This window comes from Pseudomonas sp. BIOMIG1BAC, assembly GCF_001705995.2.
GTDB classification, from domain to species: Bacteria; Pseudomonadota; Gammaproteobacteria; order Pseudomonadales; family Pseudomonadaceae; genus Aquipseudomonas; species Aquipseudomonas sessilinigenes.
Map to the genome: position 1 here is coordinate 6,077,358 of NZ_CP049045.1, position 56,804 is coordinate 6,134,161.

At 60.7% G+C, this 56,804-nt stretch carries 54 protein-coding genes and 1 pseudogene (2 of these 55 cut by a window edge); 39 read left to right on the top strand and 16 right to left on the bottom strand.

Annotated elements, in window-relative coordinates; genetic code table 11:
- The 7 genes from arcD to ATY02_RS28110 all read left to right on the top strand — a co-directional run.
- Positions 1-849 carry the 3' portion of an arginine-ornithine antiporter gene (gene arcD / locus ATY02_RS28080; RefSeq protein WP_068579181.1) on the top strand. 579 nt of this gene lie to the left of the window's left edge, so the window shows 849 of its 1,428 coding nt (coding positions 580-1,428); the start codon falls outside the window, past its left edge; its stop codon occupies positions 847-849.
- A gap of 49 nt (positions 850-898) precedes the next feature.
- Positions 899-2,155 (top strand): arginine deiminase, encoded by a 1,257-nt coding sequence (arcA, locus tag ATY02_RS28085; protein WP_068579179.1) that lies wholly within the window; start codon positions 899-901, stop codon positions 2,153-2,155.
- 77 nt (positions 2,156-2,232) lie between these two features.
- Positions 2,233-3,243 carry an ornithine carbamoyltransferase gene (locus ATY02_RS28090; protein WP_022640460.1) on the top strand — a complete coding sequence of 337 codons (1,011 nt, stop codon included), beginning with the start codon at positions 2,233-2,235 and terminating at the stop codon, positions 3,241-3,243.
- Between the two features lie 62 nt (positions 3,244-3,305).
- Complete coding sequence (gene arcC / locus ATY02_RS28095) at positions 3,306-4,235, top strand: carbamate kinase (protein WP_068579177.1); 930 nt, start codon at positions 3,306-3,308, stop codon at positions 4,233-4,235.
- A 68-nt stretch (positions 4,236-4,303) separates the two neighbouring features.
- Positions 4,304-4,663: a DUF5064 family protein gene (locus tag ATY02_RS28100; protein WP_068579175.1), complete on the top strand. Its 360-nt coding sequence runs from the start codon at positions 4,304-4,306 to the stop codon at positions 4,661-4,663.
- Positions 4,664-4,828: 165 nt separating this feature from the next.
- Positions 4,829-6,337 (top strand): sigma-54-dependent transcriptional regulator, encoded by a 1,509-nt coding sequence (locus ATY02_RS28105; protein WP_068579172.1) that lies wholly within the window; start codon positions 4,829-4,831, stop codon positions 6,335-6,337.
- Between the two features lie 118 nt (positions 6,338-6,455).
- Positions 6,456-6,869 carry an anti-virulence regulator CigR family protein gene (locus ATY02_RS28110; RefSeq protein ID WP_068579171.1) on the top strand — a complete coding sequence of 138 codons (414 nt, stop codon included), beginning with the start codon at positions 6,456-6,458 and terminating at the stop codon, positions 6,867-6,869.
- Between the two features lie 120 nt (positions 6,870-6,989).
- On the opposite strand, the gene ATY02_RS28115 is transcribed toward ATY02_RS28110, so the two are convergent.
- On the bottom strand, positions 6,990-7,226 hold the full coding sequence (locus tag ATY02_RS28115; RefSeq protein WP_141698308.1) for a hypothetical protein: 237 nt from the start codon (positions 7,224-7,226) through the stop codon (positions 6,990-6,992).
- A 29-nt stretch (positions 7,227-7,255) separates the two neighbouring features.
- On the opposite strand from ATY02_RS28115, the gene gcvH reads away from it, so the two are divergent.
- The 6 genes from gcvH (at position 7,256) to ATY02_RS28145 (ending at position 14,343) form a co-directional block, all read left to right on the top strand.
- Positions 7,256-7,639 (top strand): glycine cleavage system protein GcvH, encoded by a 384-nt coding sequence (gene gcvH / locus ATY02_RS28120; RefSeq protein ID WP_068579169.1) that lies wholly within the window; start codon positions 7,256-7,258, stop codon positions 7,637-7,639.
- A 10-nt stretch (positions 7,640-7,649) separates the two neighbouring features.
- Entirely contained in the window at positions 7,650-10,499 is a 2,850-nt protein-coding gene (gcvP, locus tag ATY02_RS28125) for an aminomethyl-transferring glycine dehydrogenase (protein ID WP_068579166.1), read from the top strand.
- Positions 10,500-10,614: 115 nt separating this feature from the next.
- Positions 10,615-11,991, top strand: coding sequence for an L-serine ammonia-lyase (locus tag ATY02_RS28130; protein ID WP_068579164.1), 1,377 nt, complete (start codon positions 10,615-10,617; stop codon positions 11,989-11,991).
- Positions 11,992-12,030: 39 nt separating this feature from the next.
- Positions 12,031-13,155, top strand: coding sequence for a glycine cleavage system aminomethyltransferase GcvT (gcvT, locus tag ATY02_RS28135; RefSeq protein WP_068579161.1), 1,125 nt, complete (start codon positions 12,031-12,033; stop codon positions 13,153-13,155).
- Positions 13,156-13,545: 390 nt separating this feature from the next.
- A complete protein-coding gene (locus tag ATY02_RS28140; protein ID WP_007977299.1) occupies positions 13,546-13,758 on the top strand; it encodes a cold-shock protein in 213 nt (70 codons plus the stop codon).
- A 96-nt stretch (positions 13,759-13,854) separates the two neighbouring features.
- Positions 13,855-14,343 carry an RDD family protein gene (locus ATY02_RS28145; RefSeq protein ID WP_068579159.1) on the top strand — a complete coding sequence of 163 codons (489 nt, stop codon included), beginning with the start codon at positions 13,855-13,857 and terminating at the stop codon, positions 14,341-14,343.
- 61 nt (positions 14,344-14,404) lie between these two features.
- Here ATY02_RS28145 and nadA read toward each other — a convergent pair whose 3' ends face one another.
- A complete protein-coding gene (gene nadA / locus ATY02_RS28150) occupies positions 14,405-15,463 on the bottom strand; it encodes a quinolinate synthase NadA (protein ID WP_068579158.1) in 1,059 nt (352 codons plus the stop codon).
- A 249-nt stretch (positions 15,464-15,712) separates the two neighbouring features.
- Positions 15,713-16,591 carry a phytanoyl-CoA dioxygenase family protein gene (locus tag ATY02_RS28155; RefSeq protein ID WP_068579157.1) on the bottom strand — a complete coding sequence of 293 codons (879 nt, stop codon included), beginning with the start codon at positions 16,589-16,591 and terminating at the stop codon, positions 15,713-15,715.
- A gap of 79 nt (positions 16,592-16,670) precedes the next feature.
- On the opposite strand from ATY02_RS28155, the gene ATY02_RS28160 reads away from it, so the two are divergent.
- Positions 16,671-17,693, top strand: coding sequence for a helix-turn-helix transcriptional regulator (locus ATY02_RS28160; RefSeq protein WP_068579155.1), 1,023 nt, complete (start codon positions 16,671-16,673; stop codon positions 17,691-17,693).
- 183 nt (positions 17,694-17,876) lie between these two features.
- Complete coding sequence (locus ATY02_RS28165) at positions 17,877-18,116, top strand: hypothetical protein (protein ID WP_068579153.1); 240 nt, start codon at positions 17,877-17,879, stop codon at positions 18,114-18,116.
- A 104-nt stretch (positions 18,117-18,220) separates the two neighbouring features.
- Here the strand turns inward: ATY02_RS28165 and add are convergent, their stop codons facing one another.
- The 3 genes from add to ATY02_RS28180 are packed head-to-tail and all read right to left on the bottom strand — an operon-like array spanning position 18,221 to position 21,685.
- Positions 18,221-19,237, bottom strand: coding sequence for an adenosine deaminase (gene add, locus ATY02_RS28170; RefSeq protein ID WP_068579151.1), 1,017 nt, complete (start codon positions 19,235-19,237; stop codon positions 18,221-18,223).
- Positions 19,238-19,241: 4 nt separating this feature from the next.
- Positions 19,242-20,567 carry an MFS transporter gene (locus tag ATY02_RS28175; protein WP_068579149.1) on the bottom strand — a complete coding sequence of 442 codons (1,326 nt, stop codon included), beginning with the start codon at positions 20,565-20,567 and terminating at the stop codon, positions 19,242-19,244.
- Positions 20,568-20,599: 32 nt separating this feature from the next.
- Positions 20,600-21,685 carry an adenosine deaminase family protein gene (locus ATY02_RS28180; protein ID WP_068579147.1) on the bottom strand — a complete coding sequence of 362 codons (1,086 nt, stop codon included), beginning with the start codon at positions 21,683-21,685 and terminating at the stop codon, positions 20,600-20,602.
- Between the two features lie 190 nt (positions 21,686-21,875).
- Here ATY02_RS28180 and ATY02_RS28185 point away from each other — a divergent pair, with 190 nt between their 5' ends.
- Together ATY02_RS28185 and ATY02_RS28190 are read left to right on the top strand one after the other, a co-directional pair.
- Positions 21,876-22,832, top strand: a complete 957-nt coding sequence (locus ATY02_RS28185) for a LysR family transcriptional regulator (protein WP_068579145.1) — start codon at positions 21,876-21,878, stop codon at positions 22,830-22,832.
- Positions 22,829-23,614, top strand: a complete 786-nt coding sequence (locus ATY02_RS28190; protein WP_068579143.1) for an aminoglycoside adenylyltransferase domain-containing protein — start codon at positions 22,829-22,831, stop codon at positions 23,612-23,614. The genes ATY02_RS28185 and ATY02_RS28190 overlap by 4 nt, the downstream gene beginning before the upstream one ends.
- A gap of 13 nt (positions 23,615-23,627) precedes the next feature.
- On the opposite strand, the gene ATY02_RS28195 is transcribed toward ATY02_RS28190, so the two are convergent.
- The 5 genes from ATY02_RS28195 to ATY02_RS28215 all read right to left on the bottom strand — a co-directional run bounded on the left by ATY02_RS28195 (position 23,628) and on the right by ATY02_RS28215 (position 28,141).
- Entirely contained in the window at positions 23,628-24,986 is a 1,359-nt protein-coding gene (locus ATY02_RS28195) for a flavin monoamine oxidase family protein (protein ID WP_176720658.1), read from the bottom strand.
- A gap of 570 nt (positions 24,987-25,556) precedes the next feature.
- Positions 25,557-26,072: a hypothetical protein gene (locus tag ATY02_RS28200; protein ID WP_068579141.1), complete on the bottom strand. Its 516-nt coding sequence runs from the start codon at positions 26,070-26,072 to the stop codon at positions 25,557-25,559.
- A gap of 21 nt (positions 26,073-26,093) precedes the next feature.
- Positions 26,094-26,471, bottom strand: coding sequence for a DUF2750 domain-containing protein (locus ATY02_RS28205; protein WP_068579365.1), 378 nt, complete (start codon positions 26,469-26,471; stop codon positions 26,094-26,096).
- Between the two features lie 52 nt (positions 26,472-26,523).
- Positions 26,524-27,030 (bottom strand): hypothetical protein, encoded by a 507-nt coding sequence (locus ATY02_RS28210; RefSeq protein WP_164823723.1) that lies wholly within the window; start codon positions 27,028-27,030, stop codon positions 26,524-26,526.
- 214 nt (positions 27,031-27,244) lie between these two features.
- The gene (locus ATY02_RS28215) at positions 27,245-28,141 is read right to left on the bottom strand and encodes a LysR family transcriptional regulator (protein ID WP_068579137.1); all 897 of its coding nucleotides are present in this window, start codon (positions 28,139-28,141) and stop codon (positions 27,245-27,247) included.
- A gap of 112 nt (positions 28,142-28,253) precedes the next feature.
- Here ATY02_RS28215 and ATY02_RS28220 point away from each other — a divergent pair, with 112 nt between their 5' ends.
- The 4 genes from ATY02_RS28220 to ATY02_RS28235 are packed head-to-tail and all read left to right on the top strand — an operon-like array spanning position 28,254 to position 33,144.
- Positions 28,254-29,720 (top strand): efflux transporter outer membrane subunit, encoded by a 1,467-nt coding sequence (locus ATY02_RS28220; protein WP_068579135.1) that lies wholly within the window; start codon positions 28,254-28,256, stop codon positions 29,718-29,720.
- Positions 29,713-30,891 carry an HlyD family efflux transporter periplasmic adaptor subunit gene (locus ATY02_RS28225; RefSeq protein ID WP_068579133.1) on the top strand — a complete coding sequence of 393 codons (1,179 nt, stop codon included), beginning with the start codon at positions 29,713-29,715 and terminating at the stop codon, positions 30,889-30,891. Before ATY02_RS28220 ends, ATY02_RS28225 begins: the two co-directional genes overlap by 8 nt.
- Positions 30,888-32,414 carry a DHA2 family efflux MFS transporter permease subunit gene (locus ATY02_RS28230; RefSeq protein WP_068579131.1) on the top strand — a complete coding sequence of 509 codons (1,527 nt, stop codon included), beginning with the start codon at positions 30,888-30,890 and terminating at the stop codon, positions 32,412-32,414. Before ATY02_RS28225 ends, ATY02_RS28230 begins: the two co-directional genes overlap by 4 nt.
- Positions 32,415-32,427: 13 nt before the next feature.
- Positions 32,428-33,144: a siderophore-interacting protein gene (locus ATY02_RS28235; RefSeq protein ID WP_068579129.1), complete on the top strand. Its 717-nt coding sequence runs from the start codon at positions 32,428-32,430 to the stop codon at positions 33,142-33,144.
- A 71-nt stretch (positions 33,145-33,215) separates the two neighbouring features.
- Here the strand turns inward: ATY02_RS28235 and proP are convergent, their stop codons facing one another.
- Complete coding sequence (gene proP / locus ATY02_RS28240) at positions 33,216-34,718, bottom strand: glycine betaine/L-proline transporter ProP (protein WP_068578614.1); 1,503 nt, start codon at positions 34,716-34,718, stop codon at positions 33,216-33,218.
- Between the two features lie 381 nt (positions 34,719-35,099).
- Between proP and ATY02_RS28245 the strand changes: the two genes are divergently transcribed.
- A complete protein-coding gene (locus tag ATY02_RS28245; RefSeq protein ID WP_068578613.1) occupies positions 35,100-36,134 on the top strand; it encodes a hypothetical protein in 1,035 nt (344 codons plus the stop codon).
- A 24-nt stretch (positions 36,135-36,158) separates the two neighbouring features.
- Here the strand turns inward: ATY02_RS28245 and ATY02_RS36225 are convergent, their stop codons facing one another.
- From ATY02_RS36225 to ATY02_RS28260, 3 genes are all read right to left on the bottom strand, one after another.
- A complete protein-coding gene (locus tag ATY02_RS36225; protein WP_083235666.1) occupies positions 36,159-36,920 on the bottom strand; it encodes a hypothetical protein in 762 nt (253 codons plus the stop codon).
- A gap of 52 nt (positions 36,921-36,972) precedes the next feature.
- On the bottom strand, positions 36,973-37,686 hold the full coding sequence (locus tag ATY02_RS28255; RefSeq protein WP_068578612.1) for a DKNYY domain-containing protein: 714 nt from the start codon (positions 37,684-37,686) through the stop codon (positions 36,973-36,975).
- 117 nt (positions 37,687-37,803) lie between these two features.
- Complete coding sequence (locus ATY02_RS28260; RefSeq protein ID WP_141698271.1) at positions 37,804-38,382, bottom strand: MarR family winged helix-turn-helix transcriptional regulator; 579 nt, start codon at positions 38,380-38,382, stop codon at positions 37,804-37,806.
- Between the two features lie 147 nt (positions 38,383-38,529).
- Between ATY02_RS28260 and ATY02_RS28265 the strand changes: the two genes are divergently transcribed.
- The 5 genes and pseudogenes from ATY02_RS28265 (at position 38,530) to istB (ending at position 42,299) form a co-directional block, all read left to right on the top strand.
- Positions 38,530-38,988, top strand: a complete 459-nt coding sequence (locus ATY02_RS28265; protein ID WP_068578608.1) for a VOC family protein — start codon at positions 38,530-38,532, stop codon at positions 38,986-38,988.
- A 19-nt stretch (positions 38,989-39,007) separates the two neighbouring features.
- Positions 39,008-39,712, top strand: coding sequence for a flavin reductase family protein (locus ATY02_RS28270; RefSeq protein WP_068578606.1), 705 nt, complete (start codon positions 39,008-39,010; stop codon positions 39,710-39,712).
- Positions 39,706-39,888 (top strand): annotated as a pseudogene (locus tag ATY02_RS28275) (2-oxo-hepta-3-ene-1,7-dioic acid hydratase); the annotation flags it as partial. The gene ATY02_RS28270 and the pseudogene ATY02_RS28275, both read left to right, overlap by 7 nt.
- 115 nt (positions 39,889-40,003) lie before the next feature.
- Complete coding sequence (gene istA / locus ATY02_RS28280) at positions 40,004-41,503, top strand: IS21-like element ISPpu27 family transposase (RefSeq protein WP_115284415.1); 1,500 nt, start codon at positions 40,004-40,006, stop codon at positions 41,501-41,503.
- Positions 41,496-42,299, top strand: a complete 804-nt coding sequence (istB, locus tag ATY02_RS28285; protein ID WP_020300922.1) for an IS21-like element helper ATPase IstB — start codon at positions 41,496-41,498, stop codon at positions 42,297-42,299. The genes istA and istB overlap by 8 nt, the downstream gene beginning before the upstream one ends.
- Before the next feature lie 825 nt (positions 42,300-43,124).
- Here the strand turns inward: istB and ATY02_RS28290 are convergent.
- Positions 43,125-44,276: a site-specific integrase gene (locus ATY02_RS28290; RefSeq protein ID WP_068584668.1), complete on the bottom strand. Its 1,152-nt coding sequence runs from the start codon at positions 44,274-44,276 to the stop codon at positions 43,125-43,127.
- A 174-nt stretch (positions 44,277-44,450) separates the two neighbouring features.
- Here ATY02_RS28290 and pilM point away from each other — a divergent pair, with 174 nt between their 5' ends.
- The 12 genes from pilM to ATY02_RS28355 form a co-directional block, all read left to right on the top strand.
- A complete protein-coding gene (pilM, locus tag ATY02_RS28295) occupies positions 44,451-44,918 on the top strand; it encodes a type IV pilus biogenesis protein PilM (RefSeq protein WP_228022226.1) in 468 nt (155 codons plus the stop codon).
- Positions 44,919-45,974: 1,056 nt separating this feature from the next.
- Positions 45,975-46,958: an Rpn family recombination-promoting nuclease/putative transposase gene (locus ATY02_RS28300; RefSeq protein ID WP_068585380.1), complete on the top strand. Its 984-nt coding sequence runs from the start codon at positions 45,975-45,977 to the stop codon at positions 46,956-46,958.
- 933 nt (positions 46,959-47,891) lie between these two features.
- Positions 47,892-48,158 (top strand): hypothetical protein, encoded by a 267-nt coding sequence (locus ATY02_RS28305; protein WP_068585377.1) that lies wholly within the window; start codon positions 47,892-47,894, stop codon positions 48,156-48,158.
- A 96-nt stretch (positions 48,159-48,254) separates the two neighbouring features.
- Entirely contained in the window at positions 48,255-48,758 is a 504-nt protein-coding gene (locus tag ATY02_RS28310) for an STY4534 family ICE replication protein (protein ID WP_083236056.1), read from the top strand.
- Positions 48,755-49,384, top strand: a complete 630-nt coding sequence (locus tag ATY02_RS36230) for a hypothetical protein (protein WP_228022227.1) — start codon at positions 48,755-48,757, stop codon at positions 49,382-49,384. Before ATY02_RS28310 ends, ATY02_RS36230 begins: the two co-directional genes overlap by 4 nt.
- Before the next feature lie 74 nt (positions 49,385-49,458).
- Positions 49,459-49,794 (top strand): hypothetical protein, encoded by a 336-nt coding sequence (locus tag ATY02_RS28320; RefSeq protein ID WP_068585371.1) that lies wholly within the window; start codon positions 49,459-49,461, stop codon positions 49,792-49,794.
- A 107-nt stretch (positions 49,795-49,901) separates the two neighbouring features.
- Positions 49,902-50,519, top strand: coding sequence for a DUF3275 family protein (locus ATY02_RS28325; protein WP_068585368.1), 618 nt, complete (start codon positions 49,902-49,904; stop codon positions 50,517-50,519).
- 63 nt (positions 50,520-50,582) lie between these two features.
- Complete coding sequence (locus ATY02_RS36235) at positions 50,583-51,029, top strand: hypothetical protein (protein WP_228022228.1); 447 nt, start codon at positions 50,583-50,585, stop codon at positions 51,027-51,029.
- 85 nt (positions 51,030-51,114) lie between these two features.
- Positions 51,115-51,714: a hypothetical protein gene (locus ATY02_RS28340; protein WP_068585365.1), complete on the top strand. Its 600-nt coding sequence runs from the start codon at positions 51,115-51,117 to the stop codon at positions 51,712-51,714.
- Positions 51,715-51,737: 23 nt separating this feature from the next.
- Positions 51,738-53,195, top strand: coding sequence for a DUF6094 domain-containing protein (locus ATY02_RS28345; protein WP_068585361.1), 1,458 nt, complete (start codon positions 51,738-51,740; stop codon positions 53,193-53,195).
- A 105-nt stretch (positions 53,196-53,300) separates the two neighbouring features.
- Entirely contained in the window at positions 53,301-55,541 is a 2,241-nt protein-coding gene (locus ATY02_RS28350) for a DEAD/DEAH box helicase (RefSeq protein ID WP_068585359.1), read from the top strand.
- A gap of 193 nt (positions 55,542-55,734) precedes the next feature.
- Positions 55,735-56,804 carry the 5' portion of an acyltransferase family protein gene (locus tag ATY02_RS28355; RefSeq protein ID WP_262383122.1) on the top strand. It continues 370 nt past the right edge of the window, so only the first 1,070 of its 1,440 coding nucleotides appear in the window; it begins with the start codon at positions 55,735-55,737; the stop codon falls past the right edge of the window.

A 56,804-nucleotide genomic window follows, 5' to 3' on the forward strand; every position in this document is an offset into this window, starting at 1 on the left:
GGCAGCGTGATGAACCAGGTACGCAACATGATGCTGGTCACCGTCTGGGTGTTCATCGGCATCGAGGGCGCGAGCATCTTCTCTTCCCGGGCGGAAAAACGCTCCGACGTGGGCAAGGCCACCGTCATCGGCTTCATCACCGTGCTGCTGTTCCTGGTGCTGGTGAACGTGCTGTCCCTGGGGATCATGACCCAGCCGGAACTGGCCAAGCTGCAGAACCCATCCATGGCCGCGGTCCTGGAACACGTGGTGGGCCACTGGGGCGCGCTGCTGATCAGCATCGGCCTGATCATCTCGCTGCTCGGAGCCCTGCTGTCGTGGGTCCTGTTGTGCGCCGAGATCATGTTCGCCGCCGCCAAGGACCACACCATGCCGGAGTTCCTGCGCCGCGAGAACGCCAACCACGTACCGGCCAACGCCCTGTGGCTGACCAACGTCATGGTGCAGGTCTTCCTGGTCATCACCCTGTTTTCCAAGGGCACCTACCTGTCGCTGATCTACCTGGCCACCTCGATGATCCTGGTGCCGTACCTGTGGTCGGCGGCTTACGCGGTACTCCTGGCGGTACGTGGCGAAAGCTACGAACAGGCCCTGGCCGAGCGCAAGAAAGACCTGGTGATCGGCTGCATCGCCCTGCTCTACGCCATCTGGCTGTTGTACGCCGGTGGGGTCAAGTACCTGCTGCTCTCGGCCCTGCTGTACGCCCCCGGCGCGGTGCTCTTCGCCAAGGCCAAGATGGAATTGCACAAACCGATTTTCACCCGTGTAGAGAAGCTGATTTTCGCAGCCGTGCTCCTGGGCGCCGCCCTGGCGGCCTACGGACTCTACGACGGCTTCCTGACCCTATAGCTGCACCGGCAATACCCCCTGATTGTTTTACCTCTGGAGGATCACAGTAATGACCACGGAAAAAGTTAAGTACGGCGTCCATTCCGAAGCCGGCAAACTGCGCAAAGTCATGGTTTGCTCCCCAGGCCTGGCCCATCAGCGGCTGACCCCGAACAACTGCGATGAACTGCTGTTCGACGACGTGCTGTGGGTGGCCCAGGCCAAGCGCGATCACTTCGACTTCGTCACCAAGATGCGCGAGCGGGATATCGATGTGCTGGAGATGCACAACCTGCTGACCGACATCGTCGCCATCCCCGAAGCCCTGGACTGGATCCTGGAGCGCAAGATCACCGCCAACACCGTGGGCCTGGGGCTGGTGGAGGAAGTCGGCTCGTGGTTGCGCAGCCTGGAGCCGCGCAAGATCGCCGAATACCTCATCGGCGGGGTCTCGGCCGATGACCTGCCCAGCAGCTTCGGCGGCAAGACCATCGAGATGTTCCGCGACTTCCTCGGCCACGCCAGCTTCATCCTGCCGCCTTTGCCCAACACCCAGTTCACCCGCGACACCACCTGCTGGATCTATGGCGGCGTGACGCTCAACCCCATGTACTGGCCGGCGCGACGCCAGGAAACCCTGCTGACCACCGCCATCTACAAGTTCCACCCCGAGTTCACCAACGCCGACTTCCAGATCTGGTACGGCGACCCCGACCAGGAGCATGGCGCCTCCACCCTGGAAGGCGGTGACGTCATGCCCATTGGCAACGGCGTGGTCCTGATCGGCATGGGCGAGCGTTCGTCCCACCAGGCCATCGGCCAACTGGCGCGCAACCTGTTCAAGAACAAAGCCGTGGAGCGAGTGATCGTTGCCGGCCTGCCGAAATCCCGCGCAGCGATGCACCTGGATACCGTGTTCAGTTTCTGCGACCGCGACCTGGTCACCATCTTCCCCGAAGTGGTCAATCAGATCGTTCCTTTCACCCTGCGCCCTGACGAGAGCAAGCCCCACGGCATCGATATCCAGCGCGAGAAGACCAACTTCCTCGACACCGTGGCCGCCGCCCTCAACCTCAAGGCTCTGCGAGTCGTGGAGACCGGCGGCAACAGCTTCGCCGCCGAACGCGAACAATGGGACGACGGCAACAACGTGGTGGCCGTGGAGCCCGGCGTGGTCATCGGCTACGACCGCAATACCTACACCAACACCCTGCTGCGCAAGGCCGGCGTGGAAGTCATCACCATCAGCGCCGGCGAACTGGGTCGCGGCCGTGGCGGCGGCCACTGCATGACCTGCCCGATCGTGCGCGACCCGATCGACTACTGAGCCTTTAGACGACCCGCTGTCCGACCGCGCCCGCCCGGCGCCGGTCGGGCCGATCACTGAATTCGAGGAGAATCACCATGGCTTTCAACATCCACAACCGCAACCTGCTGAGCCTGGAACACCACACCCCACGCGAGCTGCGCTATCTGCTGGACCTGTCCCGCGACCTCAAGCGCGCCAAGTACACCGGCACCGAGCAGCAGCACCTGAAGGGCAACAACATCGCCCTGATCTTCGAAAAGACCTCCACCCGTACCCGCTGTGCCTTCGAGGTAGCGGCCTATGACCAAGGGGCCAACGTCACCTACATCGACCCCAATTCCTCGCAGATCGGCCACAAGGAAAGCATGAAGGACACCGCCCGGGTGCTGGGGCGCATGTACGACGCCATCGAGTACCGCGGCTTCAAGCAGGAGATCGTCGAGGAACTGGCGAAGTTCGCCGGGGTACCGGTGTTCAACGGCCTGACCGACGAATACCACCCGACCCAGATGATCGCCGACGTGCTGACCATGCGTGAGCACGCCGACAAGCCGATCCACGAAATCAGCTACGCCTACCTGGGCGATGCCCGCAACAACATGGGCAACTCGCTGCTGCTGGTGGGCGCCAAGCTCGGCATGGACGTGCGCATCTGCGCGCCCAAGGCCCTGTGGCCCCATGACGACCTGGTCGAGCGCTGCAAGAAATACGCTGAGGAAAGCGGCGCGCGCATCACCCTCACCGAGGACCCGAAAGCCGCGGTCAAGGGCGTGGACTTCATCCACACCGACGTCTGGGTCTCCATGGGCGAGCCGGTGGAAGCCTGGGCCGAGCGCATCGAGCAACTGCTGCCCTACCAGGTCAACACCCAGTTGATGAAGGCCACCGGCAACCCACGGACCAAGTTCATGCACTGCCTGCCGGCCTTCCACAACAGCGATACCAAGGTCGGCAAGCAGATCGCCGAGCAGTATCCGCACCTGGCCAACGGCATCGAAGTCACCGATGACGTGTTCGAGTCCCCGGCCTGCATCGCCTTCGAGCAGGCGGAGAACCGCATGCACACCATCAAGGCGATCCTGGTCTCGACCCTGGCCGACCTGTAATTCCCCTTCGGCACCGGCGCTGCCCAGGTAGCGCCGGCACCGGACTCTAGAAGGACTGCATTATGCGTATCGTCGTTGCATTGGGCGGTAACGCCCTGCTCCGCCGTGGTGAACCCATGACCGCGGACAACCAGCGCGCCAACATCCGCATCGCCACCGAACAGATCGCCAAGATCCATCCCGGCAACCAGCTGGTGATCGCCCACGGCAATGGTCCGCAAGTGGGACTGCTGTCGCTGCAGGCGGCGGCCTACACCCAGGTCTCGCCCTACCCGCTGGACGTACTCGGCGCCGAGACCGAGGGCATGATCGGCTACATCATCGAACAGGAACTGGGCAACCTGCTGGACTTCGAGGTGCCGTTCGCCACGCTGCTGACCCAAGTGGAAGTGGATGCCAAGGACCCGGCCTTCAAGAACCCGACCAAGCCCATCGGCCCGGTCTACGACAAGGAAGAAGCCGAGAAGCTGGCCAAGGAAAAAGGCTGGGCCATTGCCCCGGACGGTGACAAGTACCGCCGTGTAGTGGCGAGCCCGAAACCCAAGCGCATCTTCGAGATCCGTCCGATCAAGTGGCTGCTGGAAAAAAGCAGCATCGTGATCTGCGCCGGTGGCGGCGGTATCCCGACCCTGTATGGCGAGGACGGCAAGCTCAAGGGCATCGAGGCGGTGATCGACAAGGACCTGTGCTCGGCACTGCTGGCCCGGCAACTGGAAGCCGACCTGCTGGTGATCGCCACCGACGTCAACGCGGCGTTCGTCGACTTCGGCAAGCCGACCCAGAAGGCCATTGCCCAGGCCCATCCGGACGAAATCGAGAAGCTCGGCTTTGCCGCCGGTTCCATGGGACCCAAGGTCCAGGCGGCCTGCGAATTCGCCCGGCAGACTGGAAAAGTCGCGGTGATCGGTTCACTCTCGGACATTGAAGCCATCGTCCAGGGCCAGGCCGGTACGCGCATCAGCACAGGCAAACCCGGCATCAGCTACCTGTAGACGCCCGCTGCTGGAACACGGGCAGGCCCATCGCCTGCCCCTCTTCAACGCCCAGGAGGACAACGCCTATGGCCATGTTTGAGCCCGGTCACCTGCATATCGAGCGCCATGCGCTGAACAAGGACGACTACAGCTACAACCTGTGCATCGACTATGAACTGGCCCAGGACCCCAAGGAGGGTCGCGGCATGCAGTTCACCCTGCACGGCACCATCGAGGACAAGCCCCTCAAGGAGCAGTTCTTCCTGGCCAAGGACCAGGCCTTCGACTTCGCCCGCCATGCCGCGCGTATCGCCCAGCAACACGGGATGCCCAAGAGCGCGAATATTTCGTCCTTGCACAAGTACTACGACGAGATGTTCGAAGACGTGCGCAGGCAACTGGACATCAAGCCCGGCGACCCGATGAAACCCGAGCATCTGGAATAGCACCTCGCCTTGCGCAGGAGTCGGCCGGCCCCCCCTGCCTGGCATCGGCTCCGTGCCTGATGCAAGCGCCCCGCAGGGCTGCACGATAGCCGCGACGATTTCGACTAAGCCCTTCGTCCAAGGCATACTGGCGCCCCTCAGTGTCCCAGAACCTTCCGTCACCCCATGCGTATCCATGTCAGCTTCATCGACCGCGTCGGCATCACCCAGGAAGTCCTGGCCCTGCTGGGTGGACGTAATCTCAACCTGGATGCGGTGGAAATGGTGCCACCCAACGTCTACATAGACGCCCCGACACTGAGCCCCGAAGTCCTGGAAGAGCTGCGCGACGCCCTGTTCAACGTACGAGGTGTACAGGCAGTGACCGTGGTCGACATCCTGCCCGGCCAACGTCGCCACCTGCAGCTCGATGCCCTGTTGGCAGCCATGACCGATCCAGTGCTGGCCCTGGACAGCGCCGGCAAGGTCCTGCTGGCCAACCCGGCGCTGATTGCCCTGTGCGGTCGCGAACCTGCGGGAGAAAGCGTCGCCGAATTGTTTGCCGACCCTGGCCTGCTCGCCTCCCTCCTGGAAAACGGCTTTCGCCTGCCCCTTCGGGAAATCATCCTCAATGGCCAGACCCTGCTACTCGATGCCACCCCCATCACCGATGCCGGTGCGCTGCTGACCCTGTACCAGCCCAACCGTATTGGCGAGCAGTTGTCGGCGCTGCACCACGATCACGCCGAAGGCTTCGACGCCCTGCTCGGCGAATCGCCAGCGATCCGTACCCTCAAGGCCCGGGCCCAGCGGGTAGCGGCCCTGGATGCCCCGTTGCTGATCCAGGGTGAAACCGGGACCGGCAAGGAACTGGTGGCCCGGGCCTGTCACGCCATCAGTACCCGCCACAGCGCGCCGTTCCTGGCGCTGAACTGCGCCGCGCTGCCGGAAAACCTCGCCGAGAGCGAGTTGTTCGGCTATGCCCCGGGGGCCTTCACCGGGGCCCAGCGCGGGGGCAAGCCAGGGCTGATGGAGCTGGCCAACCAGGGCACGGTATTCCTCGATGAAATCGGCGAGATGTCGCCCTACCTGCAAGCCAAGCTCCTGCGCTTTCTCAACGACGGCAGCTTTCGTCGCGTCGGCGGCGACCGCGAGATCAAGGTCAATGTGCGCATCCTCAGCGCGACCCATCGCGACCTGGAGAAAATGGTCAGCGAGGGCAGTTTCCGCGAGGACCTGTTCTACCGCCTCAATGTGCTGAACATCGAGGTACCGCCGTTGCGCGAGCGCGGCCAGGACATCCTGCTCCTGGCCCGCTACTTCATGCAGCAGGCCTGTACCCAGATCCAGCGACCGGTATGCCGCCTGACGCCGGGCACCTACCCGGCGCTGCTGGGCAATCGCTGGCCAGGCAACGTGCGCCAGTTGCAGAATGTGATCTTCCGGGCCGCAGCGATCTGCGAGAGTAACCTGGTGGACATCGGTGACCTGGATATCGCCGGTACGTCGGTGGCACGCCAGAACGATGTCGAGGTACAGAGCCTGGAACAGGCCGTGGAAAGCTTCGAGAAGGAGCTGCTGGAAAGCCTCTACGTCAACTACCCCTCCACCCGGCAATTGGCCAGCCGACTGCAAACGTCCCACACCGCCATCGCCCATCGCCTGCGCAAATACGGTATCCCCGGCAAGGCCTGAAAGCCCCTCATGCCTGTTGCTGCACGCCCGATGAGCCCCTGCGGCGCCTTCATCCTTACGCCCTATTGAACAGCAGCTACGCTCAAACACTCGGGCAGGCATACGAGGATGACCGGGCATGAAAACCAAGTCTCTGCTGGTGGTCGCATTGGGCGCGGCCCTGGTCGGCACCTGCCTTTCACCGCAGGCAGACCCGGGAAAAGGCAAAGGCCATGGCGAACAGCATGGCCATCAAGGAAATGCCGGTGACCGCCAGGCGGGTCCATCCATCGACCCAGGCGGGATACGCGGCATCCTCGAGGGCAACCGGGGGTACTGGAGCCCCGGCCCGTCACTGCCTCCCGGTATCCAGAAAAAACTCGCTCGGGGCAAACCGCTCCCACCCGGCATTGCGAAGAAACTCGATGGCCGGCTGCTCGGGCATCTGCCTCGCTACGACGGTTATGAATGGCAGCAAGCCGGAACCGACCTGATCCTGGTGACGATCGCCACTGGGGTGATCTATGAAGTGCTGCACGGCATTCTCGATTGAATCCCAGTGACCGCAGGCCAGGGCCAATGAGCCTGGGGGCCGAAGAGTTTGGTTGTCGGCCCTGCCAGGCTCCATCACCGGCTGCACGCCTGGAAACGACCTTTACCTGTACTGAAAGCGCTACAGTGGAACGATTTCGATACAGCCAGAGCCAAGCACCGTCGCCCAAGGCTTTGATACCCAAAGCGTTTTTTCAGGGCTCTCTACTGTAGCGATTTCGCTACAGCGAACAAATCCCCAGATCCTAAAAACATCAATAACCAATTGATTTATAAGAAATAAATCAATATTGGCCACATTCTTGCTATGGACATCGTCATTCGGCTCGGCCTGGCCCGAGCATTCAATCGCGTCCACCAGACGAAATCTGGCCCTAAGGAGTTTCCATGAGCGAGTTGCGTTTCACTGAAGATCACGAATGGCTGCGTACCGAAGCCGATGGCAGCGTCACCGTCGGCATCACGGCTTTCGCCCAGAACGCCTTGGGCGATGTGGTGTTTGTGCAACTGCCTGAACTGCAGGGTTACGAAAAAGGGGCCGAAGCGGCCACCGTGGAATCGGTAAAGGCGGCAAGCGGCGTGTACATGCCCCTGGATGGCGAAGTGGTAGCCACCAACCCGGCCCTGGAAGACAGCCCGGAGCTGGTCAACGAAGACCCGCTGGGCGAAGGCTGGTTCTTCCGCTTCATTCCTGCCGACGCCGCTGCCGTTGGCCAACTGCTGGACCAGGACGCCTACGACCGCCTGATCCAAGCCAACGCCCAGGCCTGAGGAGTCCGCCATGACCGTCAACCTGACCACCACCAACGAATTCATCAGCCGCCACATCGGCCCGCGCCAGGGCGATGAGCAAGCCATGCTCGCCAGCCTGGGCTTCGACTCCCTGGAAGCCCTGAGCGCCAGTGTGATCCCCGAGAGCATCAAGGGCACTAGCGTACTGGAACTGGGCAACGGCCAGAGCGAAGCCCAGGCCCTGGCATCGATCAAGGCCATCGCCGCCAAGAACCAACTGTTCAAGACCTATATCGGCCAGGGCTACTACAACTGCCACACCCCTTCGCCGATCCTGCGCAACCTGTTGGAAAACCCGGCCTGGTACACCGCCTACACCCCGTATCAGCCGGAGATTTCCCAGGGCCGCCTGGAAGCCCTGCTGAACTTCCAGACCTTGATCAGCGACCTCACCGGCCTGCCGATCGCCAACGCCTCCTTGCTCGACGAAGGCACCGCCGCCGCCGAAGCCATGACCTTCTGCAAGCGCCTGAGCAAGAACAAGGGCAGCCATGCCTTCTTCGCTTCCGTGCACTGCCATCCGCAGACCCTCGACGTCCTGCGTACCCGGGCCGAACCGCTGGGCATCAATGTGGTGGTGGGCGATGAACGTCAACTGACCGATGTCAGCCCGTTCTTCGGCGCCCTGCTGCAATACCCAGCCAGCAACGGCGATCTGTTCGACTATCGCGAGCTGACCGAGCGCTTCCATGCTGCCAACGCCCTGGTGGCCGTCGCCGCCGACTTGCTGGCCCTGACCCTGTTGACCCCGCCGGGCGAATTCGGCGCCGACGTGGCCATCGGCAGCGCCCAACGCTTTGGTGTACCGCTGGGTTTCGGCGGCCCGCACGCCGCCTACTTCTCCACCCGCGATGCGTTCAAGCGCGACATGCCCGGCCGCCTGGTCGGCGTCTCGGTGGACCGTTTCGGCAAGCCGGCGCTGCGCCTGGCCATGCAGACTCGCGAGCAGCACATCCGCCGCGAGAAGGCCACCAGCAACATCTGCACCGCCCAGGTACTGCTGGCCAACATCGCTAGCATGTATGCCGTTTACCACGGCCCCAAGGGTCTGGCGCAAATGGCCCAGCGCATCCACCAACTGACGGCGATCCTGGCCCAGGGCCTGGCCGAAATGGGCCTGCCTGTCGAGCAGCAAGGCTTCTTCGACACCCTGAGCCTGCACACCGGTGCCCGCACTGCCGCGCTGCATGAGCAGGCGCGTGCACAGCGCATCAACCTGCGGGTGATCGACGCCGAGCGCCTGGGCCTGTCCCTGGACGAAACCTGCTCCCAGGCCGACGTCGAGACCCTGTGGACACTGCTGGCCGAGGGCAAGTCGGTGCCAGACTTCGCCACCGTGGCCAAGGCCACTTCCAGTCGCATTCCTGCGGCACTGGTGCGCCAGTCGGCGATCCTCAGCCATCCGGTCTTCAATCGCTATCACTCGGAAACCGAGCTGATGCGCTACCTGCGCAAGCTGGCGGACAAGGACCTGGCCCTGGACCGCACCATGATCCCGCTGGGCTCGTGCACCATGAAGCTCAACGCCGCCAGCGAAATGATCCCGATCACCTGGGCCGAGTTCGGCGCCCTGCACCCCTTCGCTCCAACCGCGCAAAGTGCCGGCTACCAGCAACTGACCAGCGAACTGGAAGCGATGCTCTGCGCCGCCACCGGCTATGACGCCGTCTCCCTGCAGCCCAATGCCGGCTCCCAGGGCGAGTACGCCGGCCTGCTGGCGATCCGCGCCTATCACCAGAGCCGTGGCGAAGGTCGTCGCGATATCTGCCTGATCCCGTCTTCGGCCCACGGCACCAACCCGGCCACCGCCAACATGGCCGGCATGCGCGTGGTGGTCACCGCCTGCGACGCCCGTGGCAACGTGGATATCGAAGACCTGCGAGCCAAGGCCATCGAGCACCGCGAGCACCTCGCTGCGCTGATGATCACCTACCCATCGACCCACGGCGTGTTCGAGGAAGGCATCCGCGAGATCTGCGGCATCATTCATGACAACGGCGGCCAGGTGTACATCGACGGCGCCAACATGAACGCCATGGTCGGCCTCTGCGCCCCGGGCAAGTTCGGTGGCGATGTGTCCCACCTGAACCTGCACAAGACCTTCTGCATTCCCCACGGCGGTGGCGGCCCGGGTGTCGGCCCGATCGGCGTCAAGTCGCACCTGGCACCGTTCCTGCCTGGCCATGCGGCCCTGGCCAACAAGCAAGGCGCGGTTTGCGCCGCGCCGTTCGGCAGCGCCAGCATCCTGCCGATCACCTGGATGTACATCAGCATGATGGGCGGTGCCGGCCTCAAGCGTGCCTCGCAGATGGCGATCCTCAATGCCAACTACATCTCCCGTCGCCTGGAAGAGCATTACCCTGTGCTCTACACCGGCAGCAACGGCCTGGTAGCCCACGAATGCATCCTCGACCTGCGCCCATTGAAGGACAGCAGTGGCATCAGCGTCGACGACGTGGCCAAGCGCCTGATCGACTTCGGCTTCCATGCCCCGACCATGTCGTTCCCGGTGGCTGGCACCTTGATGATCGAACCGACCGAAAGTGAATCCAAAGAAGAACTGGACCGCTTCTGCGACGCCATGATCCGTATCCGCGAGGAAATCCGCGCGGTGGAGAACGGCGCCCTGGACAAGGACGACAACCCGCTGAAGAACGCTCCGCACACGGCTGCCGAACTGGTGGGCGAGTGGAGCCATCCGTACAGCCGCGAACAAGCGGTGTATCCGGTGGCTTCGTTGATCGAAGGCAAGTACTGGCCTCCTGTGGGTCGGGTCGACAACGTGTTCGGCGACCGCAACCTGGTGTGCGCCTGCCCGTCGATCGAAAACTACGCTTAAGGCAGCAATAAGCTAATAGCCTCAAGCTGCAAGCAAGAGTCGCCCGACTTCTGACTTGCAGCTTGCGGCTTGTGACTTACCGCTGCCGCTATAACAAGAAACCGGAGAACCCCACATGTCCCTGAGTGTGTTCGACCTGTTCAAGATTGGCATCGGCCCCTCCAGCTCCCACACCGTTGGCCCGATGCGCGCAGCCGCGCGCTTCGTCGAGGGCTTGCGCCGTGAGCAGCTACTGGCCGCCACCACCAGCGTCAAGGTCGAGCTGTACGGCTCGCTGGGCGCCACCGGCAAGGGCCACGGCAGCGACAAGGCCGTGCTGCTGGGCCTGGAAGGCGAACAGCCGGACACCGTGGATACCGAGAATATTGCCGCGCGCCTGCAAGCCATACGTAGCAGCGCCAGCATCAACCTGCTCGGCGAACAGCGCATCGCGTTCAACGAGAAAGAACACCTGGCACTGATCCGCAAGCCCCTGCCCTATCACCCCAACGGCATGATCTTTCGTGCCTTCGATAGCGCCGGCCTGCAGATCCGCAGCCGCGAGTACTACTCCGTGGGTGGTGGTTTCGTCGTCGATGAGGATGCCGCCGGCGCCGACCGCATCGTCGAGGACACCACGCCCCTGACCTTTCCCTTCAAGACCGCCAAGGAGCTGATGCTGCACTGCAGCACCTATGGCCTGTCCATCAGCCAGGTCATGCTGGGCAACGAAAGTGCCTGGCGCCCGGAAGCCCAGACCCGCGAAGGCTTGCTGAAGATCTGGCAAGTCATGCAGGACTGCGTGGACGCCGGTTGCCGCCATGAAGGCGTGCTGCCGGGCGGGCTCAAGGTCAAGCGCCGGGCCCCGGCCCTGTACCGCCAGCTGTGCAAGCACCCGGAAGCGGCCCTGCGCGATGCGCTGTCGGTACTGGACTGGGTCAACCTCTATGCCTTGGCGGTCAACGAGGAAAACGCCAATGGCGGCCGGGTAGTCACCGCGCCCACCAACGGCGCCGCCGGCATCATCCCGGCGGTCCTGCACTACTACATGCGTTTCATCCCCGGGGCCAACGAGGACGGGGTGGTGCGTTTTCTCCTGACCGCCGCCGCCATCGGCATCCTCTACAAGGAAAACGCCTCGATCTCCGGCGCCGAAGTCGGTTGCCAGGGGGAAGTGGGCGTGGCCTGCTCGATGGCCGCCGGCGCCCTGTGCGAGGTACTGGGTGGCAGCGTGCAGCAGGTGGAGAACGCCGCGGAAATCGGCATGGAACACAACCTCGGACTGACTTGCGACCCCATTGGCGGGCTGGTGCAGGTGCCCTGCATCGAACGCAATGCCATGGGCTCGGTGAAAGCCATCAATGCGGTGCGCATGGCCTTGCGCGGAGACGGACAACATTTCGTCTCCCTGGACAAGGTGATCCGCACCATGCGCCAGACGGGCGCCGACATGAAAAGCAAATACAAGGAAACCGCCCGTGGCGGTTTGGCCGTGAACATTATCGAGTGCTGATACCCAAGCCAGGTATCGGCTCATTTTCAGGAGTTGCCCATGTCCACCGAAACACTGTTGAAAACCCCGCTGCACAACCTGCACCTGGAACTGGGGGCGCGCATGGTGCCGTTCGCCGGCTACGACATGCCGGTGCAGTACCCGCTGGGGGTAATGAAGGAACATCAGCACAGCCGTGAGCAAGCCGGGTTGTTCGATGTGTCCCACATGGGCCAGATCCTGTTGCGTGGCGCCAACGCCGCCCAGGCCCTGGAAACCCTGGTGCCGGTAGACATCATCGACCTGCCTGTGGGCATGCAGCGCTATGCCATGTTCACCAATGAGCAAGGCGGCATCCTCGACGACCTGATGGTGGCCAACCTGGGCGACGAGCAGCTGTTCCTGGTGGTCAATGCCGCCTGCAAGGACCAGGACCTGGCCCACCTGCGCCGGCATATCGGCGAGCAATGCGATATTCAGCCGTTGTTCGAAGAGCGCGCCCTGCTGGCCTTGCAAGGCCCGGCGGCGGTCACGGTGCTGGCGCGCCTGGCACCGCAAGTGGCGCAGATGACCTTCATGCAGTTCAAGCCAGTAACGCTACTAGGGGTGGATTGCTTCGTCAGCCGTTCGGGCTACACCGGTGAAGACGGTTTCGAGATTTCGATTCCCGCCGATCAGGCGGAAAAGATCGCCCGCGCCCTGCTGGCCGAACCAGAAGTGGGGCCCATTGGCCTGGGCGCCCGCGACTCCCTGCGCCTGGAAGCCGGCCTGTGCCTCTATGGCCATGACATGAACGAGCAGACCACACCGATCCAGGCCAGCCTGCTCTGGGCCATCTCCAAGGTCCGCCGCGCCGATGGTGCCCGGGCCGGTGGTTTCCCCGGTGCCGAAGTGATCTTCGCCCAGCAACAAGAAGGCGTGGCGCGCAAGCGTGTCGGCCTGCTGCCCCAGGAACGCACACCGGTACGCGAAGGCGCGGAAATCGTCGATGCCGACGGCAACATCATCGGTAGCGTGTGCAGTGGCGGCTTTGGCCCGACCCTGGGTGGACCATTGGCCATGGGTTACCTGGATATCCAGTACACCGCTCTCGATACGCCGGTCGCCGCAATAGTTCGTGGGAAAAAGGTGCCAATGCTTGTAAGCAAAATGCCATTCGTCCCACAACGCTACTACCGTGGCTAAAGGACTGTTTCTATAAGTAACGCGGTTGCGTTAAAAGTGCACTAATCTGTAACGCAACCGCCATAAAACAGTGCATATTTTCGATACTGAAAGTCACTTATAACCCCCGAAAAGAATTGAACAATCCTATCGAATAAGCATCATGCGCTAGTTCTGCCAAACCTCGGCAAGCTGCGTAAAACCGGGGCTTCGCGGGGCTTGTTTTTTCTCCCATAGTTGGCGTAGAGTTTCCCCACTGTGTTTGCATGGGTCGCTTGGAATCGTGACCTGGGCAGTAGCTAACAAGTTTGCTACACCCGTTCGACGTCTCTTACTTTCCTGCAACCCAGCCCAGTACTCTTCCAAAGGAAGAGACTGTCATTAATTTTTTAGCGTCAAAGGAAATAAGAAATGTCCCAACGTCAGAGCGGTACCGTCAAGTGGTTTAACGACGAGAAAGGTTTTGGTTTTATCACTCCAGAGAGCGGTCCGGATCTGTTCGTACACTTCCGCGCCATTCAAGGCAACGGCTTCAAAAGCCTGAAAGAAGGCCAGAAAGTGACCTTCATCGCTGTGCAAGGCCAGAAAGGCATGCAGGCTGACGAAGTACAAGCAGAAGCTTAATCGTCTGTAACGAAAAAGCCCCTGATGCTGACATCAGGGGCTTTTTTGTGCGTGCAATTCCGTAAAATGGCTTCTTTTTTCAGATGAGAGCCTGTCATGTCGAAACATCTGCTAAGCCCCCAAGGCGAATTCCCCGCCGCCGGCCTGGGTCGTCGCCTGGCAGCGATGTTCTATGATTTCCTGCTGTGCGTCGCCTTGTTGATCGTCACGGGCGGCATCTACAAACTGATCCAGATGCAGATCATCGGTGAAGCTCGTATGCGGACCCTGACCGAGTCCGGAGCGCTGGACGGTGATCCTTTGTACTCCACCGTCCTTTTGTTCGTGTTGTTCGGTTTCTTCGCCAAGTTCTGGACTCACACCGGCCAGACCCTGGGCATGCAAGTCTGGGGCATTCGCGTGCAGAACGCCGATGGCAGCCGCATCAACCTGTGGCAAGCGCTGCTGCGCTTCATGGTGTCCATTGCCTCGTGGCTGTGTGCCGGGCTGGGCTTTTTCTGGGTGCTGATAGACAAGCAGAAACGCAGCTGGCACGACATCTACTCCAACACACAGCTGGTGCGTATCCCCAAGCGGAAAAAATGATCTGCCCCATATGAAAACGCCCCGACAGATCGGGGCGTTTTTTTGTCCGTGACAACAACCTTCAGGCGTTGCCAGCCAGCTTCATCCGCGCAGCCTGGGTGAAATCCAGCATGCGCTTGAGTGGGCGAATGGCATTGGGGATCAGCGCCGGGTCCACATGGATCTCGTTGCTGCCCTGTTGCAGGCAATGCAGGGTGCGCTCCAGGGTGTTCATGGCCATCCACGGGCAATGGGCACAACTGCGGCAAGCCGCGCCATTACCGGCAGTAGGTGCCTCGATGAAGACCTTGTCCGGGCACAGCTGCTGCATCTTGTAGAAGATGCCGCGATCGGTTGCGACGATGAAGGTCTTGTTCGGCAGGCGCTGCGCCGCGGCAATCAACTGGCTGGTGGAACCCACCGCATCGGCCAACTCGATCACCGAGCTTGGCGACTCCGGGTGCACCAGGATCGCCGCATCCGGGTACAAGGCCCGCATGTCTTCGAGCTGCTTGGACTTGAACTCTTCATGCACGATGCAGGCACCGTCCCAGAGCAGCATGTCGGCACCGGTCTGGCGCTGGATGTAGGTGCCCAGGTGCTTGTCCGGGCCCCAGATGATCTTCTCGCCGTTGTCCATCAGGCTCTCGACGATCTCCAGGGCGCAGCTGGATGTCACCACCCAGTCGGCCCGGGCCTTCACCGCAGCGGAAGTGTTGGCGTACACCACTACCGTACGCTCGGGATGCTGGTCGCAGAAGGCAGAGAACTCATCCACCGGGCACCCAAGGTCCAGGGAGCAGGTAGCCTCCAGCGTCGGCATCAGCACGCGCTTTTCGGGATTGAGGATCTTCGCCGTCTCGCCCATGAAGCGTACGCCGGCCACCACCACGGTCTTGGCCGGATGGGCATTGCCAAAGCGGGCCATTTCCAGGGAATCGGAAACACAGCCACCGGTCTCTTCGGCCAGGGCCTGGATCACCGGGTCGCAATAGAAGTGGGCAACCAGCACCGCATCTTGAGCCTTGAGCTCAGCCGCGATGGCGGCACGGAAATGAGCCTCTTGCTCAGCACTCAGGGGCACAGGCTGTTTGGCGTCGAGGTGGGCTTGAACCAGAAGGCGTTCGGAAATTTGCGTCATGTTCGCAAGACCTGCAGGCGCTTGGGCGCGAAAGTCGAGTATACCACCGGCTCCGGACCGCTCAGGGCCCCGCCGGGAGAGTGAATTCATCAAGCACGGACAACGTTGGAGCCGCGCAAGGCTACAGAATATCCCGAGTATTCAAAAGCTTATTCTGTCCGCCGGCTGATCTTCACAGCGCATACCGACTGACGGGCAAAACGCTGTTGGCCCGGCTAGCGGCTCGACCGGGCCAACGGCCATTGGCACTCAGTCGGCGCCCACGCTGGACGGCTCCTCCAGCACTCGCTTGGGATGCATGCCATTGACCATGCCCATGAACGGCGCATGGATCGAGTAGCCCAGCAAGCGCTGGATGTGTTCGCTGCACTGGCGCACGGTATCGCGCGGGATCGACAGGCTGAAGTTCTCCTGCTGGCGTGCCCAGGGCTCGCAATACTGTGCAGTCAGGGCCAAGCGCGGTGCCTGGCTGTGATTGGCGCCACCGCCATGCCAAAGCGTGCCGAGAAAGAACACCACCGATCCCTTGGGCATCACCACCGGTTGCGCGCAGGCCCGCTCCGCCTCGGTGGGTAGGCGACCATCCCAGAGATGGCTACCGGGGATGACCAGGGTGGCGCCGTTGTCCGTGGTGAAGTCATCCACCGCCATGACCGTGGCCGCGCCATAAGGTGGCCGCGGACGCGCCACCGGATAGAACGCATCATCGTAATGCAGGCTCTGCGCGGCCTCTCCCGGCAGGATATTGATGGCCTGCAGCTGGGACAGCAGGTAGTTCGGTGCCAGGATCCGATCCAGCAGGCCGAGCACCAGCGGATGCTCCACCAAAGGGTTGCAAGCCAAGGTCTTGGCGATCACCGCGTACAGGCGTTGGGTGCGCATGCCCTCGAAGGCATTGCGTCCGGTGTGATGCGAAAAGAGCCCACCAAGCGCCCTGCGCATCTCATCCACCTGCTGCTCATCGAACAGGCGTTCGAGCACCACGAAGCCATCGCGCTGCAAGCCCCTGGCAAGGTTTTCCAGCAGCGCCGGTGCCACGGCTTCCTGGCTGCCAGCAGTCGATGGATGGGTCCTGGCATAACCGCTGTGCATGTAGTCGTGCTGCTCGGGCAAGGTCTTGTTATTCATTGCTCTGCTCCCGGGTGGTAGGTCGCCTCAATTTGTAGGACCCTGGCGCAACCGCCAATGACGCTTTGCCTCAACTGACATGACCGACTGGATCGTTGCCCCGACCATTCCCGCCCGCTTTGCCCGCGAACTGCTGGCTCAGTTGCGCCTGGATGCAACCACCCACGACGCCCTGCTGCAACGCTGCGGGCTGTCCAGGGAGATGCTGCATGACGGTCATCGCCTGGCCCCCCTCACCTACCGGGCCTTGAGCCGGCTGGCCGTAGGAGCCAGTCACGACGAAGCCTTCGGATTCTTCGCCCGGCCCGTTCCCCTGGGCAGCTTCGCGCAATTGCTGCGACTGCTGGTGCACCTGCCCACCCTGGCCGACGCTCTTGAAGAAGCAGCGCGTTTTTACCAATTGTTCGATGGTGCACGGCCCTGGCAGCTGGAAAAGGACCTCAACAGTGCCCGCCTGGTACTGGTTCCGCGAACGACAGCCCAGGCCGACTCCACGCTCTGGCCCCATATGTTGCTACTGGCGCTCTGGCACAGCGCAAGCTGGCTCACAGGGCAAACCCTGCCGTTGCGCCAGATCGTCCTTCCCGAGCACCTCGCCACGTTCGCCCCGCAATCGCGCTTCCTGTTCGGCCACCAGCCCCGGTGCGGTACCAGGGCCCTGCTGGAACTACCAGTGGCCAGCCTGCGTGCCCCGATCCTGCGGCGCCCCGAGGAAGTGGCCCGTTTCACCCGCCACTTGTTGCCGACCCTGATCGCGCAAGCTCCCGCGCCCCACCTCGAGACGCAGTTGCGCAGCCTGCTGTGCGCGGCCGAGCCCTTCGCCAGCCTGTCCGAGATCGCTGCCGCCCAGGCCCTGGGGCTTTCCCGACAAACCCTGGCACGCAAGCTGGCAAGCCTGGGCACCAGCTTCCTCGGTATCCGCGAAGACCTGCGGCGCGACCTGGCCTGCGCCCAACTGGCACGTGGCTCGATGAGCGTCGCCGACCTGGCACACCTGCTGGGCTACTCCGAACCCAGTGCGTTCCAACGCGCCTTCAAGCAATGGACCGGGCTTGCGCCAGGGGCCTATCGCGGTGGACGGCGGGTGAATAGAACCGACTGACTCTTCCCCTGCGCGAGGTATCGGCAAGCGGTTCTCCATCGACGAGACTCGTGAACCTGGCTACACCACTCTGGTGAGCGATGGTTCTATGGTTCGATCGTTGGTAACCCGGCCTGGGTCCAGGGCGAAATCGCCGGGACCTTTGCTGCGATCAACACCAACGCGCGCATCCACAGGGCCTCCTTGCGGACCACCCTCAACGATCAGTTGGCGATCACTGCCATGGCCTATCGCTTCAGCAGCCAGAGGAGCCGTGAGCACCTGGGGGATGAGTTGGACCTGTACTTCCAGATCACCCCGACTGCCAATGTGCTGGTCATCCCAATCGTCGGTTTGTGGAAGCCACAACAGGGTGCCAAGGCGCTCTACGGAGAAAGCGGCATGCAGACCTTCCTGGGCATGATCGTCTCTTTCGGCTGGTGATGCCCTGGCACGCAGGGGCCCCGTAGCCCCCTCCATGCAGTACCTGATCGACAGGCTCCGGGACCGATGCCAAGCCGTGCGGTATCGGTCCTGGGGCTCTGCTCTCAATAACCCGCCACGTAGTCGGTAATCTCCTGCTGGTACGCCGCCTTCCTGTCGTCCGACAGCCAGCTGGCGTCGAAGGAGTTTCGTGCCAGTTGCACCATCTCGGCAGGAGTCATCGGGTAGTTTTGCGCCAGGGCGAACATATCGTCGGACACATAGCTCTGGAAGTACGCCGGGTCATCGGAGTTGACCGTGACCTTCACCCCGGCCCGCAGCAATTGCAGGATCTCGTTGCCCTTCATGTCACCGACAAAGCCGTTGGATACCGGGCAGCAAGTCAGGCCGATGCCCCGGTCGCGCACATAGGCCACCAGCTCCGGGTCCTCGACGATGTTGGTACCGTGATCCAGGCGATCGACCTGGATGTCCAGCAAGGCCTGGCGAATGTTGCCGATGGAGTTGTGCTGGTCGATGTCGCAATGCATGGTCAGGTGCAAACCCGCCTGCCTGGCCTTGTGGAACACCTCGCGGAACTTGCCCGGCGGGTTGCCGTTCTCGTCGGAATCCAGGCCGACCCCGAGGATCTTGTCCCGGTGCGCCAGGGCCTGCTCCAAGGTGTCGGCGGCCGACTGTGCGGACATGTCCCGCAAAAAGCACATGACCAGGGCGGTTTCCACGCCAAGGGCACCGCTCTCGCGGACTGCCCAGTGATAGCCGTTGATGACGGTTTCGAAAGCGACGCCGCGGCTGGTGTGGGCCTGGGGATCGAAGAACAACTCGACGTAGCGAATATTGTGCTCCCGGGCCTTGTGCAGATAGGCCATGGCCAGTTGATAGAAGTCCTCCTCCCTCTGCAGGACATTCATCGCCGGGTAATACACCTGCAGGAATGACGACAGCGAATCGAACTGATAGCTGCGCTTGACCTCCTCGATGGTGGCTTGGCCGATATCGACCCGGTTCCTCTCTGCCAGGGCCAGCTTCAGCTCAGGCTCCAGCGTGCCCTCCAGGTGCAGGTGCAATTCGGCCTTCGGCAGGCCCTTGATGAAATCGTGGGTAAGGGTGGTTGGCAACATCGGATCAGGCTCCTGTTTTTATTATGACGTCGGGTTCATTGCGTTGAGTGGTGCCCTGGTCACCCGTGGCGGCTATCGGCCGGTCGACCAACAGGAAATAGGCCAGGGCCGACAGGCAGGCCACGCCCGCCGCCAACACGAAGGCCAGGGCAATGGAGTGGGTACGGTCGATGATCCAGCCGCTCACCACCGGGGCGAACGAGCCGCCGAAAAAGCCGATGAAATTCTGGATGCTGCCCAGCGACGCCACGAGCTGGCGCGGCGCCGCCACGCTCACCAGGCCCCAGGCCGAACCACCCGCCAGGTTGACGAAGAACATCGCCACAGACAGGTAGGCGATGCAGGCAACGATGCTGTCGACGAACACCGAAGGCACGCTGAACAACGCGCCGCCCAACAAGCCGGCGATCAATGGCAGCTTCCTGCTGGCGATGGGACGGATACCGGCTGCGATCAAGCGATCGGCCACCCAGCCGCTGCTGAACATGCCCAGTGTCGCGAACAGGTAGGGAATGGTCAGCACCCAGCCGGTGCCTTCCACGCTCAATTGGCGCTCTCCGGCCAGGTACCCGGGCAACCACGCCAGGGTCAGTAGCACCATGTACATCACGCCGACGAACCCCAGGGCGATGCCCCAGGTGGTGCGATGCAGGAACAAGCCCTTCCAGTCGGCGAAGCTGGCCTTGGGCGCCGCTACCTCGGTGTCGTCCTGGAAGTAGGCCTGGTCCTCGGGTGCGAGCCGCACCTCGTTGCGATCGCGATAAACCACCAGCCAGACCACCGCCAGCAAGCCGCCCACCACGCCCATGATGACGAACATGCCGCGCCAGCCGAAGGTGACCATCAAGCTGGTCAGCAACGGTGGCGCAATCATCGAGCCAATGGTGGTGGAAGCCAGGAACACGCCAGTAGGCAGGCCACGCTCGCTCACCCGGAACCAGTCGCTGATCACCTTGACCCCGCCGGTGTACTGCGGCGACTCGCCGATACCGAGGCAGACTCGCGCCGCCAGCAATTGCAACATCGAGGTGGTCAGGCCACAGACCGCCTGTGCAACCGACCAGGCCGCCAGGGCCCAGCCAAGGACCAGCCGAGCCCCTTTGCGATCCACCAGGGCACCGGTGGGCAGTTGCGCAAAGGCATAGGCCCAGGAGAACGCCGAGAAGATCCAGCCCATCTGCGTGGCGCTCAGGGCCAAGTCGCGGCTGAGCAGATGGTTGGCGATCGCCACGGTGCTTCTGTCGAAGTAGTTGATGATGCCCATCAGCATCAACAGCACCACGGCGGTCCATTGCGAGCGACGCAGGCTCAGGGTGTTCATAGGACTCATCACGGTAGCCTCGGGAATCGGACCAGGTTGGCCTACGCGGCCTGTTCATCGATGTAGGGCGGTTTGATCAGGGGCCAGGCCTGCAGCATGAGTCGGTCGATCTCCCGGGAAAACGTCTCGCGCAGCGCCCGCTTGTCGCCCTCGTCCAACCAACAGGCATCGACCCCGGCCAGCGCCAGCTCACGGGCCTGGTGGATGCCCCAGCCACAGTGATGGAACAACTTGGCCCAGGAGTGCTCCAGGTCGGTGTGATGCAGGTAGGGATCGTCGGTGCCGATGTTCAGGCGCAAGCCGGCATCGTGCATCAGCTTGATCGCGTCCATCCGGTTGCCCAGGTTGCTCTTCTTGGCGGTGCAAACGGTGACGTCGAAGGCGATGCCCTGCTCGCGCGCCGCGATGACCGCCTGCGGATCGGCCAGCAGGTTGTAGCCATGGTCGACGCGGTCGCAAGCCAGGTCCTCGATACAGATCCGCAAGTGAGCGGGCGGAGCCAGGGCCAGTGGCTGGTTATCCTCGCAGACATGGGCGGTGCGTCGCAGCCCGTGGCGCGCGGCCAACCGATAAGCCTCGACGAAGCGCAGGGGCGGGCCCTTGCCTTCGGCGAAGTCCATGCCGATGCCGGCCACGGCATCACGTCGATGCAACAGCACTTCCTCGACCATGGCCCGTGCCACCTCTGCCGGGCGCTCGCGGTCGATACAGGGTATCAACAGGCTGGAGATGGCGAAGTCGCGTCGGGCCGCGGCCATGCCGTCGAGCAGGCCATCCACCACCGTGGGGTAGCGCACCTGGTTGTCGAAGAACACCGTGGGATTGAACGACAGCTCCAGGTGCCGGCAATTACCCTTGCGCCAGGCATCCTCCAGCAGCTCGTAGGCCACCCGGGAGAAATCTTCCCGATCCACCAGGCACAGGCCCGCCAGGCGCAGGACCTCCAGGAAGCCAGGAAAGTCGCGGTACTCATAGACCTCCCGGGCGCCCGCTTCCGGCAGCGCCAGGCCATGCTTGTGGGCAAGGGCCACGAGGGTTGTCGGGCGGATGGCGCCCAGCAGGTGGATATGCAGGTCGGTCTTGGGAAGACGACGCAGGAAGTCACTCAAGACAGGGTCTTGAATCATGGACGAGCGCTCCTCTGATTATTGTTCTACGGTCATCCAGCCCATCCTTGCGGCTTACCAGCTCGGCAACCGGTGAATCGAGTATAGGCCTGCGACTTATTAGAAAAAGTTGTTAATTATTCATATTCATTAGATTTTTCTTGATGATCAGCCACACTGGTCAACACCTTTCCCGTTGGGGGACCGACTCATGAAAACCAAAGAAAGCACAGGCGTCTCCAAGCGTCTGCTCGCAGCCCTGTCGCTGCGTCACTTGCATTACTTCCTCACGCTCGCTCGGGTCCTGCACTTTCGCCTCGCGGCCGAGGAGCTGGCGCTGACGGCCTCCGCTCTCAGTACTTCGATCCGGGAGACCGAACGCCTGATCGGCGCCCAGCTGTTCATCCGCAAGGGCCACCAGGTCACGCTGTCGGAGATCGGCGCAGCGATCCTGCCCATCGCCGAGCACCTGTTGAACACCGCCGGCAATGCCATGGCCGACATGGTCCACATCAGCCAGGAACACCAGCAGACGGTCCGCATCGGGCTGGTGCCATCGGTGGCCCACCGCATCCTCCCCCTGCTCCGGCTCCTGCAACGCCAGCATGCCGACCTCAAGTTCGACTTCGTCGACTTGCCCACCCGGGCCCTGATCAACGATGTGCGCAGCGCCAGGGTCGACTTCGGCATCGGCGCCGGTGACGCGACGGCCGGACTGCCCATGCACCGACTGCTGGTGGACGAACTGGTGGTGGTACTGCGCAAGGACGATCCGTTCTGCAGCGCTCGCAGCGTCAGCTGGGCCCAGCTCGATACCCGGCCTGTGGCGCACTTTCTGCTCGGCAGCGTCGCCGACCTGGCCCTGGGCTCGCCCAAGGCCCAGGAAGTCATCGTCAAGGCGGCGTACCGAGTCTCCTTTACCGAAACGCTGTACAGCCTGATCAGCTCCGACTTCTGCGTCGGTATCGTGCCGCGCCTGACCGCAGAGGGCCTGCTGGGCGACGAGCTGACCTGGCGGCCCATCGTCAAGCCGCGTATCCACCGCGACATCGTGCTGTTCGAAACCTGCCATGGGCCACGTACCCCAGCGGTCGACAGTTGCCTGGCCTTCCTCAAGGAACAGGCCGGCCAGATAACCGACTCCCCCCAACAGGAAGAAGCGAGTTGACCCGAGCCCCCCATCCCCTGGAAAACGACCGGCAGTTGCTCGCCACCGTAGCCCTGCTGCAACAGACCCTAGGCCACGACCTGCAGGCGCTGTACCTGCATGGCTCGGCGGTCGGCGCAGGCCTGCAACCGCAAAGCGATATCGATTTGCTGGCGGTCGTCGGGCACTCGCTCAACCTGGCGCAGCACCGCGTGCTGAGCACCGGCCTGTTGCAGATTTCTGCCCGGCACCCGGCCGTTGCCCCTGGTCCACGCTGCCTGGAACTACTGGTCTTCAGCCAGGCCGACCTGGAGGAACCGGGCGTTGCCCCACGAGCCGAGCTGGTCTACGGCGAGTGGCTGCGCGACGACTTCGAGAACGGCAAGCTACCCATGCCCCATGGTGACCCCGAGTACGCTCTGCTGCTGGCCCAGGCACGGCACCAGGCCCTGCCCCTGCTGCCTGGCAGCGATCCGCTGCGCTTGCCCGAGATCTCGCCACAACAGGTGCGCCAGGCCATGAGCCAGGCACTGCCAGCACTGCTGCAGGGGTTACATGGAGATGAGCGGAACGTCCTGTTGACCCTGGCCAGGATCTGGCGCACGGCTTGCTGCGAAGACTTCCTCGACAAGGAGCGCGCTGCGACCTGGGCCATCGCGCAACTCCCCGCCCCCCAAGCCCGCACCCTGGACTACGCGCGCCGCGCCTACCTGGGCCAGCTGATAGACGATTGGAGCGAGCAGCAGGTCCAGGCACGGCAGTTGATGGAGCACTTGCTCGGGTGTATCGGCGAGCTGCCCTGAGCGCCCCTTTGGTTCAGACCGGCTCACCCAATACCCGGCGCGCCTCGCGCCAACCCGACAACAGTGCGCCATGGACCGTACCGCTGTAGTCCGGGTGCGTGGCTTCGCCGGCAAACAGCAACGTGGCGTTGACCGGACTGGCAAGGTCGCGCCGGTCGGTAGGCCGCGCCCCGACCTGGGGAAATGAATAGCTGCCCCGGGCAAAGGGGTCCGCGTGCCAGCGGGTCACGTGCAGGCCCGTCGGCAACGGGATCGAGGAGCCGAATATCTGGCGCAGGTGGGCCATGGCGTCGTCCTGGATCTCCTGGTTCGACATGCCCTCGAGCAACCGCGCCGGGATGCCGCCATGCAGGGCGCAGAGCACGGGTTTCTTGGCGTAGTGATTCAAGGGGTACCAGTTGGCCCACAGGCCCTTGTCGGTGTTCAACTGGCTGATGACCGCAGCTTCGCCCCAGAACACGTGCGGGAACAGGAACACCGCCTTGTTGTAGACCCCCATGCCCAGGCGCTCGATGGCTCCGCGCTTGGCCACGGGCAGTGCCGGCGAGAACTCGACCCCACCCTCCTTCAGGACTCCCAAGGGCAAGGTAACGATCGCGATATCACCCGCCAGCTCGCCTTCGGTGGTGTGTACCCGTACGCCCGAAACACCGTGCTGGATACGCGTGACCCGGTGCTTGAGGCGGATGTCCAGGCCTGCGGCCAACCTGTCCACCAGTTGCCCATACCCGTTGGGGAAAACCACTTCATGCCCATCGAAGGCACTGCCTTCGTTGAGGCCCCAGGCCGCAATGTCCTGCGGATCGGCGGCCAGCCCATCCTCCATCTGGCGACTGAACAGCTCCAGGACCGTGGCTTTCTGCGCCGCCGTCTCTCCCAACCCGGCGAGCACCTGTTGCATGGCCTCCTGGGCGCTCAATTGCGACGCAGCCCCCTGCACCTTCTGGGCGAGTAGCTTGCTGGCCTGTTCGTAGAGCTGCGCGAGTTGCTCCGACTCCTGGCTGCCCAGCGCTCGCCCATTGGCGTCATAGACCTGATTGGAGGTGGGATTTTCCACGTCATACACCACAGTCTCGATACCGAACTGCCTGGACAGGGCCGCGACCGGGTTGCCATCCACACCGTGGATCCAGGAGGCCCCCAGGTCCACCGGTACCTCCTTCCAGCTACGATTGGTCCAGATCCGACCGCCCACCCGGTCACGCCCTTCGATCACTGTCACTCGATAGCCAGCCGTGTGCAGCATCCTGGCGGCGGCCAGCCCGGAAATCCCGGCACCGATCACCAGGACGGTCTTGCTGCTGAGCGCGGGGCCGCCACTGGCAATGGCAGGCACCACTAGCGGCGACGCCGCCAACAGGCTCAATTTCATCAAGGCTCTACGGGAAAAAGACGGCATGGCACCTACTCCAGGACTAAACATCCGAATGGTGCGGCCTTGTACCATGCAGAAACTTATATTCACTCACTCGGGGTCCCATGCACCACGCAGCAAACTTACCGAGAGTTCAAATACCAGCAGGACAACTTGCGACTCCAGCCCCAGGCTGATTTCAATAACCGACTCAAATTTTCCCAAGTTATTGATACTTGGCCGACATAAGCCAAAAGCCAGCCAACGTCAGCTTCGAACAGGCATCAGGCCACCGGTTTACCTGGGCTTAAGGTCAGGCACACAGATTAACCAGGGATACTCAAAAACCATCGATAACGCATCGATTGCCAAGGCCGAGCAACACTCGTCATACAATCAAAGACTTTATGAGCACACCTGTTTATTGAACTAAGTCGCAAGCCACTGGAAGTTCCACATTAACAATCGAGGAAAAACCCATGTGTAAATATAAGTAAAAAATTGCCCCTATTTACGCAGCGTGCAAACAAGCCAGCACGCTCGCTGTTCGCTCGAAACTGGCCGGGCAGTGCCATGCAGGGCCAGGTTTCAGCGCATCGTGATGACGACCTGCCAGTTGCCAAGCTGTTGCGCGTGTAGCCGGTCGGTTTCCAACAGTTGCCGTTCCCGGGCATAGACAGGGTCCGCTGCGATCTGCTGCTCCTGGGACGGGCTCAGCACCACGCCATCGCTGATGCCCGCCCGCTCCAGGAAGGCTTGGGCGGCCAGGTAGTCATGCAGGTCGATGATCGACGCCTGGACGCACTCCAGGCTCTGCCCCTCCCCTTGCTCGAAGTACAGCAACAGGTCGGAGAAGGCATACAGGTACAGGTTGCTGATGACCTGGGCGCTGGTTGCATCCTGCTCGTCCACCACCACTGCATCTATCGCCGCCTCCAGGCCTTCGCAGTCCGGCGCCGGCCCTCCGGCCAGGCAGGTCCAGGCCTGGTCGATGAAATCCCGGCAGAACCTGGGGACAGCCAGCGCCCGGGGCCCCTGGAGCCCCGCCAAACGGTCAAGGGACTTCAAGGCGACGTACAGCTCAATACGCTCTAGTGCTTGCATGGAACCTGCTCAATCCTCGGATCAAAGATACGGCTGCAGCTCGTCGTGGATCAGGCCGCCCAGGTCGTCGGGGCATATCACCACACCCTGCTGCGTCGGCACGGGAAACACCTGGCAGACCCGGTCATCCGCGCGCAGCCCCGGCAACCATCGGCCGCGAAAGTCATCGAGGGATATCGGCCGCGCCACGAAACCGGCCCAGGCCCCCGTGGCACAGGCCTGGGCAAGCGCCGCTTCGGGCCAGAAGGGCACGGCCTCGCCACCGTCAAAGGCCGAGGTGGCCCAACCGTCCTGATACAGCCCCCAGGCCTGCTCGAAATCCACGATCTTGCGCACGAAATAATCGAGTCGCTCTTGCGGCGCCATGGCCAGGAGGTTATGCCGTTTACGTTCATGCATCCTGGGTACCTGCTGCTCCTTGTCGAACGGTAATGGGGCCCGGGGCGCCAGGTTATCGGCCACGGCTGTCCACCACTTGCACGCAATGCTCCTGGTTGTCCCGGCGCAGCTGTGCGATGAAATCCAGATCCCCCAGGTCGCCCTGTTCCAGAAGCTCCAGCAGGGTGGCACACCAGGCAAACTCCCGGGGCGCTTCCCGCTCCACCGGCTCATCCAGTACATCGATGGCCTCGAGCACCTTGCCGATGGCCCAGCGTGCCTTGTCAGCCTCGCCCCAAAGCAGGTACTCGATGCAATAACACGTGCCGATCACCGCGCATTGGGCCTGGTCGGCCAACTCGTCGCTGTAGTCTTCAGTGTCCGGAATCATCAGGTACAGCTGCTGATGCAGCGCCTGCAACGGCAAGTCGTGCCAGTGGCCGACCTGCTGGAACAGCAGGTCCAGGACCTCGGCGTTGACGTCCGTGCCTGAACGGTATTTCTCGGAAAAAGCCCGGTAGACCGGCACCAGCCGCTCCGCAGCCAGCAGGCAGAACAACCCGGCTTGCGCCCTGGGCATGCCCTGCAGCCTTCCATGGTCGAACATCATTGCAGCCACTCTCCCGCTCAAGTTTCCAACTCCAGGCGCCCCATCATCATTGGCAAGGGCGCGACATGGTAGACAACCCAACGCCCTTCCCGAAACCCTGACGAAATCTTTTGGCGGCCTGCACGGGGGCCATATCGCCCCTCTGCCGAAGCGCCAGGACCAACCAGCGGCAAGCCCGCCCTGTTCAACTGCTGGAACACTCCTGCACTTGCTGGCGCAACCAGCGATGCACCTGGTCGTTGTTCACCCGTGGGTGCCAGGCCTGGGAGAACTCACCGCTGGGAGTCACCACTGGCAAGGTGAAGATGCTCAGCGGCAGCAGCGGCAAGGACCATTCGACGAAACGCCGTGGGATCACGGCGATCAGTTCCGAGGTACTGGCCAACTGCATGGCAGCCTGGAAACCGGGCACCACCAATTGCACCTTGCGTTGCAAGCCGATCTTCTCCAGCTCCAGGTCCAGCGGACCACGGGTTCGCCCCCGGCGCGAGACCGACAGGTGCGGATAGGCCACCAGGTCCTCGGCGCTGACCTTGGCCTGTCGGGCCAGTGGATGCTGGTTGTTGACCACGCCGACGAAGCTGTCGATGTACAAGCGCTGCTTGTACACCTCTGGGCCCAGCGGCCCGGCAATGCCGATATCGAGGTCGCTCAGGCCGTCGCGCAAGGCGGCGACATCCTCGTTGCCCTGGGACATGAAGCGCAGGGTGACATGGGGCGCCTGCTCGGCGATGCGCTGGCTCAAGCGCAGGGCCCAGGCACCGGTGAAACCATCCTCGGTGCGCAGGGTGAACACGCGCTTGATGGTGCCCAGGTTGAGCACCTGCTTGTTGCCCAGGACATTGCGTGCCTCCTCCAGGAGATTGTGGACCTGGGGCGCCAGCTCCAGGGCCAGCGGCGTGGGTACCAGGCGTCGGCCGGCCAGGACGAACAGCGGATCGCCCAGGGTTTCGCGCAAGTTGGCAAGGCGCCGGCTCATGGCCGGGATACTCAGGTTCATGCGTTCGGCGGCGCCGGTGACGCTGCCTTCGCGCAACATCGCGTCGAAGGTCAAGAGCAGGTTGAGGTCGGGGAAGTTCATCGCAGCGTCTCGTTTGCATTTTGTGCAAATCTAAACTCTGATATTTGCAATTTTCAATAGACCCCGGCGTCTCTAGCATCCCATCACAACCTAACCGTTCAAGGACGTTGTGATGGCTCCTTATCGCTTGATCCAGTCAGCCACGCTGCTGGGCCTGCTGCTGACGCTGCCGGCCTGCATCAGCCCAGGGCGCACGCCCGAACCGCCCAAGCTCCTGTTCGCCGACGCTCTCGCTGCCGGCCAGGACATCACCCAGGCCACCCTCTGGACACCGGCCAGCGACCACGACCTGTGGTGGCGAACCTTCCGGGACCCGGACCTGGATCGCCTGCTCGAGGCAGCCCTGGACAATTCGCCCAGCCTGGCGATCGCCAGTGCGCGCATCAGCCGGGCCGAGGCCGAGGCCAACGTCGCCCAGGCCAATACCCGGCCCGGTCTGTCGGCCATGACCCAGATCCTGCGCAGCCAGGATTCCGAGCACTACAAGACCAGCGCCAGCGAGTCCGGCAGCTGGCATACCGACGGCCAGGCGTTGCTGCAAGGTCGCTACAACCTCGACCTCTGGGGCCTGAACCACGCGCTGAACGAAGCGGCGGTGGGTAGCCTGCGGGCCGCCGAGGCCGACCGCGCGGTGGCACGCCTGGCCCTGAGCGGCAGCCTGGTGGAAACCTGGTTCGCCCTGGCCGGCGTGCTGGAACAACAGACCGTGGTCGACCAGGCCCTGGAGCAACGGCGCAGCATCTACCGCATCAGCGAACAACGCTTGCAATCAGGATTGGGCACCCAGGTCGACGTGGTCCGTGCCCGCGGCCCCATCCCTTTGCTCGAGGCCGAGCAGGCCCGGCTGCAGGGCGCTGCCCGCGGTTATCAACTGCGCCTGGCAGCCCTGGCCGGCAAAGGCCCGGGCTGGGGCGAACAATGGCGGCCCCGCGGCACGGACCTGCGACGCGCCGTGGTATTGCCCGGGCAACTGCCAGCCGACCTGGTAGGCAACCGCCCGGACGTCATCGCCCAGCGCTGGCGCGTCGAGGCCCAGGCCCAGCGCATTGGCGCGGCACGCGCGGCGTTCTACCCAAACATCGACCTGCTGGCCTTCGCCGGATTCCAGAGCTTTGGCTTCCAGGACCTGTTCCACCACGACAGCCGTACCTACGGCGTCGGTCCGGCGCTGACCCTGCCGATCTTCGATGCCGGCCGCCTGCGCGGCCAGTACCAGGCCCAACAGGCCGGCTATGCCGAGGCCGTGGCGAACTACAACCAGGTGCTGGTGGATGCCCTGGCCGACGTCGCCCGCTATCTCTCGCAACTGCAGGCCCTGGAGGGCCAGCGAGTGAAGACCGTGCAAGGCCTGGACGAAGCCGAACAGGCCTATGAGCTGGAACACCTGCGCTACCGCCAGAGCCTCACCGACTTCCTGCATGTGCTCGACGCCCAGACCCGGGTGCTCGATACCCGCATGCAACTGGTCCAGCTCAAGACGGCCGCACAACAGAACCACGCCGGCCTGTTGCGTGCACTAGGCGGCCAGACCGAAACCGACACGAACGTCACCCGACTTGCAGAGACCTCCCATGACTGACGCCTCCCCAACCCCGACCCCGGCCAAGTCGCGCCGTGGCCTGAACTTCCTGATCATCACCCTGGTGGCCCTGGCCCTGATTCTCGCGGCCGGCGCCTGGTGGCTGCTCTATGGCCGCCTCTACGAAAGCACCGACAACGCCTACGTGCGAGGCGACGTGATCCTGGTCTCGGCCCAGGCGCGCGGCACCGCTACGGCGGTGCATGTCCAGAACACCGACACCGTGAAGGCCGGTGACGCCCTGGTCGAAATCGACCCGGCCGATGCCCGCCTGGGCCTGGACGCCGCCAGTCATCAACTGGCCCTGACCGTGCGCACGGTCAGCAGCCTGTATGCCGAGGAGAACGACCTGGCGGCCCAGGTCAGGTTGCGCCAGGCCGAGGCCAGCCGCGCCAGCCAGGACCTGCAGCGGCGCCGCGCGGTGATCGCCCAGGGCGGGGTCTCCGGCGAGGACCTGCACCACGCCGAGGAAGCGGCGCAGGTGGCCCAGTCCGGATTGCGTGCCGCCGAGGCCAAGCTGGCGGCCCTGCAGGCACGGATCCAGGGGACCACGGTGGAGAATCATCCGCAGGTTAGCGCGGCGGCCGAACGGGTGCGCGAAGCCTACCTGGCCCTGGCCCGGACCAAGGTTCCCGCGCCGGCCGATGGCCTGGTCACCAAGCGCGCCGTACAAGTGGGCCAGCATATCGAGCCCGGCACCGTACTGATGGGGTTGGTACCGCTGGACAGGGTCTGGGTGGAAGCCAACTTCAAGGAATCGCAGTTGGGGCAGATCAAGGTCGGCCAGGCGGTGGAACTGTTCGCCGACTTGTATGGCGAGAGAGTCACCTACCACGGGCGTATCCAGGGCATCGAGGCTGGCAGCGGCGCCGCCTTCGCCACCATCCCGGCGCAGAACGCCACCGGCAACTGGATCAAGGTGGTGCAACGGGTGCCGGTGCGCATCGCCCTGGACCGCGAGGAAGTACTGCGCCACCCGCTGCGCATCGGCCTGTCGATGAGCGCCAAGGCGATCCTCGGCGATCCCGGGGAGCAACCCGAGCCAGCCAAGCTGCAAGACAGCACCGGGGTCTACGACAACCTCCAGCAAGGTAGCCAGGCGCTGGTCGAGCAGATCATCGCGCAGAACCTGCAAGCGTCGAAACTCAACCTGTCGAGGAACGAACGATGATCGCCAAGCGTCCCATCGAACCACTGAGCGGCGGCACGCTGCTCCTGGGCGCGCTGGCGATCGGCATGGCCAATTTCATGATGGTGCTCGATACCACCATCGCCAACGTCGCGGTGCCGACCATTTCCGGCAACCTCGGCGTGGCCCCCGACCAGGGCACCTGGGTGCTGACCTCGTTCAGCATCTCCCTGGCCATCGGCCTGCCACTGACCGGCTGGCTGGTGCAGCGCTTCGGCCAGGTCAAGCTGTTCATGACCGCGGTCGCCCTGTTCGTGCTGGCCTCGGTGTGCTGCGGCCTGGCGCCGAACCTTGGTTCGCTGCTGTTGTTCCGGATCTTCCAGGGCGCGGTGTGCGGCCCCCTGGCCCCGCTGTCCCAGGCCCTGCTGGTGGCGATCTTCCCGCCCGAGCGACGCACCTCGGCGCTGGTGGTGTGGTCGATGACTACCTTCCTCGGGCCGGTGTGCGGCCCGATCCTGGGCGGCTACCTGACCGATAACATCAGCTGGCCATGGATCTTCTACATCAACGTGCCGGTCGGGGCGTTCATCCTGCTGACCCTCAGTCAGGTCCTGCATGGCCGGGACAACCCGACCCGCAAACTGCCAGTGGATGTGATCGGCTTGTTGTTGCTGATGGTCGCGGTCGGTTCGCTGCAGATTCTCCTCGACAAGGGCCAGGACCTGGACTGGTTCGCCTCCACGCCGATCCGCGTACTCGCGGCGGTGGCGGTGCTGGGTTTTGCGTCATTGATCAGCTGGGAACTGACCGAGCAGCATCCGATTCTCGATCTGCGCCTGTTCAAGGAGCGCAACTACGCCATCGGCACCCTGTGCGTGACCCTGGGTTTCTCCCTGTACTTCGCCTCGCTGGTGCTGGTGCCACTGTGGCTACAGACCGAGATGGGCTACACCGCGACCTGGGCCGGGATCGCCACCGCGCCCCTGGGGATCGCCGGGGTGGTGCTGGCGCCCTTCATCGGGCGGCTGATGCAGCACCTGGATGCGCGGATGCTGGCGAGCATGGCCTTCATCTGCTGGATCGGCGCCTCGTTGTGGCGCATGGGCTTCGAGACCGGCCTGGACATTCAGTTCATCGGTTGGAACTCGGTGCTGATGGGCGCCGGCACGGCCTTCCTGTTCACGCCGCTGGTGGCCATTTCGCTGTCGCGCCTGCCACCGGAAAAGATCCCCGCGGCCCTCGGCTTGCAGAACGCCCTGCGCATGACCGGCGCCAGCTTCGCCGTATCCCTCGGCCCGGCGTTCTGGGATCACCGGGCCCGCGGCCACCAGGTCGACCTGGCCGAACGCATGAGCCCTTTCGATCACTGGAGCGGGCAGGCCCGGGCCAACCTCGACAGCCTCGGCCTGTCACCCGAGGGCGCCCTGGAATGGCTAGGCCGGGCCATCGATCGCCAGGCCCACATGTTGGCGCTCAACGACTTCTCGCTGGCCAGCGCATGGCTGTTCTTCGCCGTGCTCAGCATCGTCTGGCTGGCTCATTCACCCAAGGCGAAAGCCAAGTAGATCCGGAGTATTCATGTTCCTGCGTAAAAAAATGAAATACGACCTCGAAGTCACCGCCCTCCATGACCTCACCCCCCTGGTACGGCGCGTCACCTTCAGGGGCGAGCTGTTCGGCGACGACCTGGAGTGCCAGCCGGCCCAATGGCTGAAGCTGTTCCTGCCCAATGGCGGCACCCCCGCCAGTCGTGCCTACACCATCCGCCGGCATCACCGGCATTCGTCCAGCGTCGATATCGACTTCGTCCGCCATGGCCATGGCCCGGCCGGACGCTGGGCGGAGCAGGCCCGGGTCGGCGACTGGATCGGCTGTTCGGCATTGCGTGGTGGTTTCCAGCCCCAGGAAGAGGCCGAATGGTTGCTGCTGGCTGCCGATGAAACCGGCACCCCGGCGGTGATGAGCATCCTCGAGAGCCTGGCCCCCGGCGACCGCGCGGTGGTGGTGCTGGAAGCGGCGAGCATGACCGAGCTGCAGGCCATGGACACCCTGGCCACGGTCAACTACGAATGGATGTTCCGCGACGAGCATCCGCACGCCACCAACCTGCTGCTCGAAGGCATCGACAAGCTCCAGTTGCCTTCGGGGGTCGGGCAGTTCTGGATCGCCGCCGAAGCCCAGGCGATCAACGAAGTCCGCGACTACCTCACCGACGCCTGTTCGATCCAGCGCCGCCTGGTACGCAGCAAGGGCTACTGGATGCGCGGCGTCGCCGACCACCGCGACCGCGACTGAAGCGCCCTCCTGCCACTCTCCTGGGCCGCGACGTCCAGTCGTGGGCCCGGCGCCGAGCCGGGCCCCAGGTCCTAGTCGATCCGCGGGTGCTGCTGCACCAGGTTCTTGCGCTTGGCCTCGAGCTCGGCGATCTGCGTATCGATGTCTTCGATCTTCTGCTCGATGTTGTCGTGGTGCTCCTGGAGCAACTCCCGGGCCTCCTCGATATCGGCCGCCGCCGGGGCCGCGCCACGCAATGGCTTGTTGGCCGTCTCGCGCATGGAAATACCGGTGATCAAGCCGATCACCGCGATCACCATCAGGTAGTAGGCCGGCATGTACAGGTTCTCGGTGGTTTCCACCAGCCAGGCGGCGATCGTCGGGGTCAGGCCGGCGATCAGCACCGAGATGTTGAAGGCGCTGGCCAGGGCGCTGTAGCGGATGCGCGTGGGGAACATCGCCGGCAACGTGGAGGCCATCACGCCGATGAAGAAGTTGAGCAACACGGCCAGGATCAACAGGCCGGCGAAGATCACCCCCAGTACCCCGCTGTTGATCAGCATGAAAGCCGGGATGGCCAGCACGAACAGGCCGACGCTGCCGAAGATGATGAAGGGCCGGCGCCCGACCTTGTCGCTCATGAAGCCGATCAGCGGTTGCACGAACAGCATGCCGACCATGATCGCGATAATGATCAGCACCCCGTGGTCTTCGCTGTAGTGCAGGTTGTGCGACAGGTAGCTGGGCATGTAGGTCAGCAGCATGTAGTAGGTGACGTTGGTCGCCACCACCACGCCGACACAGGTCACCAGGCTGCGCCAGTGCTGGGTTGCCACTTCCTTGAACGACACCGCCGGGCCCGAAGCCAGGCCTTCGCGGTCACCTTGCTCGAGCTTCTCGACATGCTGCTGGAAGGCCGGGGTCTCCTCCAGGGCATGGCGCAGGTAGAGGCCAATGAGGCCCAGCGGCAAGGCCAGGAAGAACGGCAGGCGCCAGCCCCATTCGAGGAACTTCTCTTCACCCAGGATGGTGGAGATCAGTACCACCAGACCCGCGCCGAGGACGAAGCCGGCGATCGAGCCGAAGTCCAGCCAGCTGCCGAGGAACCCGCGCTTGCGGTCCGGGGCGTATTCGGCGACGAAGATCGAGGCGCCGGTGTACTCCCCGCCCACGGAAAAGCCCTGGGCCATCTTGGCCAGCAACAACAGGATCGGCGCCCAGATGCCGATCGAGGCATAGGACGGGATCAGGCCGATGGCGAAGGTGCTCAGGGACATGATCACGATGGTCGCCGCCAGGACCTTCTGCCGTCCGTAGCGGTCGCCCAGGACCCCGAAGAACAACCCGCCCAGGGGGCGGATCAGGAAGGGCACGGAGAAGGTCGCCAGGGCAGCGATCATCTGCACGCTGGGGCTGGCATTGGGGAAAAACACCTTGCCCAGCGCATAGGCGACGAAACCATAGACACCAAAGTCGAACCACTCCATGGCATTGCCCAGCGCGGCGGCGGTGATCGCCTTGCGCATCTTGGCGTCGTCGACGATGGTGATGTCCTTCAAGCCGATCGGCTTGACCCTTTTCTTGCGCGACTTCATAGCAGTTTCCCTATGGCTGGACTGTGCTCATGCATACCTTTGCCCCGGGCCCGGATGGTGGCAGGTACGAGCGGACAGCGAGATGACCAGTGTTCTACCGGCCGGGGCTCCATGCCATCAGATAGCCAGGAATCCGAAAAAATTCACTGTTCATGGCAATTGGCGATTTGTTCGTCCCCTGGCGCCTGCTGGCACACCGTACGACAAGAGCGCCTTGCGCTTTCCATCCCTAGGGCTTTAGTGCTATTGAAAACGCCGATCAGGCTGTTCGACAGTGACCCAGTCGACGGCAGGCTGGAACTCCCGGTGCTGCCCATCCACTAATTTCGGTCGCCGCAACCCCAGTACCCAGTCATGGCCTCGTGCCGATAAGGACATCCAATGAAAACTCTAAAAAGCCTGCGTTCCTTGGCGATCCTGGCCCCCGCCAGCTTGTTGGCCGCCTGCGCATCGATTGGCGGCCCTGCCAGCCCCGCGCAAAAGAACCCTACCAGCCAACTGCTGGACATGCTCGACCAGGCCACCCGCGAAGGCATGTCCGTGGTGCTGGTGCCGACGCTGATGCCCAACAAGAGCGTGACCGATCTTTCCAGCTATTCGCACCGGGTCATCTTCAAGAACAAGGACATGCCCGGCATCGCCTACATGCAGGCCTTCGCCAACAACGACCTGGAGAAGATCAAGGACGCCGTCTACCTGTGGGACTTCCTCGAGGTCAACATCATCCCGCCGGGGACCTACCTGTTGTCCGGCGGGATCGACTACAAGATCGACAGCACCCTGGCCGACATCAAGGCGCCCAAGGGCCAGCCGGGGGCCACGCCCTTGGGCGCGGTGAACCTGTCCGCCGTGCTGTATCGCCGGTTCGTCAAGGAAGAGTATTGGCGTGATGCCTCCTATGCCGACAGGACCTACTCCCAGAACGTCTGCAGCGCCGTGCACATGGCGTCCGGCCAATGCGTGAGCTGGTCACAACAGAACTACACCCAGCGCGAGCAGGTCTCCCAGGGCGGTTGGACCGAAGGCACGAAGATCCAGGACGTCCAGTCCATCAAACTGCAAGCGCAGATACCCGACGCCTATGCCCCGCTGGCCTTCACCATCAAGCCGGGCCAGATCCTGCTCAGCGACCGCTTCCACCTGAAGACTCCGGGCGTGCACTACGACCCGAAAACCTGCAAGGCCGTGGACACGCAAAACATCAAGTGCGCCCTGCGGGACATCCAGGTCTACATGCGACCCGCGCCCATGGAGTTTACGCAGAAGTTCATCGATCACGAGCAACCGAAACTCTCCGAGACAGGCCGCCAGGTGCTGGCGCGCATCCAGCCGATGAAGACCCAGGTACTGGGTGAGAAAGGCATGGAGGACCTGGTGTGGGGCCTGCCAGTCAGCCTTAAGAAACCAGGCAAGTAGACCCGTCGCCGCACCGCACCCGGCCTAGGGAACCGGCTCGCCATCGGGCCGGAACTCCACCGTTGCCCCTGCGGCCTGCAGTTGCTCCTGCAGCGCCAGCAGGCGTATGCGCAAGCCACTGCCGACCAGGATTTCGTCCAGCTGCGCCAATGCCAGGGCCTGTGCCAGGGGTACATCGAGCGCGGCGCGGAAAATCTTCACCACCTTGATCTTCTGCGGGCCGATGCCGGTGATGAGCAATTGGCCGCATTGGTAGAGGCTCTGGTCCAGCACTGGCTGCTCGACGTCCGGCTCTGCTGGCTGGTCGCACTCGCTGCGTTGCCGATGGACTTCGCGCCACAGCTCAAGGGCCAGGTCGGTTTCATTCTCGATCAAGTGCAGGGCTTGCGGACTTGCCGGGGCCAGATCGTGCAATGCCGACAACAACTGGGCGAAACCCTGGAGGCTGGGGGCGATCATCGTCGCCTCCCAACGACCCGCTCCATGCCGGGCAAAGTACACGGGAAAGCCCGCGGCCTGCTCATGGATATCGATGAAAAACGGATCGTCGAAGTAGTTCCTGGCGATCACGTACCAGCCCGGCTGCCAGGCGCCGCAGCTAGAGGCGACAAGGCTTTCGCCGGTCAGGCCATGGGAGCGATAGCCGATCTGGAAGCGCGCCCACTCGTCTAGCGTCGGATAGCTATCCGGCAACTCGAGGTCGCCGGTGACGATGGCAGCGGCAATGAACTCTGCGACCTCGCCCGGCATGGGGTCAGGGAGGTGGTCCTGGTCGGTGCTGGACATACGGCGGATCATCCTGGCGGGTATGGGCGCAGGGCCTGGAGTGCAGGCACCATCATCTGGACAGGTGCCTGGCCTGGGTTTCATCGAAGCCCTCGGGCGCCAAGTCCTTCATCACAAGATTCATGTGGAAGACCCGGTGCTGGTCTTTCGACCAGGCGCCATGAACATGCCGCCAGGTCGCAAAGTCGGCCCGCGCCAGTTTTCTCTCGGCGAAATAGAGGTTCTTGCCATCACCCGAAAACTCCTCGGTGAGGATTCGCCATTGTGCGGCGAGCACGCCCTTGAGCGGCTTGCCATCGTAGTAGACGGCCTCGCCATCACAGGCATACAGGTCGTTCTCGGCAATGACCCGCAAGTCCATGCACCGTGGGTTGCCGCTCATCTTCCGGCCGTAGTACCAGGCGCTGTGGTCGTCGGCGCCGTAACTGCCGCCCACATGGCGAAAGCTGCCGGGATCGACGTCCCGCAGGGCCTTGAACGAGGTTTCATATTCGAAGTAGACATGCTGCCGGTCCAGCCAATACAGGCCGACTCGGCGAAAGCTGTCGCGGTCTATTTTCGGCAAACGGCTCCAGGCGTGGTAAATGCAGGAAGCATCCCGGCCCAGGAAATACTGCTCCTCGCAGAACTCGAATGTCTGCGGATCAGCGGCCGCCAACTTGCGCCCTTGATGCCAGACCTTGCCCTCGCGGATGGCCCAGTATTCGATCCCGTAGGCACCGACGAATTGATGCTCGGGTAGTGCGGCCAGCTTTTTCCATGTCATCGAAGCGATCCCTGGTGCGAAATGAGGGCGAGGCTACGCCATCTGCCCTCGGGGTTGCCAGCGCTAGGCAGGCGCAGGCGAATGCGGATGGCCCTACAGCCTTGCGGGTGCCTGATCTCAATCCGCTTTCAACTGCACCCAGAGCTTGCCAAGAACCTTTTGCAGCAGCGCGCATTCATCCTCGTCCAGGCTGCTGGTCAGGGATTCGCACATCCCCCAGAACACCGGCAAGGACCGCTCCAGTAACTCACGCCCCTGCTCGGTCAACTCCAGGGCGAAGCTGCGCCGGTCCTCGGTACTCAAGCGACGCCTGAGCAGGTCGCGCTTCTCCAGCCAATCCAGCAGGCCAGTCACCGTCGAACGGGTCACGCCAAAGTAATCGGCGATGTAGGACGGCGTAACCGCCTGGCTTTCTATCAGGCCCCGCTCGGCCAGGCCGAAGAACATCAGCAGGTCGAACTTGCTTTCCGATAGCCCGAACGGCGCCAGGCTGGCATTGGCGCGTTGCTCGATGTCATCGCACAGCCAGAGCATCAGCAGGCCCAATCCGGCCCGGGATCGATCGGTCGCGCCTTCGGCGGTATCGCGCATCAGGGCGAGGTGTGGACGGGTCGCGGCGGATGCGGCGAAAGATTTTCCGGAGCCTTGCTCGGGACTGGTGACAGGCTTGGATGCAGGTGGTTTTGAGCGGGACATGGGCGACATGGGTCAATGAGGAGGTTGCCAATCATACCAAGGGGAAATAGTATTTTATCCGTATAGTACGCAACACGTATTATATTTCGATATTGCTATCACGCCCCTTCCCGGGGCCAGCGCGTGCAAACCAACAAGGAAAACGCAATGTCCGTGAAAGTTGTTGAGCTTCACCACGTAGGCTTCGGCGTGAACAACGCCCAGGCCGATGCCATGCTGGACTTCTACCGTGATGTCCTTTCACTGCCCCAGGACCCGGCCCGCTGGAAGATCCCGGGTATCTACGGCTCGTGGTTCAACCTGCCCAATGGCACCCAGTTGCACATCCTCGGGTGCGATGGCGTTTCGCAATACGCCAAGCGCCCTGACCAGGACCCGGTCTCCAACCACTTCGCGCTTGCGGTGGAGGATGTGCTGGCAGCCGAGAAGGTGCTCGTGGAGCGGGGTATCGAGTACTTCACCCTCGACAATGTGGCCTCGCCCTCCTTGAAACAGCTGTTCCTGCGCGATCCGGCCGGCAACCTGATCGAGTTGCACCAGGCCAGCGAGCGGCGCCCTGGCGTCGACTCGGCCAACCAGGACAAGCCCCCCACCGCCAATCGTTGAAACCGTTCAGGACATAGCCATGTATTTTGATATGAAGGCGCTGAGCCCGGAGCAGCGCAGCAACCTGGTGCATTCCACCGTGATCCCTCGCCCCATCGCCTGGGTCAGTTCCTGCGATGGATCGGGGGCGGTCAATGTCGCGCCGTTTTCCTTTTTCAACGTGATGTCGGGAGACCCACCGCTGCTGTGCCTGTGCATCGGCTCGCGCTCGGGAGAACCCAAGGACACCGCGCGCAACATCATCGAGCGTGGAGAGTTCGTGGTTAACCTGGTCTCGGCCCCGATGGCCGGGCGCATGACCGTCACCTCCATCGATTTCGATGCTCAGGTCAACGAGGCCCTCGAGGCCGGCCTGCAGATGCTGCCCGGCCAGCAAGTGAGCGTTCCACGCATCGCCTCGAGCCCTTGCTCGATGGAGTGCCGTGTTCGCCAACTGATCGACATCGACGGCGTGCGCACCTTCATCCTCGCCGACATCGTCGGTACGCACCTGTGCGAGGAAGCGATCGTCGACGTGACCCGCATGTTCATCGACCCGACCTCCATGGCCCTGATCGGCCGGCTGCACAGTCCCGGCTGGTACTGCGAAGTGTCTGCGGATTTCCAGATGCCGACTCCAACGCCACAAGCCTGGCAGTCCTTGAAGGCCCAGGGCCGCGAGCAGGAACTGCTGGCATGGCGGGAGCCCTCCACCTCGCAAACAGGCGCAAAAGAACGATGCTGAATGCCCATGAAATACAGGAATGCGCCAATCGCCTGGATGCCGCCGAACGCTCGCGCGAACAGATTCGCCAGCTCTCCCTCACCCATCCGGACATGACCATCGCCGATGCCTACGCCATCCAGCGTGCCTGGGTCGAGACGAAACTGGGTCGTGGCCGGAGGATCATCGGGCACAAGTGTTGCCGCTGACCGAAAACTGACCCAGTAAAGGCTGTTCTGCCGACTGAAAACTGACCCAGGTGTTCAACTGCTTCTGCTCACTTTTCGAGCAGGAGAACACAGGGTGATCAGCATGGAAATGTTGGGAAAAATCCGGCGGATGTACTTCCGCGACAAGCTCTCGCTGCATCAGATAGCCAAGCGTACCGGACTGTCGAGAAACACCATTCGAAAATGGGTCAGAGCACCCGAAGCCACCCAGCCGGCGTACCAACGGTGCGCAACCTTCAACAAACTCAGTCCATTTCACGAGACGCTGGAGCAGGCGCTCAAGGCCGATTCGTTTCGGGCAAAGCACAACCGCAGGAGTGCCAAAGCACTCTTCGAACAGATCAAGGCCGAGGGGTACGACGGCGGCTACAGCCAACTCACCGCCTTTATACGCTCGTGGCGCGGCGAGCAAGGCAAGTCTTTACGAGCCTTTGTGCCGCTGACCTTTGCACTCGGGGAGGCCTTTCAATTCGACTGGAGCGAAGAAGGTCTGCTGATCGGCGGCCTGTTCCGACGCATCCAGGTCTCCCATATGAAGCTGTGCGCCAGTCGCGCATTTTGGTTGGTTGCGTATCCCAGCCAAGGCCACGAGATGTTGTTCGATGCCCATACCCGCTCGTTTGGCGCGTTAGGTGGGGTGCCGCGTCGCGGCATCTACGACAACATGAAGACCGCTGTCGACAAGGTCAACAAGGGTAAGGGCCGCACGGTCAATGCTCGGTTTGCCGTGATGTGTGCGCACTACCTGTTCGACCCGGACTTCTGCAACGTCGCTTCCGGCTGGGAAAAAGGCATCGTTGAAAAGAACGTCCAAGACAGCCGACGGCGCATCTGGCTCGATGCTCAAAACTGCATGTTCCACACCTTCGAGGAATTGAATGCCTGGCTCGGCCAACGCTGCCGTGCGCTCTGGGGCGAACTGCTGCACCCGCAGTACAACGGGCTGACCGTGGCGGACGTCCTGGAGCTGGAACGCGCTGAATTGATGCCGATGCCGACTGCCTTTGATGGCTACGTCGAGCGCACCGTACGGGTCTCCAGCACCTGCCTGATCAGCGTGGCGCGAAATCGCTATTCGGTGCCGTGTGAGCGGGTCGGCCAGTGGGTCAGCAGCCGTTTGTATCCTTCCCGGGTGGTGGTCATCGCCGATGAAACGACGATTGCCAGCCACGAGCGTCTGTTTGATCGAGATCAGGTCAGTTTTGACTGGCAGCATTACATCCCGCTTATCGAGCGCAAGCCTGGAGCGCTGCGCAATGGCGCTCCGTTTGCTGATCTGCCGAAGCCGTTGCAGCTGCTAAAACGCGGTCTGAGGCGTCACGCCAATGGTGATCGAGTCATGACGCAGGTACTGGCGGCTGTTCCCATCGCCGGGCTCGACGCCATATTGGTGGCTGTGGAGTTGGTACTTGAATCAGGCAGCTTGAGTGCTGAGCACATCCTGAATGTCCTGGCTCGACTGACATCGACAGCAGCCCCTCCGTCCGCCGAAACCAGCCTTCAACTCAAGATAGCGCCTGTCGCCAATACGGCACGCTACGACCGGCTCCGTACCACCGATGAGGAGACTCGCAATGCGTGATCTTATGGCGGAACTCAAAGAACTGCGTCTGCATGGCATGGCCAGCGCCTGGGAAGAACTAGCCTCGCAAGGAGAAGCTTCGACGGCATCCTCGAAATGGCTACTTGAGCATCTTCTCCAACAAGAACATGCGGATCGAGCGGTGCGCTCAGTGAACCACCAGATGAACATGGCCAAACTCCCCATGCATCGTGATTTGGCCGGCTTCGACTTCAGCGCTTCCAGCGCAGATGCCCGCCTGATCAGGGATCTGTCCAACCTGGAGTTCACCGATACCGCGCAGAATGTCGTGTTCATCGGCGGGCCTGGAACAGGCAAAACACACCTCGCCACCGCCTTGGCTGTGTCCGGGATCACGACGCATCACAAACGCGTGCGCTTCTACTCCACGGTGGATCTGGTCAATCTGCTGGAACGCGAAAAGTACGACGGCAAGACGGGCCGCATCGCTCAAGGGCTGCTACGAACAGACCTGGTGATACTCGATGAACTGGGGTATTTGCCCTTCAGCCAGAGCGGTGGTGCCCTGTTATTTCACCTGCTGTCCAAGCTGTACGAGCACACCAGCGTGGTGATCACCACCAACCTCAGCTTCTCGGAATGGTCGAGCGTGTTTGGTGACGCCAAGATGACAACGGCGTTGCTGGATCGGCTGACACACCACTGCCACATCGTCGAAACGGGCAACGAGTCCTACCGCCTGCAACACAGCAGCTTGGTCGCCCAGACGAAGATCATGTCACGTGAACGAAAGCGCAAAGACAATGATGGTGCCGAGGACGATGAGCTGTTTTGATCCGCACCAAAAATACCCTGCCGCATGCCCACATGCGGTGGGGGCTTAATGCCTCTTCCACCGGGACACGACTGCTAAGCTTATCCACAATTGCTGATGCCAAAATCAGCAATCCGCCCTGGGTCAATTTTCAATCGGCAGGGTGGGTCAGTTTTCAATCAGCGCCGACACTACTCCTGCAGTAAGCCTTAGGCCTTTCAGATTTTTCAGATCCAATGCAAAAAGCCATAGGGTTCCGCCCTATGGCTTTGTGCTTTGTGGAACGCGTAATTTTAGTCGGGTCGATAACAACTGTAGGCCGCGCAAGGATTGCAGCCGCCAACTGCGACGGCGAACGAGCTGCTCGCGTTGTATCCAGCGGGGCAACTGCAGGAGCCGGTATATGGATTTGAGCCGGCGCAACCACCAGACGCCCAGGAGGCAGTCCAAAACGAACCACCCCAGCGGTCTTTGCCGCCGGATCCTTTCCACACACCGGATTGGCAAAAAGGAAACTAATTAAACTTTGCACAAAGAGTCGAGATAAAGTTACCAGTCCCATAGAAAGGACTTGGTGTTTTTCCGGACGTGCGACCGGCACCGCCGCCTTTATCCATATCCCACCCTCCGATTGACCGCCATTGTCCTGGTGCTGACCCCGTGCAAACAGCCGCACAAGTCGCATCATCGGCAACATCGCCGCCAGCACTGATGTTGCAAAGGTCTGTAACCCCACCACCTCCGCTCGACCTCCACACACCGGATTGGCAATGCCCGGTTAGCTAAAGGCCGAACCAACCGAGCGTGTGGCTGCATCCCTACTAACACTCCTTCGCTAATAAAGTGTTAAACCACACTCCACAGCATAGAGTCATTGGTCACCAACGGATCAAGCATAATCACGTCGAGTTCATCGACTTCGTCTAGATATTGATCGGGTTGAGGGATCGGGCGCTTGTCCCGAATGGACAACATCAGCTGGCGTAGGAGAGCGTCTTGAGCACTCTGCAGAGCGGTCTCGTGACAGACCCCACGGCCCACGACATCGTCGAAATCAAGAAGCTGTATCTCAACGCCTGTCTCGCTAGGAATAACCCGAGCCGGGTACGGCACCAAATGCTTGATGATCAGTTGTTGACCTCGATGCTTATTACCTTCCAGCTTTTTCACCAACCGTGCCGCACGTAAATGCGTGTAGCGCTTGAGCATGGAAAGCGATTTGTGACCACTGATCGCTGCGACTTCCATGACGTCGAGGGTGCCTAGCTCGAAGAGTTTGGAACACGCCTCGTGACGTAAGTCATGAAAATGAAGGTCTTCTATCTCCAACCTGATCAACATGTATCTCCACGATGATTTCAGTCCATTCGACGTGTAACTGAACACGAAACCTTTGGTTTTTGGGCCTAAACGCACAAGTGCGTCCCGTGCTTTTTGACTGAGCGGGACGTCTCGCTTGGTTCCGTTCTTCGTCTCTGGCAGATGCGCAACACCGCTTTTAAAGTTAATGTGCTCCCAAGTCAGCTTCAAAATTTCACCTTGTCGCATGGCGGTCTCAAGAGCGAGAACTACGATCGAGTAGAGCTCTGGGTTTGGGTACTGGTGGCAATGTCGCAGGATCTTTCTCTCTTCGCGGGGTAGCAACCGCCTGTCCCTACCCGGCGGCGATTTCGGCTTTCTTACGTTCGCGACCGGATTCAATTCAGTAACTCCCCATTCAATGCGGGCGACATCGAACAGGTTACTCAGAAGTGACATTTCCAATCGCACTGTCGCAGCCGAGATTGTTTTTCCAGTTCTAGGATTCACCTGGATCAATCTCTGGTCACGGTAGGCCGCAATATCCGGACTGGCGATTTCATGCAACCGCTTTTGAGCGAGACTGCATCGGCCGATCTGATCGATGCGGTAGCTTTCCTGCACGTAGCCCTTTTTAAGGATGGAAACCTTCTCGCGATAACGCTGCAAGCCTTCGCTTAAGGTCAAATCACTGCTCATCTACACACTCCAACAGGGCCCCGGGCTGCATGGCCAAGTAGCTGACAGGAGTCGACCCTGCATGACCGAGGCTAAACGATGATTCGGCGGCGTCGTGCCACTCGTTGACCAATATCTAAGTGAAACCAACTATATATTTCCCCATGACACCCAGGTGCAAAGCTGGACAAACTCATGCTCGACCACGACGAGATGCAGACCATGACATTCTATGGGGTAGTGCTCACCATTTTGATCATCGCCACTGGACTTTTTACGGACACGCAGTATCAGACGCAGCGTGTTTCTGACTACGCGACACTGGATTCGCTGAGCCGCAGTTTTCTGGTTTACCGATCCGCAGCCGCCGAGTTCGCCCAGTCCAACCAGGGCTTCAGCGGAACACCTAACGATTCAGCACTCAATCTTCCTGCATGGTTTGTCAAACCGGTGGGTGTTGCGTCCTACATTACGGCAGGTACAACCTACACCTACTTCAACGGCGTCGCGCCCGCTGGCATGCCTTCGACACTGGTCGAGTTGACCCAGTCGACCGTCGTGGGAGTGAAGCGATCTGGGGTACTGATTTCACCGGTGAGCGGCGCTACAGGCATTACCATCCCTCCAGCCGTACCCGAAGGCGCAATCGTCGCCGTCAACTAAGCCGAATATAGGCGACTTGAAGGCGCTGGGTTGCATATACCTGACGCTATCAACATAATGCCAGCAACAAAGTTTCCACCCCGTTGGCTACTGGCGGTCATCAGTAGCGCCCGGTGATGCGGCTTGCCCTCATCACCAACCCAAAGCACGCATAGCTCCGGGAAGGGCGTGCGGACCTGGTCGAGGATCCTCCCTGTGTCTCCCTGTTCGAAGCCAGACACGCAGCCGTCTAACTCGTGAATAGCGAGTTCATAGGCACATAGGGTTCTCTTGAGGTTCGAAGCACCGTAGTCCAAGGGCCACACTGGTGTTGTGGCCTACACTTTTTAAAGCTCACACAAAGGGTAGCCTGATGATCTTGCGAAGGATCATCAGGCTACCCTTTGGTAGCTGCTTTTCCCTGCCGGTGGCCCGCCGGCGAAACGCAGGGCTCCTTTTGTGCGCGGATGCGTGCCTTATGTTTGCTGGCCTCAGCCACGATAATCGGCCAGGTGAAGAAAATGAGACGTTCAGATCACTGCCCAGGGATCGATGACGCTTCAACCTCTCACAGGTGGCACTCTTCTCTTTCTAAGTAACGCTCCTGACTACAGCCGAGGGTGACTGCTGACCCGGTTGCTCTTGGTCGCTTCTCCCTGCGATTGAATACTTGCGTCTGCCCGCCTGCCATTGCGCCTTCCTACCCCCCCCCCTGCTTGACAATCTCTTTTCAGTACCCCGAAGATAAGCACGTGTCCCGCTGACGTCGTCAGCAACATGCCCCGCAATCACGATCCTTCAGATTGCAACGCGTCCAACGCGCGGATCAGCCCCAAGTTCGCCAAGCACTCGGTAGCGCGAACGCATCCTCTCATGAGGGTGGAGTGCATCTTCCTCACCCACAACGGAAATCACCTTCCGTTTGGGATCAGGTGTTTTCCGTTGACCCCGTCAAAGGAGCTCACCGCCCCGCCATACTCTCAGCCAGTTGAACCGGCCATTTTTTTAAGCGAAAACGCCGCCCTATTGCCATACAGGCCAATAGACGACGCTCATTAACCTGCAAGGAACAACCCTATGGCACCGCATGACAATGCCTACAAGTTGATCTTTTCACATGCCGACATGGTACGCGACCTGCTGCAAGGGTTCGTACCTGAGGACTGGGTCAAGCGCCTCAACTTCAACACGCTGGAAAAGGTCGACGGCCAGTATGTGTCCGAAGATCTTCTCACCCGATCCAATGATGTCGTCTGGCGTTTGCGCCTAAATGATGGCGAATGGATCTACCTCTACGTTCTGCTCGAATTTCAGAGCCGCAATGACCACTGGATGGCCCTGCGTCTGATGACCTACATCGGTCTGCTGTATCAGAACTTGATTGCCCACCAACAACTCGATCCCGGTAACCGCCTTCCATCGATTTTCCCCATTGTGATCTACAACGGAGAACGTCGCTGGACTGCGCCCCTGGACCTCAGCCAGTTGATTACACCACCGTCAGGCTCACTTAGTGCCTACTCGCCGCAGTTACGCTATTTTTTGCTCGACGAAAAACGAGTGGCCAAACAGCCCCTGCCCCCAGATAACAATCTGGTCACAACCCTGGTCCGCCTGGAAAACAGCCAGCACCCCAAGGATGTGCAACGCAGCGTCGATCAACTGCTCCATCACCTACAAAGTCCTGCCCATGACAGCCTTCGACGCGCCTTTACCATTTGGATTCGGCGTATCATAATAAACAGAATCTCGTCAACAAACGATGTCATCCCTGAAACAGTGACCCTAGAGGAGATCAATACCATGCTGGAAGAACGTATGGGCCAATGGGCCAACGACTGGAAACAGCAAGGTCTTCAGCAAGGTCGCCTTGAAGGTCTTCAAGAAGGCCGTCAAGAAGGCCAAATCAAGCTCTTGACTCATCTGCTTGAACAGCGCTTCGGTGCTTTGCTGCCAGCTCACACGCAACGACTTGAAACAGCCTCTCAAGCCCAGCTCGATGCTTGGGGCAAGGCTGTATTGACCGCACAGAGTCTGGAGGAGTTTTTCTCCATTCACTGATCTGACCCTATGACGCCGCAGTACCCTTCGCCAGCCCCTCTACAGGGGCTGGCCTCATTTTGAGTCTTGACGCCAATCTGGCACCGAGACATTCTAGAACCGTGTACCGCTAACGTCGTTAGCGACATGCCCAGACAGTCAGGATCTTAAAGACTGCGACACGCAAGCCGTGCCTGATCCGCCCAAGACCGCTGAGCTTCTGGAAGCGCGGTCGGTCGACAAACGTCGATAGAAGCACCTGATGCAACTCACCTCGCGGGGAATCACTTCCCCGACAGGGCCTGTGTTTTCTCCGCATTCAACCTGCAGGAGATTCACTATGTCCAAACTCACTTATGGCCTCGGTTTCGCACTGGGCACTGTCACTCGGGAATTCCTGCGTGCGGTGACCAAACCCCGCGTAGCCAGCACAGCTGTCCACCCGCAAGCCACCCCACAGGGAGTGCTGCCACCGCCCTGCGTTCCAGATCACCTCCTGCGTGAGATGGATCATCAGCCAGCAATGGCTCGTAAAGGCGTCGACCTGAAACTTTGGTATGCAGCCAACACAAGAGCGGTCGAAAAGCCTGCTCGCAAACCACGTACGAAGGCACCAGCACGCTCAATGAGTACCGCAGCTTGCTGAATCAGTACCACTCTCCCCTGTACGGAGCCTTCCCTTTGGGAAGGTCTCCCTCAGAGTTTTTGAGCAAGGGGCTTGACAATTGATAACTGTATTTCCATGATCTGCACATGTATCGCTGACGTCGTCAGCAACATGCCCATGTAGTCTGGATCCGCAGGACTACGGTGCGGTTTTACCGCATTGATCCACTCCCAAGATCGCCATAGCTTCCGGTAGCGCGATCAGTCGACTTAGTCGATGGAAGCACCTTTCCCACCCATGACGGGCCTACCCCGTCAGGGCAGGCCTCTCAATTTTTTGGAGGTCTGATGAAAACCGAACTGGCTCTCTACCAAGCGTTGATCTCAATTAACGTCCCGGAACAGAAAGCTAACGCTGTCATTGAAGCTTTGGAGACCGACATGTTTTCACGTTTGGCTACCAAATCTGATATCGCAGCCCTTCGTACCGATCTTGTCGCTGAGTTGAAAACTGATATTTCTCAGCTCGAGGTCAAACTCACTATCCGTATGGGCGTCATGATGTCATTTACTGCCGGTGTAATTATTACCGCAGTGAAGCTCATGCTGCACTAACCAAAACCTTAGCTCTACCCACCCTCGCGGGGAATACTTTCCCCCAAGGGCGAAGTGTTTCTCCGCTTTCTGCTATTTCGAAATTGGAGAATCATCATGAGCACTACTCAAACCAACGAAGCCAAATTCTTCGACCTGCATACCACTGGTATTGGTTATCTCAACCGTATCCGTGAAGTGAAACCTCGCGGCAAAGGCAAGCCATTCATGGCTGTCGCCGTTGCTGCATTGCGCGGTTCATCTGATGACACCGAGTACTCCTACATCGATTGCAATGTCGTCGGCGCTGAGGCTGAAAAGCTGATTCGTCGTAGCCAAGCAGCGGTTGATGCAGGAAAGAAGGTCCTTGTGAACTTCCGTATTGGTGACATCTGGGCCGACTCGTTTACCTACGAAAAAGGCGATAAACAAGGCCAACCTGGCGCAAGCCTCAAGGGACGTCTGTTGTTTATCGGCTGGATCAAGGTAGATGGCGAAACAGTCTATCAAGCCAAACCGAAAGACTCTGCTGAGCCCCTTCCATCTCAGGAAGGTGACGCTGCAGGTGATTCGGATGATGGTCAACAACAGCCTGATGCTGAGCTTCGTCAATCTGCATGATTGAAATCAAGGCGCCCTCCGGGGTGCCTTTCACCACTTTCAATACCCGAAGGGAACACCTCCCTCCGGGCATGGTGATTTCCAAACTATGGAGACTCACCGTGATGCACAACACAGAACGCCTCAATATGGGCACGATATTTACACAAGCTCTCGATATACGCGTTGCTTATGCAAAGGCAGATATCTTTGGAGATGAAAGTACCAAATTTGAGTCTGAGATCGACGCTCATATTCTAGGCGCCGACGCGCACCGCGCCGGCCTTCCAGACGTACCCGGGCTGTTCGAGTCCGTTCCCGCGCTCTATCAAGCTTGGGATGAAGGAGTGAACTCGGCCGTGGCGGTTGGTCACGAGTTAATTAATGCAGGAGAAGACATGCAACTACAGACACCGAACCCGACACTCACTGCGTCGGATTTGGCATACGGGAAACTCGCGTTCGACGAATGCGGTATCAAGTACCCACTGCAAATACTGAAGAGCGCTGCAGGCTATTACATCGGAACCATTGAAGGGTTTGAACCCGTATCCAGGGAGTCCGAAGAATACTACCGCAGCGTAGATGCCGCGAAACAAGCTTTTGAACTCAACCTTTGGACACAACGCCGCGTGTGCTGGTCCTGACATAACGTAAACATACCTAACCGGGAAACCACTTCCCGGACGGGCCAGGTGGTTTCTCACACCTGGAGTTAAACATGCAAAACACCACTAGCCTCCTGTCGTCTGACCTGCTCAAGCTCCCGGTCGTTTTAACTCCGCGGGCCTGGCAAGAAGCTGTTCACATAGAGCACCCGCACGACGCAGCCGTTATCAGTAGCCGACTGGGCGATGTCGTCCTGGAGGCCTACAGAGAACTGCATATGCAGCCCGATTGCACCCAAATCCATTTCGGCCTCTATCGATTGCTGCCTGCCGGCGACAACCCTGATCGAGTCTGGTTGGACCTAAAACTTGACCGCATAGAATCGCCACCAGGTGTTTTCTATCTGTACATCTCACTCAAGGAAGAAACCCACACCTCCTGCCCATAAACCTTCCTCAACTCACTGCACCACCCCAAGCCCGACACTGTCGGGCTTTTTTCTTTGTCGCGATCGATGACTTCGCGGCTATATCCCAACGCAGTGTGGAGCTGCTCATGATCAACATCCCTGGCCAACTGGCCATCCGAACCATCAGCGGCCGCAACGGCGAGTTCAACGTCGGACGGCTTTCAACCTCAATCGGTGAATTCGTCATCAAAGACGCACTCCTCGATCAGTACGATGAAGGCAAGTACCGTGGCGACTTCCTCATCACGGAAATCCGTCCCTCGTACTACTCAACAGCAGGTCGGCTTGTGGTCGAGATTCGTGCAAAGCTCGAAAGCATGAGCCTCGACGACGTAGACAACTTGACGGCGGAGGACGCTGCCAAGCTCTCACCAAGCGAGCCTGATCCTATAGATGAAGAGCCGTCTTCAACTCAAACAAAGCCTGCGCGACAGCGCAAAACGCTGACCGCCACAGCGGCTGTAAGCAACGTCGACAAACCGTCATCACCAGAAGACGCACCCTTTGGGATGCCATTACCCAGCTCAACGAACAGCGCAGAGCAAGACGCAGCACTGTTTGGCACGATCTGGCCACTGGGCGATGCGGTCAAACTTGACACCACCGTTGACCGGCAGCGCTTACGTCAGCAATGCACTCGCCTCGGCGAGCTTGGCTATGTGCTGGACTTCAAACTTCAGGTCTGGACGCTATCCATTATCTAACCACCCAAACCCACCCTTGAGGGGCTCCCTCATGGGCGCTCCTTCACATATTCGGAGCATCACATGAACCCAATCTTCAATAATCTGACCACCGCGATCCTGGACAACATCGAGGATCAACTCGCCAACAACGAGGTGTCCACCGATGAGGAAATGTGGGACTTTTTCATAGAAGAACTTGACCTAACGGCTGAGCAAGCCGATGTCGCGGTTGCTCTTCGCCCTCATTACCTGGGACAGATATTCCTGGTAGGGCAAAGCCCGCTGTTTCAAGAAAAACCCGTCTCGTTCGACCCAAGGGACAAAGTGTTCAAACAACACTTGCCCATGATTAACCTAGCCCACGACGCGCTCAGTTCTGAGGAAATCAACGATCTAAGTGACGCTGTCGCTAACCAGATACAAGACATTTGGGACTACTGTCGAAATGAAGAAGGCACAGGAGAGAGGGTTGAGCGCCTTGAAGCGCTCAACACAAAACTCCACGCACTTCAGGCCCAGAGACGCTAAACACCTAGTTCCCGCAACGCATCACATACCCACGAGGGGCATTACCGCCTCTCAGGGCGGGATCCCCTCCATTCAGGAGGTTCATATGCCCAGCCCTACCCCACTCTTTGAGATCAAGGAGTGCCCTGACCTATACGTCGACGCCTGCGCGTGCGATGAACAACGCAACCTAGTGTTTCTATCCGCCTGGGGCCGTGACACGGCACTGCAGGAATTCCTGGCCAGGCTGACACTAGGTTCTGCCGAGAACGGTTTGGACACCTTTCACATCGTCGTCGACGGCCGGAGCCTTCCGGTCTTTCCTAACGTCGACTTGCTGGAAAAACGCACGACCCGGCAATTTCGCGGGACGCTGTTCGGCAGCCTAGTTCATCTATGGCTGTTTGACCGACGCTGTGCGCAGCCAGACCGAGCGAACCACTTCGCGTATGCCCTTCTTGAGCATGGGCACTCACATCACCAACGGCTCTGGCCGCTGATCATGGACACCTGCCCATTACCGCTCCTACCGCATTGGCATGAGCCGGTATTGGACGTGCTGACCCAACATCACATGTTGCAGCCCCTGCCAGGGACGTTTGGCGCAATCACGGCCTGGCGCTTGTCATTGCAACTGGACGTGCTTGAACCCGCTCTGGGTGACCTCATCCGCCAGGGGCAACTTTCTACCCACGCTCATTCTTGAGCCTTTGACCAAGGAGCCCGATCATGGCTTTGATGTTTCCGCGCCTAGCGCGCAACTTCGCCCGCAACGGCTATTACCCTACCGACGAAACGACACTGGAGCGGACACTGCAAGCACTGGCACCCTCCCCAACCGGCAAGATGCGGATCTTCGATCCTTGTGCCGGCGAAGGGGTTGCCCTGGCCGAAACCGCCCATTTTCTTGGGCGGGACCGCGCAGACACTTTCGCGGTTGAATACGACCAAGAACGTGCCGAGCATTGCAGAACGCTGCTGGATCGCGTGCTGCACAGCGACCTCATGGACACCATGATCAGTCGTCAGGCCTTCGGTCTACTCTGGCTCAACCCACCTTACGGCGATCTAGTCTCCGATCACTCTGGCGCTTCGCAGTACCAGGGCTCCGGCCGTCGACGCCTGGAGAAGATGTTCTATCAACGAGCACTTCCTTTGCTGCAGTACGGCGGGGTGCTGGTGTTCATCGTTCCGCACTATGTACTGGACGACGAACTGTGCAGTTGGTTGTGCAATCACTTCACTGAACTGCGGATTTATAGCGCAGCGGATCCGACCTTCAAACAGGTGGTGATCTTCGGTATTCGTATCCGGCGCCAGGACCTGGCTCGACCACGAGACATAGCACAAGTACGTGAGCGCCTACTGGCAATCGGCTCAGGCGTACAAAATGCTGAAGTGTTGCCAATCAGCTGGCCATTCGAGCCCTACAGGGTTCTGCCAGCCACCACTGACCTGGAACACTTCTACCGTATCAGCCTGGAGCCTGCACAGCTCAGCGATGAGGTCAAACGGCTTCGCGGCATGTGGCCCGACTTTACCCTGCACTTCGGTCAAACCGGCGTTCAACCGCGACCGCCTGTACGCGCGTTATCACGTTGGCACCTGGCTTTAGCGTTGGCTGCCGGCGCGATATCAGGCGTGGTGACCTCGAAAACCGGTCGTGTACTGGCGGTCAAGGGCGACACTTACAAAGATAAGGTCCGCAAGACTGAGTTCACCGAGGACCAGGATGGCAACGTCTCTGAGGTAAGGATTCTGACCGATCGTTTCGTGCCCATTATTCGGGCATGGGACATTACGCCAGACTCCATCCATCGGGGACGAGTGATCACCATCAGCTCATCGGCGGATCCACAGCCTGAAGCTGATGAACCCGCTGTATCGGTGACCGAAAGCACTGCCACTCAAGGGACCTTTGAACCTGGAAGCTTGGTACTGACCCAGTCTGTGCATCATCTGGTGGAGCATGGGTCTCTGGACCCTACACCCTACCTGCGCCGGCACTTTTCCGGCGACTGGGGGGAGTTACCCCAGGAGGACTGGAGCAGTAACCAGCGAGCCTTGACTACCGGAGAGCGTCTGTTCTCCAGCTATGACATCAGCGCCGGGGATGAAAACCGGCTATGGATCATCACCGAAGCCGACCGAAGCGTAACAACCTTGTTGCTGCCATCGGACTACTAACCCACTACCAGCCTGTAAGGCATTCCCTTAACCAACCCTCAGGGTATTCACCATACCCGTCAGGGTGTCGTGCATGCCCTGTTTCATCCTTTAGGAGAAACACCCATGAACGACCTCTCCCAAACCCCACTTGCACCTTTGGCCATCGGCCTGACCGAGTTCATCGACGAGTTCGGTGACGAGTTGCTGGACTCACTCAACCACTCCAATCCCCCGGTTTACACGGGTCTCATTAACTCAGCCCACCAGCAGGTAATGGACGGACTCAAACGTCAGCCATTCCCAGCACAGGCCGAGGTGGTGCAAGCCGTTGCCGCCTTGTTGCTGGATCGAAACGAGCAGGCGGCGGTTATCAACGCTGAGATGGGCACCGGTAAAACCATGATGGCCATCGCCGTGGCGGCCGTCATGCACAACGCTGGTTATCGTCGCACTATGGTCGTTTCACCTCCGCACCTGGTCTACAAGTGGCGGCGGGAGATTCTCGAAACCATCCCGGACGCTCGCGTCTGGGTTCTCAATGGACCTGACACCCTGGTCAAGTTGCTCAAGCTGCGCGACCAACTGGGAGAGCCTCATGATGGACGGCAAGAGTTCTTCATCCTCGGGCGCGTGCGCATGCGGATGGGATTTCATTGGCGCTCGGTGTGCTGGCCTCGTCGCTCAGGCGGCGGGCAGCACCTTGCCAGCTGTCCAGACTGCGGGCGCCTACTGGAAGACCCAGACGGCAACCGGATCACCGTCGAAGAATTTCACCAAGAAGAACGCCGCCGAAGCTGTCCTCACTGCCACGGCCAACTCTGGACGCTGATGCGCCCTGGCAAGGCTGAAAACGGCACCCGCCGGGCAACCATACTGAAGTCAATGTGCCGGATTCCGACCATTGGCCCAGTACGCGCTGACCGATTATTGAACGACTTCGGGGAGGATTTTCTCGCCTCGATGCTGATCGATAATGTCAGTGAGTTCATCAACTTGATGGATGCTAAAGGCAACTTCATCTTCAGCGACCGCCAGGCCAAGCGCATGGAGCGCGCTATGGCCAACATCGAGTTTGGTTTTGGTGAAGGCGGGTACCAACCCACGGAGTTCATCAAGCGCTACTTGCCTGATGGGTATTTCGACCTGCTGGTGGTGGACGAAGGACATGAGTATAAAAACAGTGGTTCGGCCCAAGGCCAGGCCATGGGCGTACTGGCAGCTAAAGCACGCAAATGCGTGTTGCTGACCGGCACGCTCATGGGCGGCTACGCCGACGACTTGTTTTATCTTTTGTTCAGAATCCTTACCCGTCGCATGATCGAGGACGGTTATCGACCAAACGCACGTGGCAGCATGGCCCCAGCGGCCATGTCGTTCATGCGCGACCACGGCGTGTTGAAGGACATCTACACTGAGCGGGATAACGAGTCACACAAAACCGCCAAGGGCAAAAAGCTCTCAGTGCGAACGGTAAAAGCCCCAGGCTTTGGCCCAAAAGGCATTCACCGTTTCGTACTGCCATTCACAGTGTTTCTGAAACTCAAAGATATCGGTGGCAACGTGTTACCGGCGTACCAGGAAGAGTTCATCGACATCGCCATGTCTGCAGAACAGGCTTTGGCCTATCAACAATTGGCGGGAAAACTGACTCAGGAGCTTCGCCAGGCACTGGCACGCCGGGATACGACTCTTCTGGGGGTCGTACTCAACGTGTTGTTGGCTTGGCCGGACTGCTGCTTTCGACCCGAGATCGTAAAACACCCACGTAGCAAGGATACGCTGGCCTTCGTGCCGTCGATCTTTGCAGATGAACAACGCATGCCCAAGGAGCAGGCGCTACTCGATCTGTGTCTCACGGAAAAAGCCAAAGGCCGCAAGGTCCTGGCCTATACCGTGTACAGCGGCACTCGTGATACCACTTCACGCCTGAAACGGTTGCTGGAACAGGCCGGTTTGAAGGTGGCGGTGCTGAGGGCGTCAGTCGATACTGCCAGGCGTGAGGATTGGATTCTGGACCAGGTAGATCGTGGGGTCGACGTACTGATCACCAATCCGGAGTTGGTGAAAACCGGACTGGATCTGCTCGATTTTCCGACCATCGCGTTCCTGCAGACGGGGTACAACGTGTACACCCTACAACAGGCAGCTCGACGGTCATGGCGGATTGGGCAGAAACATCCTGTACGGGTAATTTTCTTTGGCTATGCCGGCAGCTCGCAGATTACCTGCCTGCAGCTGATGGCCAAGAAGATCGCCGTGGCTCAAAGCACGTCAGGAGATGTTCCAGAATCTGGCCTCGATTCGTTGAACCAGGATGGAGACTCGGTTGAAATGGCACTCGCAAGGCAACTGATTGCAACATGATTTGATGGCCACCTTCGGGTGGCCATTTACATGGTGAGCTAAAAAATTAGCTACATTGTGGGGGGGGGCCAAAGCTGTGACGTGGAGACACGAGCCCTAGCCTATAAAGAAATCGACCTAACGCTGAATAACAATTTTTAGTTCTAATGCGTTGTCATGGCCACTACAATGCCACCCCACTATGGACGTGATCATGGACGCGCAGATGCAATTCCGAAAAAGTATAAACGCATTACGGGCACTGGCGGTCATATCCGTAGTGCTTTTCCACTTCAAGATTAGCGGATTCGATGGAGGGTTTGTAGGGGTCGATATTTTCTTTGTCATCTCCGGCTTCTTGATGACAGGAATTATCTGCAATGGCCTACAAAAGCAGAACTTCTCACTCCTCGGATTTTATGCATCCAGAGCTCGCAGAATCATCCCGGCACTCTTGACGCTATGTGTGGCGTTGCTAATTTTCGGCTTTGTTTACCTGCCCTTGGATGACTATCGGGATGCCATCAAGACTATCAAAAGCAGTTTACTTTTCAGTTCCAACTTCATGTTCGCCAAGGGCGGGAGCTACTTTGACGCACCATTGTACGAAAATTGGCTGCTGCACACTTGGTCTTTGTCGGTCGAATGGCAGTTCTACATGCTCTACCCAGTAGTACTAATGGGGCTCTACAAGTTTTTGGGCATTCAGAAAACCAAAGCCTCGTTGGTATTGTTGGCCTTAGGATCTCTCGGCGCATCTGTCTATTTCACCAATACCAATCCCGTTTTTGCGTTCTATATGCTGCCTACACGCGCTTGGGAGCTTATTGTCGGAGGACTGGTATTCCTATTCCCTCTGCAAATTAGCAAGCGAACGGGTTATGTTGTTGAAGGGGTAGGACTGACCGCTATTCTCGTGAGTATATTCTGTTTATCGGAACAGGATCTTTGGCCAGGATATCTAGCCCTGCTACCTGTACTAGGTACTGCATTGGTGATTTTTGCCAATACCCAGTCAACCTTCAGCAACAGTAGTACTTTGCAGTTTTCTGGAACAATCTCGTACTCTGTGTATCTGTGGCATTGGCCTCTAGTGGTGTTTCTCTACGCATGCGGACTGCTGAATAGCTGGCCACATGTCTGGACAGCAATTGCTCTTTCTTTTTTGCTGGGAGCCCTGTCCTTCTACCTCATTGAATCAAAGACAAAGAAGATCACTTCCACACGCCGAGCCATTTTAAAATATGCTTCACTAGTAGTGGGTACCGTTGGCCTATCAGCCAT

What these genes read in the sequence shown, in the direction of transcription:
- arcA (WP_068579179.1), top strand. Translation starts at nt 899, where the DNA reads ATGACCACGGAAAAAGTTAAGTACGGCGTCCATTCCGAAGCCGGCAAA.
- ATY02_RS28090 (WP_022640460.1), top strand. Translation starts at nt 2,233, where the DNA reads ATGGCTTTCAACATCCACAACCGCAACCTGCTGAGCCTGGAACACCAC.
- arcC (WP_068579177.1), top strand. Translation starts at nt 3,306, where the DNA reads ATGCGTATCGTCGTTGCATTGGGCGGTAACGCCCTGCTCCGCCGTGGT.
- ATY02_RS28100 (WP_068579175.1), top strand. Translation starts at nt 4,304, where the DNA reads ATGGCCATGTTTGAGCCCGGTCACCTGCATATCGAGCGCCATGCGCTG.
- ATY02_RS28105 (WP_068579172.1), top strand. Translation starts at nt 4,829, where the DNA reads ATGCGTATCCATGTCAGCTTCATCGACCGCGTCGGCATCACCCAGGAA.
- ATY02_RS28110 (WP_068579171.1), top strand. Translation starts at nt 6,456, where the DNA reads ATGAAAACCAAGTCTCTGCTGGTGGTCGCATTGGGCGCGGCCCTGGTC.
- gcvH (WP_068579169.1), top strand. Translation starts at nt 7,256, where the DNA reads ATGAGCGAGTTGCGTTTCACTGAAGATCACGAATGGCTGCGTACCGAA.
- gcvP (WP_068579166.1), top strand. Translation starts at nt 7,650, where the DNA reads ATGACCGTCAACCTGACCACCACCAACGAATTCATCAGCCGCCACATC.
- ATY02_RS28130 (WP_068579164.1), top strand. Translation starts at nt 10,615, where the DNA reads ATGTCCCTGAGTGTGTTCGACCTGTTCAAGATTGGCATCGGCCCCTCC.
- gcvT (WP_068579161.1), top strand. Translation starts at nt 12,031, where the DNA reads ATGTCCACCGAAACACTGTTGAAAACCCCGCTGCACAACCTGCACCTG.
- ATY02_RS28140 (WP_007977299.1), top strand. Translation starts at nt 13,546, where the DNA reads ATGTCCCAACGTCAGAGCGGTACCGTCAAGTGGTTTAACGACGAGAAA.
- ATY02_RS28145 (WP_068579159.1), top strand. Translation starts at nt 13,855, where the DNA reads ATGTCGAAACATCTGCTAAGCCCCCAAGGCGAATTCCCCGCCGCCGGC.
- nadA (WP_068579158.1), bottom strand. Translation starts at nt 15,463, where the DNA reads ATGACGCAAATTTCCGAACGCCTTCTGGTTCAAGCCCACCTCGACGCC.
- ATY02_RS28155 (WP_068579157.1), bottom strand. Translation starts at nt 16,591, where the DNA reads ATGAATAACAAGACCTTGCCCGAGCAGCACGACTACATGCACAGCGGT.
- ATY02_RS28160 (WP_068579155.1), top strand. Translation starts at nt 16,671, where the DNA reads ATGACCGACTGGATCGTTGCCCCGACCATTCCCGCCCGCTTTGCCCGC.
- add (WP_068579151.1), bottom strand. Translation starts at nt 19,237, where the DNA reads ATGTTGCCAACCACCCTTACCCACGATTTCATCAAGGGCCTGCCGAAG.
- ATY02_RS28175 (WP_068579149.1), bottom strand. Translation starts at nt 20,567, where the DNA reads ATGAGTCCTATGAACACCCTGAGCCTGCGTCGCTCGCAATGGACCGCC.
- ATY02_RS28180 (WP_068579147.1), bottom strand. Translation starts at nt 21,685, where the DNA reads ATGATTCAAGACCCTGTCTTGAGTGACTTCCTGCGTCGTCTTCCCAAG.
- ATY02_RS28185 (WP_068579145.1), top strand. Translation starts at nt 21,876, where the DNA reads ATGAAAACCAAAGAAAGCACAGGCGTCTCCAAGCGTCTGCTCGCAGCC.
- ATY02_RS28195 (WP_176720658.1), bottom strand. Translation starts at nt 24,986, where the DNA reads ATGAAATTGAGCCTGTTGGCGGCGTCGCCGCTAGTGGTGCCTGCCATT.
- ATY02_RS28200 (WP_068579141.1), bottom strand. Translation starts at nt 26,072, where the DNA reads ATGCAAGCACTAGAGCGTATTGAGCTGTACGTCGCCTTGAAGTCCCTT.
- ATY02_RS28205 (WP_068579365.1), bottom strand. Translation starts at nt 26,471, where the DNA reads ATGCATGAACGTAAACGGCATAACCTCCTGGCCATGGCGCCGCAAGAG.
- ATY02_RS28210 (WP_164823723.1), bottom strand. Translation starts at nt 27,030, where the DNA reads ATGCCCAGGGCGCAAGCCGGGTTGTTCTGCCTGCTGGCTGCGGAGCGG.
- ATY02_RS28215 (WP_068579137.1), bottom strand. Translation starts at nt 28,141, where the DNA reads ATGAACTTCCCCGACCTCAACCTGCTCTTGACCTTCGACGCGATGTTG.
- ATY02_RS28220 (WP_068579135.1), top strand. Translation starts at nt 28,254, where the DNA reads ATGGCTCCTTATCGCTTGATCCAGTCAGCCACGCTGCTGGGCCTGCTG.
- ATY02_RS28225 (WP_068579133.1), top strand. Translation starts at nt 29,713, where the DNA reads ATGACTGACGCCTCCCCAACCCCGACCCCGGCCAAGTCGCGCCGTGGC.
- ATY02_RS28230 (WP_068579131.1), top strand. Translation starts at nt 30,888, where the DNA reads ATGATCGCCAAGCGTCCCATCGAACCACTGAGCGGCGGCACGCTGCTC.
- ATY02_RS28235 (WP_068579129.1), top strand. Translation starts at nt 32,428, where the DNA reads ATGTTCCTGCGTAAAAAAATGAAATACGACCTCGAAGTCACCGCCCTC.
- proP (WP_068578614.1), bottom strand. Translation starts at nt 34,718, where the DNA reads ATGAAGTCGCGCAAGAAAAGGGTCAAGCCGATCGGCTTGAAGGACATC.
- ATY02_RS28245 (WP_068578613.1), top strand. Translation starts at nt 35,100, where the DNA reads ATGAAAACTCTAAAAAGCCTGCGTTCCTTGGCGATCCTGGCCCCCGCC.
- ATY02_RS36225 (WP_083235666.1), bottom strand. Translation starts at nt 36,920, where the DNA reads ATGTCCAGCACCGACCAGGACCACCTCCCTGACCCCATGCCGGGCGAG.
- ATY02_RS28255 (WP_068578612.1), bottom strand. Translation starts at nt 37,686, where the DNA reads ATGACATGGAAAAAGCTGGCCGCACTACCCGAGCATCAATTCGTCGGT.
- ATY02_RS28260 (WP_141698271.1), bottom strand. Translation starts at nt 38,382, where the DNA reads ATGTCCCGCTCAAAACCACCTGCATCCAAGCCTGTCACCAGTCCCGAG.
- ATY02_RS28265 (WP_068578608.1), top strand. Translation starts at nt 38,530, where the DNA reads ATGTCCGTGAAAGTTGTTGAGCTTCACCACGTAGGCTTCGGCGTGAAC.
- ATY02_RS28270 (WP_068578606.1), top strand. Translation starts at nt 39,008, where the DNA reads ATGTATTTTGATATGAAGGCGCTGAGCCCGGAGCAGCGCAGCAACCTG.
- istA (WP_115284415.1), top strand. Translation starts at nt 40,004, where the DNA reads ATGGAAATGTTGGGAAAAATCCGGCGGATGTACTTCCGCGACAAGCTC.
- istB (WP_020300922.1), top strand. Translation starts at nt 41,496, where the DNA reads ATGCGTGATCTTATGGCGGAACTCAAAGAACTGCGTCTGCATGGCATG.
- ATY02_RS28290 (WP_068584668.1), bottom strand. Translation starts at nt 44,276, where the DNA reads ATGAGCAGTGATTTGACCTTAAGCGAAGGCTTGCAGCGTTATCGCGAG.
- pilM (WP_228022226.1), top strand. Translation starts at nt 44,451, where the DNA reads ATGCTCGACCACGACGAGATGCAGACCATGACATTCTATGGGGTAGTG.
- ATY02_RS28300 (WP_068585380.1), top strand. Translation starts at nt 45,975, where the DNA reads ATGGCACCGCATGACAATGCCTACAAGTTGATCTTTTCACATGCCGAC.
- ATY02_RS28305 (WP_068585377.1), top strand. Translation starts at nt 47,892, where the DNA reads ATGAAAACCGAACTGGCTCTCTACCAAGCGTTGATCTCAATTAACGTC.
- ATY02_RS28310 (WP_083236056.1), top strand. Translation starts at nt 48,255, where the DNA reads ATGAGCACTACTCAAACCAACGAAGCCAAATTCTTCGACCTGCATACC.
- ATY02_RS36230 (WP_228022227.1), top strand. Translation starts at nt 48,755, where the DNA reads ATGATTGAAATCAAGGCGCCCTCCGGGGTGCCTTTCACCACTTTCAAT.
- ATY02_RS28320 (WP_068585371.1), top strand. Translation starts at nt 49,459, where the DNA reads ATGCAAAACACCACTAGCCTCCTGTCGTCTGACCTGCTCAAGCTCCCG.
- ATY02_RS28325 (WP_068585368.1), top strand. Translation starts at nt 49,902, where the DNA reads ATGATCAACATCCCTGGCCAACTGGCCATCCGAACCATCAGCGGCCGC.
- ATY02_RS36235 (WP_228022228.1), top strand. Translation starts at nt 50,583, where the DNA reads ATGAACCCAATCTTCAATAATCTGACCACCGCGATCCTGGACAACATC.
- ATY02_RS28340 (WP_068585365.1), top strand. Translation starts at nt 51,115, where the DNA reads ATGCCCAGCCCTACCCCACTCTTTGAGATCAAGGAGTGCCCTGACCTA.
- ATY02_RS28345 (WP_068585361.1), top strand. Translation starts at nt 51,738, where the DNA reads ATGGCTTTGATGTTTCCGCGCCTAGCGCGCAACTTCGCCCGCAACGGC.
- ATY02_RS28350 (WP_068585359.1), top strand. Translation starts at nt 53,301, where the DNA reads ATGAACGACCTCTCCCAAACCCCACTTGCACCTTTGGCCATCGGCCTG.